The organism is Paraburkholderia terricola, assembly GCF_900142195.1.
GTDB classification, from domain to species: Bacteria; Pseudomonadota; Gammaproteobacteria; order Burkholderiales; family Burkholderiaceae; genus Paraburkholderia; species Paraburkholderia terricola.
This window is the reverse complement of the sequence record NZ_FRAB01000045.1, coordinates 1-52,927: the sequence shown is the minus strand read 5'-3', so window position 1 is coordinate 52,927 and position 52,927 is coordinate 1. Positions and strand designations below refer to the sequence as shown.

Annotated in this window: 47 protein-coding genes and 5 pseudogenes; 29 read left to right on the top strand and 23 right to left on the bottom strand. The window is 62.4% G+C overall.

All coding sequences use genetic code 11. The features are described from left to right. Both BUE39_RS27895 and BUE39_RS27890 read right to left on the bottom strand, forming a co-directional pair. Nucleotides 1–274, bottom strand: a 274-nt coding sequence (locus BUE39_RS27895; protein WP_143169527.1) for a transposase, incomplete at its 3' end; no start/stop codon positions are given. A gap of 45 nt (nt 275–319) precedes the next feature. Then, a pseudogene (locus BUE39_RS27890) lies at nt 320–499 on the bottom strand (IS110 family transposase); the annotation flags it as partial. Nucleotides 500–682: 183 nt separating this feature from the next. On the opposite strand from BUE39_RS27890, the gene BUE39_RS27885 reads away from it, so the two are divergent. Further along, nucleotides 683–1,180, top strand: a complete 498-nt coding sequence (locus BUE39_RS27885; protein WP_073431895.1) for a tyrosine-type recombinase/integrase — start codon at nt 683–685, stop codon at nt 1,178–1,180. Nucleotides 1,181–1,228: 48 nt separating this feature from the next. On the opposite strand, the gene BUE39_RS27880 is transcribed toward BUE39_RS27885, so the two are convergent. The 3 genes from BUE39_RS27880 to BUE39_RS27865 all read right to left on the bottom strand — a co-directional run bounded on the left by BUE39_RS27880 (nt 1,229) and on the right by BUE39_RS27865 (nt 3,093). Beyond that, nucleotides 1,229–2,046 (bottom strand): IS5 family transposase gene (locus tag BUE39_RS27880; protein ID WP_235004984.1). Its coding sequence is split into 2 segments (ribosomal slippage): nt 1,229–1,704 and nt 1,704–2,046, totalling 819 coding nucleotides; the frame shifts between segments, so codons are not numbered across the junction. Nucleotides 2,047–2,530: 484 nt separating this feature from the next. After that, nucleotides 2,531–2,851, bottom strand: coding sequence for a type II toxin-antitoxin system RelE/ParE family toxin (locus BUE39_RS27870; protein WP_006051390.1), 321 nt, complete (start codon nt 2,849–2,851; stop codon nt 2,531–2,533). A gap of 5 nt (nt 2,852–2,856) precedes the next feature. Next, the gene (locus BUE39_RS27865) at nt 2,857–3,093 is read right to left on the bottom strand and encodes a ribbon-helix-helix domain-containing protein (RefSeq protein WP_006051389.1); all 237 of its coding nucleotides are present in this window, start codon (nt 3,091–3,093) and stop codon (nt 2,857–2,859) included. Nucleotides 3,094–3,469: 376 nt separating this feature from the next. On the opposite strand from BUE39_RS27865, the gene BUE39_RS27860 reads away from it, so the two are divergent. Then, nucleotides 3,470–3,661, top strand: coding sequence for a hypothetical protein (locus BUE39_RS27860; protein WP_073431894.1), 192 nt, complete (start codon nt 3,470–3,472; stop codon nt 3,659–3,661). Nucleotides 3,662–3,849: 188 nt separating this feature from the next. Continuing rightward, the gene (locus BUE39_RS27855) at nt 3,850–4,473 is read left to right on the top strand and encodes an SET domain-containing protein (RefSeq protein WP_084561507.1); all 624 of its coding nucleotides are present in this window, start codon (nt 3,850–3,852) and stop codon (nt 4,471–4,473) included. Between the two features lie 407 nt (nt 4,474–4,880). Here the strand turns inward: BUE39_RS27855 and BUE39_RS34980 are convergent, their stop codons facing one another. Further along, a complete protein-coding gene (locus BUE39_RS34980; RefSeq protein WP_159442604.1) occupies nt 4,881–5,018 on the bottom strand; it encodes a hypothetical protein in 138 nt (45 codons plus the stop codon). Nucleotides 5,019–5,899: 881 nt separating this feature from the next. On the opposite strand from BUE39_RS34980, the pseudogene BUE39_RS27850 reads away from it, so the two are divergent. The 4 genes and pseudogenes from BUE39_RS27850 (at nt 5,900) to BUE39_RS27835 (ending at nt 9,781) form a co-directional block, all read left to right on the top strand. Further along, nucleotides 5,900–6,725: pseudogene (locus tag BUE39_RS27850) on the top strand (DUF932 domain-containing protein). 123 nt (nt 6,726–6,848) lie between these two features. Next, nucleotides 6,849–9,108, top strand: a pseudogene (locus BUE39_RS27845) (ParB/RepB/Spo0J family partition protein). A 95-nt stretch (nt 9,109–9,203) separates the two neighbouring features. After that, nucleotides 9,204–9,449 carry a hypothetical protein gene (locus BUE39_RS27840; RefSeq protein ID WP_073431892.1) on the top strand — a complete coding sequence of 82 codons (246 nt, stop codon included), beginning with the start codon at nt 9,204–9,206 and terminating at the stop codon, nt 9,447–9,449. Between the two features lie 149 nt (nt 9,450–9,598). Continuing rightward, nucleotides 9,599–9,781: a DUF6900 domain-containing protein gene (locus BUE39_RS27835; RefSeq protein ID WP_073431891.1), complete on the top strand. Its 183-nt coding sequence runs from the start codon at nt 9,599–9,601 to the stop codon at nt 9,779–9,781. A 268-nt stretch (nt 9,782–10,049) separates the two neighbouring features. Here BUE39_RS27835 and BUE39_RS27830 read toward each other — a convergent pair whose 3' ends face one another. From BUE39_RS27830 to BUE39_RS27760, 15 genes and pseudogenes are all read right to left on the bottom strand, one after another. Further along, complete coding sequence (locus BUE39_RS27830; protein WP_073431890.1) at nt 10,050–10,772, bottom strand: hypothetical protein; 723 nt, start codon at nt 10,770–10,772, stop codon at nt 10,050–10,052. Beyond that, on the bottom strand, nt 10,765–11,469 hold the full coding sequence (locus tag BUE39_RS27825; protein ID WP_073431889.1) for a nucleotide-binding protein: 705 nt from the start codon (nt 11,467–11,469) through the stop codon (nt 10,765–10,767). Before BUE39_RS27825 ends, BUE39_RS27830 begins: the two co-directional genes overlap by 8 nt. A 9-nt stretch (nt 11,470–11,478) precedes the next feature. Beyond that, nucleotides 11,479–11,931 (bottom strand): hypothetical protein, encoded by a 453-nt coding sequence (locus BUE39_RS27820; protein ID WP_073431888.1) that lies wholly within the window; start codon nt 11,929–11,931, stop codon nt 11,479–11,481. A 1,462-nt stretch (nt 11,932–13,393) separates the two neighbouring features. Next, nucleotides 13,394–13,582: pseudogene (locus BUE39_RS35700) on the bottom strand (POTRA domain-containing protein); the annotation flags it as partial. Between the two features lie 73 nt (nt 13,583–13,655). After that, nucleotides 13,656–14,216, bottom strand: a complete 561-nt coding sequence (locus tag BUE39_RS27810) for a hypothetical protein (protein ID WP_073431887.1) — start codon at nt 14,214–14,216, stop codon at nt 13,656–13,658. A gap of 133 nt (nt 14,217–14,349) precedes the next feature. Next, nucleotides 14,350–15,456, bottom strand: coding sequence for a hypothetical protein (locus BUE39_RS27805; protein ID WP_143032008.1), 1,107 nt, complete (start codon nt 15,454–15,456; stop codon nt 14,350–14,352). 433 nt (nt 15,457–15,889) lie between these two features. Beyond that, nucleotides 15,890–16,105, bottom strand: a complete 216-nt coding sequence (locus BUE39_RS34970; protein ID WP_073431885.1) for a hypothetical protein — start codon at nt 16,103–16,105, stop codon at nt 15,890–15,892. A gap of 33 nt (nt 16,106–16,138) precedes the next feature. Next, the gene (locus tag BUE39_RS27795; protein ID WP_084561505.1) at nt 16,139–17,278 is read right to left on the bottom strand and encodes a DUF746 domain-containing protein; all 1,140 of its coding nucleotides are present in this window, start codon (nt 17,276–17,278) and stop codon (nt 16,139–16,141) included. 87 nt (nt 17,279–17,365) lie between these two features. Next, on the bottom strand, nt 17,366–17,614 hold the full coding sequence (locus tag BUE39_RS27790) for a DUF3717 domain-containing protein (RefSeq protein ID WP_073431884.1): 249 nt from the start codon (nt 17,612–17,614) through the stop codon (nt 17,366–17,368). Nucleotides 17,615–17,928: 314 nt separating this feature from the next. Then, nucleotides 17,929–19,059, bottom strand: a complete 1,131-nt coding sequence (locus BUE39_RS27785) for a type VI secretion system protein TssA (RefSeq protein ID WP_073431883.1) — start codon at nt 19,057–19,059, stop codon at nt 17,929–17,931. Beyond that, nucleotides 19,056–20,144, bottom strand: a complete 1,089-nt coding sequence (gene tssG / locus BUE39_RS27780) for a type VI secretion system baseplate subunit TssG (protein WP_073431882.1) — start codon at nt 20,142–20,144, stop codon at nt 19,056–19,058. Before tssG ends, BUE39_RS27785 begins: the two co-directional genes overlap by 4 nt. After that, entirely contained in the window at nt 20,144–22,033 is a 1,890-nt protein-coding gene (gene tssF / locus BUE39_RS27775; protein ID WP_073431881.1) for a type VI secretion system baseplate subunit TssF, read from the bottom strand. The genes tssG and tssF overlap by 1 nt, the downstream gene beginning before the upstream one ends. Before the next feature lie 61 nt (nt 22,034–22,094). After that, complete coding sequence (gene tssE, locus BUE39_RS27770; RefSeq protein ID WP_073431880.1) at nt 22,095–22,688, bottom strand: type VI secretion system baseplate subunit TssE; 594 nt, start codon at nt 22,686–22,688, stop codon at nt 22,095–22,097. After that, nucleotides 22,675–23,555, bottom strand: a pseudogene (locus BUE39_RS27765) (type VI secretion system accessory protein TagJ). Before BUE39_RS27765 ends, tssE begins: the two are co-directional and overlap by 14 nt. A gap of 71 nt (nt 23,556–23,626) precedes the next feature. Beyond that, nucleotides 23,627–24,415 carry a TagK domain-containing protein gene (locus tag BUE39_RS27760; protein ID WP_090518846.1) on the bottom strand — a complete coding sequence of 263 codons (789 nt, stop codon included), beginning with the start codon at nt 24,413–24,415 and terminating at the stop codon, nt 23,627–23,629. A gap of 559 nt (nt 24,416–24,974) precedes the next feature. Between BUE39_RS27760 and tssH the strand changes: the two genes are divergently transcribed. The 19 genes from tssH (at nt 24,975) to BUE39_RS27670 (ending at nt 49,913) form a co-directional block, all read left to right on the top strand. Continuing rightward, entirely contained in the window at nt 24,975–27,707 is a 2,733-nt protein-coding gene (gene tssH, locus BUE39_RS27755) for a type VI secretion system ATPase TssH (protein WP_073431879.1), read from the top strand. A 48-nt stretch (nt 27,708–27,755) separates the two neighbouring features. Further along, nucleotides 27,756–28,313, top strand: coding sequence for a type VI secretion system contractile sheath small subunit (tssB, locus tag BUE39_RS27750; RefSeq protein WP_073431878.1), 558 nt, complete (start codon nt 27,756–27,758; stop codon nt 28,311–28,313). Between the two features lie 32 nt (nt 28,314–28,345). Continuing rightward, complete coding sequence (tssC, locus tag BUE39_RS27745) at nt 28,346–29,851, top strand: type VI secretion system contractile sheath large subunit (RefSeq protein ID WP_073431877.1); 1,506 nt, start codon at nt 28,346–28,348, stop codon at nt 29,849–29,851. Nucleotides 29,852–29,948: 97 nt separating this feature from the next. Beyond that, nucleotides 29,949–30,434, top strand: a complete 486-nt coding sequence (locus BUE39_RS27740; RefSeq protein WP_073431876.1) for an Hcp family type VI secretion system effector — start codon at nt 29,949–29,951, stop codon at nt 30,432–30,434. Nucleotides 30,435–30,543: 109 nt separating this feature from the next. Continuing rightward, nucleotides 30,544–31,047, top strand: a complete 504-nt coding sequence (tssJ, locus tag BUE39_RS27735; protein WP_073431898.1) for a type VI secretion system lipoprotein TssJ — start codon at nt 30,544–30,546, stop codon at nt 31,045–31,047. Nucleotides 31,048–31,111: 64 nt separating this feature from the next. Next, entirely contained in the window at nt 31,112–32,458 is a 1,347-nt protein-coding gene (gene tssK / locus BUE39_RS27730; RefSeq protein WP_073431875.1) for a type VI secretion system baseplate subunit TssK, read from the top strand. Between the two features lie 80 nt (nt 32,459–32,538). Beyond that, the gene (locus BUE39_RS27725) at nt 32,539–35,076 is read left to right on the top strand and encodes a type VI secretion system Vgr family protein (protein WP_235004983.1); all 2,538 of its coding nucleotides are present in this window, start codon (nt 32,539–32,541) and stop codon (nt 35,074–35,076) included. Nucleotides 35,077–35,094: 18 nt separating this feature from the next. After that, nucleotides 35,095–35,994, top strand: coding sequence for a DUF4123 domain-containing protein (locus tag BUE39_RS27720; protein WP_073431874.1), 900 nt, complete (start codon nt 35,095–35,097; stop codon nt 35,992–35,994). Beyond that, entirely contained in the window at nt 35,991–36,701 is a 711-nt protein-coding gene (locus BUE39_RS27715; RefSeq protein WP_090518848.1) for a DUF3304 domain-containing protein, read from the top strand. The genes BUE39_RS27720 and BUE39_RS27715 overlap by 4 nt, the downstream gene beginning before the upstream one ends. A gap of 23 nt (nt 36,702–36,724) precedes the next feature. Then, complete coding sequence (locus BUE39_RS27710; protein ID WP_073431872.1) at nt 36,725–37,645, top strand: T6SS phospholipase effector Tle1-like catalytic domain-containing protein; 921 nt, start codon at nt 36,725–36,727, stop codon at nt 37,643–37,645. Between the two features lie 194 nt (nt 37,646–37,839). Next, entirely contained in the window at nt 37,840–38,358 is a 519-nt protein-coding gene (locus BUE39_RS27705) for a DUF3304 domain-containing protein (RefSeq protein ID WP_159442602.1), read from the top strand. Next, nucleotides 38,355–40,460 (top strand): T6SS phospholipase effector Tle1-like catalytic domain-containing protein, encoded by a 2,106-nt coding sequence (locus tag BUE39_RS27700; RefSeq protein WP_073431870.1) that lies wholly within the window; start codon nt 38,355–38,357, stop codon nt 40,458–40,460. The genes BUE39_RS27705 and BUE39_RS27700 overlap by 4 nt, the downstream gene beginning before the upstream one ends. 83 nt (nt 40,461–40,543) lie before the next feature. Further along, a complete protein-coding gene (locus BUE39_RS27695) occupies nt 40,544–40,825 on the top strand; it encodes a PAAR domain-containing protein (RefSeq protein ID WP_073431869.1) in 282 nt (93 codons plus the stop codon). Nucleotides 40,826–40,829: 4 nt separating this feature from the next. Then, nucleotides 40,830–42,149: a type VI secretion system protein TssL, long form gene (gene tssL, locus BUE39_RS27690; protein WP_073431868.1), complete on the top strand. Its 1,320-nt coding sequence runs from the start codon at nt 40,830–40,832 to the stop codon at nt 42,147–42,149. A 42-nt stretch (nt 42,150–42,191) separates the two neighbouring features. Beyond that, nucleotides 42,192–46,334, top strand: a complete 4,143-nt coding sequence (gene tssM / locus BUE39_RS27685) for a type VI secretion system membrane subunit TssM (protein ID WP_073431867.1) — start codon at nt 42,192–42,194, stop codon at nt 46,332–46,334. Nucleotides 46,335–46,380: 46 nt separating this feature from the next. Continuing rightward, on the top strand, nt 46,381–46,710 hold the full coding sequence (locus BUE39_RS34500; protein WP_143032012.1) for a hypothetical protein: 330 nt from the start codon (nt 46,381–46,383) through the stop codon (nt 46,708–46,710). Between the two features lie 295 nt (nt 46,711–47,005). Then, entirely contained in the window at nt 47,006–47,326 is a 321-nt protein-coding gene (locus BUE39_RS27680; protein ID WP_073431866.1) for a DUF7660 family protein, read from the top strand. Between the two features lie 117 nt (nt 47,327–47,443). Continuing rightward, nucleotides 47,444–48,289 carry a hypothetical protein gene (locus BUE39_RS27675; protein WP_073431865.1) on the top strand — a complete coding sequence of 282 codons (846 nt, stop codon included), beginning with the start codon at nt 47,444–47,446 and terminating at the stop codon, nt 48,287–48,289. A 55-nt stretch (nt 48,290–48,344) separates the two neighbouring features. Further along, a complete protein-coding gene (locus BUE39_RS27670) occupies nt 48,345–49,913 on the top strand; it encodes a tetratricopeptide repeat protein (protein ID WP_159442601.1) in 1,569 nt (522 codons plus the stop codon). A 114-nt stretch (nt 49,914–50,027) separates the two neighbouring features. On the opposite strand, the gene BUE39_RS27665 is transcribed toward BUE39_RS27670, so the two are convergent. Continuing rightward, nucleotides 50,028–50,762 (bottom strand): response regulator transcription factor, encoded by a 735-nt coding sequence (locus BUE39_RS27665; protein ID WP_073431864.1) that lies wholly within the window; start codon nt 50,760–50,762, stop codon nt 50,028–50,030. Nucleotides 50,763–51,350: 588 nt separating this feature from the next. Beyond that, nucleotides 51,351–51,635: a hypothetical protein gene (locus BUE39_RS35260; RefSeq protein WP_167363312.1), complete on the bottom strand. Its 285-nt coding sequence runs from the start codon at nt 51,633–51,635 to the stop codon at nt 51,351–51,353. 157 nt (nt 51,636–51,792) lie between these two features. On the opposite strand from BUE39_RS35260, the gene BUE39_RS35695 reads away from it, so the two are divergent. The 3 genes from BUE39_RS35695 to BUE39_RS27650 all read left to right on the top strand — a co-directional run. Further along, the gene (locus BUE39_RS35695; protein ID WP_235004982.1) at nt 51,793–52,122 is read left to right on the top strand and encodes a hypothetical protein; all 330 of its coding nucleotides are present in this window, start codon (nt 51,793–51,795) and stop codon (nt 52,120–52,122) included. 119 nt (nt 52,123–52,241) lie between these two features. Then, nucleotides 52,242–52,610, top strand: a complete 369-nt coding sequence (locus BUE39_RS27655; protein WP_084561506.1) for a CYTH domain-containing protein — start codon at nt 52,242–52,244, stop codon at nt 52,608–52,610. 51 nt (nt 52,611–52,661) lie between these two features. Beyond that, nucleotides 52,662–52,927: transposase (locus BUE39_RS27650; RefSeq protein ID WP_143169523.1), on the top strand; the 266-nt coding region annotated here is incomplete at its 3' end.

Here is a 52,927-nt window from a genome sequence, read left to right as displayed (position 1 = left end):
GGATGATCGAACGCAGGTCATTCACCATGGCCTCGAAACAGCCGGCCTGAATCCAGCGCTGCGTCTGCTGGTAGACCAGTTCCCAAGGTGGAAAGTCATTGGGCAACAAACGCCACGGTGCACCCGCGCGTACGATCCAGCGCAGCGCGTTGAACATCTCGCGCAGTTCGTAGCGGCGCTGCGGTGCGTCCTTGTTCATCAAGGTCAGGTACGGAGCGGCGAAGTACCACTCTTCATCCGATACATCCGTTGGGTATGGCCTGCGTTTTTTCATTCTGCCAGGATACCAGGTCTGACAAAAAGTGCCTAACACCCTCTAATAGACAACGCGGACATGGTGCGCCTTCGACTGAACGCGCTTGCACAATCGATCGATATCCGCCTTCAGCGTTCCGATCTTGCCCAACAGTTCCACTTCGCCCATATCGATCGCGTACGCCACCGTGATCGACTCCTTGTGAACATCCAGACCGACAAACACCGTGCTATCGTGGTTCACGCTGGCCTCCGCGCTGGAAATCGCCGGGGTGTGCCCTGTGCACATCGTGCGGCTCTGGCAGTGAGGCTAACCCGCGTCTGGTTCCTCACGGCGGGCCAGCCGCTGACTCACGGAAAGTCATACTGCCTAAAACGCGTGTTGGATGCCTTTACCGTCGTAGGAACACCACTCACGCGACAGGCCATGCGCCTGCTCTTGCTAACTTCGGTACGGACTGCAGAGCTGCGAGGCGCGACGTGGAAGGAAATAGACTTCAATACCGCGACATGGATCATTCCGATTGAGCGCATGAAAATGAGGCGTCCGCATATCGTGCCACTGAGTGCGCAGGCAGTTCAGGTTCTGGAGCAAATTCAAAAAATAACTGGTACTAAGGCCGCAGACGACCATCTGTTCCCGAATGTAAAAGACAAGTCTCGCCCGATGGCGGCGACCACAATTAATGCTGCGCTCATTCGCGCTGGATTCAACAACGAACGGCTATTCAGGGCGCATGGCGCACGTGGTACGTTTAGTACATGGGCGCACGAACAGGGATTTGCTCCACTGGCGGTTGAACGTCAGTTGGCCCACGTCGAGAAGAACCGGGCGAGCCGAGCATATAACAAAGCAGAGTTACTTCCTGAACGACGGAAAATGATGCAGGATTGGGGCGACTATCTCCAGAGCGTAAGCGGTTGATCGGTTTCCAGCAGTCGCTTGCGTCTCTGCAGCTCTTTAGAGCATGTTTCAAAAAGAGTCGTCCGAGCGCTGAAGCGTTCGCCAGCAGATCAGGCAACAGGCGAGTTTGAGGAGCCCTTCATGGATGTCGGCACGACGCTCAAATCGCGTGCGAAGACGGCGGAATCCGTGCAGCCACGCATTGGTGCGCTCGACGACCCAACGTACTTTGCCAAGTCCGCTGCCGTGAGGTTCGCCGCGCCGGGCAATCGATGTAGGAATCCCGGCAGCGTGCAACGGCCGGCGATACCTGTCGTGATCGTAAGCCCGATCCGCATAGATTCGGCCTGGCTTGCGCAGTGGCCGACCACGCATACCGCGAACCGGTGGGATGGCGTCGACCAGTGGAAGCAGTTGCGTGATGTCGTTGCGGTTCGCGCCCGTCAGGATGATCGCGAGCGGCGTGCCGTTGGCGTCGGTGGCGACGTGATGTTTGGAACCGGGTCGCGCACGATCGGTGGGGTTCGGTCCAGTTTTTCGCCCGTCCCAACCGCTCGAACAGAAGTGGAATCGATGACGACGCGAGAGAAGTCGATCCGATCGGCAGCGCGCAACTTCGCGAGCAGGATCTCGTGCAGTCGGTCCCAAACGCCAGCCTGTTGCCAGTCGCGCAGGCGACGCCAGCAACTGATGCCCGATCCGCAGCCCATCTCGGAGGGTAGTTCGCTCCAGCGAATGCCGCTCCTGAGCACGAACAGTATTCCGGTCAGCGCAGCCCGATCGGCTACAGGCTTGCGCCCCGGATACCGGAAGCGCCTCGGCCTTGCTGGCGGCAAGAGTGGTTCGATCAACGGCCACAATTCGTCGTCGATGATTGGCTTGGCCATCTCCTCGTTCCGCTTGTCACAACGGTCGAGGTTAACAGCTTTGCGTTTGAGTTAACAGGGGGTTAAAGCTCTTTTTGAAACACTCTCTTAGACGCATAGCGTTCCTCTCTTTGGCTTGCGCCTTAATTTGCTGGAAACGCCTAAAGACTCTGTTTAACTAATTTCGCAACAGCCTCTTAGGCTAGTCCACTGCAGCGATAGCCGGCTAAAACCTGTCGTCCACCGCGTGCGCCAAGGACATTTCGGCCATCTCCGTGGGATAATTCGTACACTCGGCCACCCGGTCGCGAAAAGTCGAGCGGAGACGGAGGGATGCCGAATCGCCCGGAAAGCCTTTACAGGCAAGGCTTTTATAAAACGCCCTTCCACTACCCATACTTCTACCCATACTCAAAAGACCCGTTTTTCCGATTTTTGGAGCGGTCCCATTCGTGATTTCACCGGGCCGAAACACGGTTTTCCGTCCCCGCCCCCGGCGATCAAGTCACAGACCAAAATCATCCCGAAAACGATCGATTTGATGCATCCGCTCGTGCAGGATGGTGACGATGCCTACGTTACCGTCGGAGAGAAGGCGCCAATAGACGAAATGGTGTTCGTAACGGAAAAAATAGCCCTGAATGCCGAATTCCGCCGGAACGGGACGTGAAGGCGTTCGGTGATCAGCTATGCCGTCAAAGGCATCGAACAAACCAGCAATGTAGCGATCGGCCTGCTGCCCGCCCCACCGATCCCGCGTATACCGATAGATTTCGTCGATTCTGAAAGACGCCGCTTCCTGTATGCGGACCTGTACCCTTGGCATTCCTGTCAGGTCCGATTGCGCGCGATCACATCGGCCGCCGTCAATGGCTTATACGACGATTCAGGAGCGGCGTAGGCATGGGCCAGTTCAGCCTTGAGCCGCTCGAATTCCTTCGCCTCCCTCTGTTCCTTATCGCGACGAATTAGATCCCGAACGTACTCGCTGACATTCTCGTAGTCGCCATGTTCACCGACGTTCGCGGAAACAAAGTCGCTGAGCGGGCCGCTAAGGCGAACCGTCATCGTGGTAGGGGTCGTCCGAGACACAGTGCACTCCTAGTACATTATCGTATTCAATATACTCAAAAACGAATACGAAGGCAACCATACGACCGTCCGCGGACGGCCCCCGTATCGGCGGAATAGATACGGTAGTCTGGCCTTACCCATTGCGTCGCGCGCAGCTTTTGCCATCCAGCGTGTCGACTGACATTAGATACGGATACAAAACGACATTAGATCGGTATTGTGTTGGCGCGTAACCTCGGAATTTCGCCGGCCATTGGAGCTCCCCTCTCTCTCTGCATTCGCCGGAAGCCGGCTGCTCGATCACCAATCGTCACGCCAACTGCTGATAGAATCAGTAGCACAGAGAATATCCGTCGGAGCGCGGCTGATCATGGAGTACCGAGTCAGTTTTGAGCACAGTCTGGCAAGCGCCCCCAATGACTTTATCGCGCGTATCACCTCGCATCGGGTCGACGACGTCCCCGCGAACATTCCACGCGCCCTGCTCGCCGAATTCATCGCAGACCTGATCCTGAAACGATCACCCCAGATCGGCAGGATCCGTGACCTGAGAATACTGTAGCGCTTCCCGGCCACACGGCCAACTGCTCCGCCGCCCGGTTAACGCCGCGCGGCTGTTTCCCTGCCATCGTCTGCGTTGACGTAGGTAACACGCTGCACCGGCTGCAACGGAAATTTCGGTCGTGCAATCCATGTTTCTTCCGCGGGTCGATTACGTCGGCCCCCGCAACCGTATCGACGATGCCCCTGATGAACGCCCTTGATACCTTCCCGGTGAAACATGCCAATGTCCTGCGTCCCCGCAGCCGGATTACTGTGCGGCGGTCGCCCGTTCACGGCAGAGGGGTGTTCGCGACGTGCGCGCTTGTGGCCGGCGAACTCATCTGTGAGTACCTGGGCGAACGGATCTCATGGGACGAGGCTCTGCTCCGTCACCCGCGCGATCCGGCACAGCCGGATCACACCTTCTACTTCGACGTCGGCAACGGTACCGTCATCGACGGGGCGATCGGCGGTAACAGTGCCAGATGGATCAACCATGCATGCCGTCCCAACTGTGAAGCCGCGGACCGCGACGGCCGGATCTTCATTCGCACCGTGAACCCGGTGCCCGCCGGCGAAGAACTGTGCATCGATTACGCGCTCTTCGTCGAAGGACGGCACACCCGTCTGCTTCGGAAGCGGTACGCCTGCCACTGCGGCGCGCCGGACTGCCGGGGAACCATGCTGGCCAGACGGGGAAAGCGGTCATGGAAAGAGCATATTTCAGCGCCTGCCCGTGAGCTGGTCGAGGACAGTGTGCATGCGGATGTGGCAACACGGGCCGCAATCCACATTCGAACGACCATCACGGACACGCTGATCGACGCATAGCGGGAAGCTCCCGATGCTGCTTCGTCATGGAGCAGCGGAATTCACAGGGCGTCGTGCCCGACGTGAACCTCCCGGGCAACGCCGGGGGAGAACACTGACACTTCCGGCATGAGCATGGTCGACACCGCCGATCCCGTCCGGCTGCCTGCGAGCGCGTTGGTCAGGAGAATCCATGTCGCACGCGGGCTGTGCTTCGCACAGCCCTCCCCAGAGTTCCCCCGTGCGGGCGATGCGCCTGCCTCCCGATCTGCTGAACCTCGAACGCCAAAGACGTCATCACGATCCGCCCGAACGCCGCAAGAATCTGCGTCAGCATGCGAACCCGGTCGGTCGCTTTAGGTCGCATTCGTGTGCACGCTTTAGCCACGCGTGAGCAATCGGCATGGGATCTCCCGCCTGCTCACTGTTCAGGCCACTACTTCGCAAACCTCCCAGCGCGTCTTGATGATTGCGCCCACCCGTACGGCCTGCGCGCCCACCGATCGCGCGCGAAATGTCACGGTGACGCCCTGCGCATGCGCGAACGGTCCAATCTCGACCACCATGAGTTCGTGGTCCCGGAACCTGATACGCGATCCGGCGAACGCGCTGGTCCGTGAACGGCTGGGCGCCGGGCCATGCGGTTTCGGTGTAGCACCCTGGGAATGCATACTCAAACCCGCGAGCAGTTCAACATCGGCTGGCAAAGGCATCGGTCGTAAGGGTCTGTTTTCCAGTCCGGCATTCTAGCAACGACGCGGGCGATGCCGGCTCTGTCGGCAGGTACAGGCGCGGGCATAGGCTATCTGTTCGTACATACCTTGAAGATCTCGTCGCAAAGGGGCGTGTCCAGCCGAATGTCGCCACCGCCTGTCATGGCGTTGTCCTCAACGACCAGTGTCAGTGGTTTGGTGCAGCAGGCTGTGTTATCGCAGTCCTGAAACCCTCACTGGGCGCCCCCGCGCCGCGCTGCGGGCGGGCTTTCGTGCTTCGCACCGGGCCGCCGGCGGCGTCCCGGCCCTCCCGGGCTTCAATCCCTGGCGCAAAACCTCAACCCCCGACACCCAAGACCTTTAACCCCCAGTCAGGTGAAGGCCGCAGGCGGCCTCCACATTCGCGCTCGCCGCGCGGCGGCTCATCCCGGTGAAACCCGACGCTTCGCATCCACCAGTCTCCTGGGTTCCCGCCCGACACCCGCGACCGTAGCCGATGGCGGGCAAACATCAAGGGGCGAGGGACCGTGTTGCCCGCACCCCTCCCTCGCCTTTTTTCCTTGACGTTTGCCCGCCACCGGCTCCTTGAGTCGCACGGGCGCGAACTCAGGAGACTGGCGGCGGTAAAGCCAACCCCGGGTTCCACCAGGACGAGCCCAACCCTTACAACGGGGCGGAATCTTGGAGCCCGGTCAGCGCAACACCGATCAACTTTTTTTGTTGTGGAGAGTGCCATGCAACTCGCTTCCTCTTTCCGTTACGGCTCGCCGATGCTCCGCTCCGACTCCCCCCTGTCGGACGACCAGATCCGCCGCGTCGCCCCGTCCATCTTCGCGGACGGCAAGCACGAAAGCCGCTCCGAGCGCTACACCTACATCCCCACCATCAACGTGCTGCCCGGCCTGCGCAACGAAGGCTTCCAGCCGTTCATGGTCTGCCAGACGCGCGTACGCCACGACGACCGCCGCGAATTCACCAGGCACATGATCCGCATGCGGCACGCCGACGAAATCACCGGCGAAGAAGCCAACGAAATCATCCTGCTCAACTCGCACGACGGTACGAGCAGCTACCAGATGCTGGCTGGTGCCTACCGGTTTGTCTGCCAGAACGGCATGGTGGCCGGGGACACCGTGCGCGACATCCGCGTCCCCCACAAGGGCAACATCGTGCAGAACGTCATCAACGGCGCGTTCGACGTGCTTCGACCTGATCCGCGAACAGAAAGACGGCATGAAGGCCCTCACGCTCGAGCACGACGAACAGCACGCGTTCGCGCGCTCCGCGCTTGCGCTGCGCTACGAGCCGACCGACGCAGAAACGCCCGCTCCCATCACCGAAAGCAGCCTGCTCGCCCCGCGCCGCTTCGAAGATCGCCGGGACGACCTCTGGACAGTGTTTCAAAGAGTCCAGGAAAACCTCACCAAAGGCGGGCTACATGGGCGTTCGCGCAGCGGACGCTCCATGTCCACCCGCCCCATCACCGGCATCGACCAGAACGTGAAACTGAACCGTGCGCTGTGGATGCTCGCCGAAGCGATGCGCCAGATGAAGGCGTAAGTACCGCAGGGGCGGCGTTTCCGTGCCGCCCCCAATTCGATCAGGACTCCTCTTCTGGTCAAGTCCTGATGCGTCCAGCAGCATCCGACCCGGAACCTTCTTTCCAACCTTCTGGAGTCAGTCATGCAAGCCCAAGTTGAAGCCGCCGTGGCAGAAGCCACTGAAACCGCATCGCCGCTCGAAACCAGTTTCGGCAACGAGCAGCCCGTCATCACCGTGCCGTATTCGAGCCTGCGGCCCTCGCCACTCAACGCCCGCACCAAACCCCTTTCGGGTATTCCGGGCCTCGCCGCCAACATCCGCGCCAAGGGCCTTTTGCAGAATCTCGTCGTTCACGAAATGAAGGGCGGACGCGGCAAGCAGCGCCGCTACGGTGTCTGCGCGGGCCAGCGCCGCGAGGCCGCGCTCGACCTGCTGTTCGAGCAGAAGCACATCGCTGCGAACTATCCGGTACCGGTGCGCATCGTCAGCGAAGGCGAAGCCCTCGCCATTTCGCTGATTGAGAACAGCGAACGTGAAGGGCTCGACCCGTTCGACGTGCTGCGCGCGTACCGGATGCTGGCCGAGGAAGGGCGCAGCGTCGATTACATCGCTGCGCTGTTCTCCGCGTCGCCGCTCACCGTCAGGCGCCGCATGAAGCTCGCCAACGTGTCACCAAAGCTGCTCGCGCTGCTGCGCGAGGATGCGATCACGCTCGACCAGCTTGCGGCCCTCGCGCTCGCGGACGATCACGAAACGCAGGAACACATCTGGTTCGATGCGAACGACTGGCAACGCCAGCCCAACTATCTGCGGCAGGCCATCACGCGCGCCGAGATCGACGCGAGCCGCAGCCGGCTCGTGCGCTTCGTCGGCGTTGCCGTCTACGAAGCAGCGGGCGGCTACGTTCGCCGCGATCTGTTCAGCGACGACGAAAACGCCGGGTACATTGCCGATGCCGAACTGTTGCAGAAGCTCGTCGCGCAGAAGCTCGACGCCGCCGCAGAGGAAGTGCGCGCAGAAGGATGGGGCTGGATTGAAACACGCGTCGAGCGCGACTTTCTCGAACTGAACCGCTATGGCAGGCTGCGTCCGGTCCAGCGTCCGTACACCGACGACGAACAGCGGCAGATGGACGCGCTCACCGCGCAGCAGGACGAACTCGCCGAAAAGCTGGAGGCGCTGTCGGAGGATGACGAAAACGCCTACGCGGAAGCGGACCGGCTGAACGACGAGATCGAGCGCGTCAATGCCGCCCTCATCGGGCTCGAAAGCGTCGCACTGGTATGGGACGAACAGCAGATGACCGAAGCCGGTGCGTTCGTCATCGTCGGGCCGCAGGGCGAACTCGTCATCGAGCGCGGCCTCGTGCGCCGCGAGAACGCCGACGCGCTCGAAGCCGCAGATGCGCATGTCACCGGCACGCCCGAAGCCGAAGCGCACGATGCGGTGTGCGCAACAACCCCGAAGGTCAAACCGGTCCACAGCGCAAAGCTCTGCCAGCGCCTCACCGCGCACCGCACCGCCGCCATGCGCGCGGAACTAAGCCGCACAGCCCGCCGTGGCGCTCGCCGCACTGCTGCATCACCTGGTCCCGAAGGCGCTGCCCGAGCACTTCGGGCACACGTCCGCGCGTGACTTCCTCGCCCTGACCGGTACGAACAATCACGACGGACTGCTGCGCGCCGCAGACGACCTGGACACCAGCCCCGCATGGAGCGCCATCGAAACCCAACGCGCGCGATGGATCGCGGAACTGCCCGCGAAACCGGCCGACCTGCTGCCCTGGCTCGTCCAGCAGGATCCCGGCACGACGCTGCTCGATCTGCTCGCGTTCTGCACCGGCACCCTGCTTGACGGGATCGCGGGCGAAGAAAGGCCGCATGCAATCAACGCGCTCGCAGGTGCGCTGAACCTCGACATGACCGGGTACTGGACGCCCACCCGCGCCACGTATTTCGACCATGTCAGCAAGGCGCGCATTGCCGAAGTCGTCGCTGCCGCCGTATCGCCGAAGGCCGCAGCCGACCTCGAGAAGATGAAGAAGGCTGACGCTGCAGCCGCCGCCGAACTGCGGCTCGCGAAAGTCGCCTGGGTGCCCGAAATCTTCACCGACCGGGAAATCCCTGCCGCACCCTCATGGGAGAGCCGCGACGACGCTGAGGATGAGGATGAGGCCGGGACCGACGGTGCGGACACCGGAGCCGATGCGGAAGAAACGCCGGAAGGCGAGGACGCCGACACGGAAACAGATGCCGGTCACGGCACGGAACACGTCAATGACACCGCGCCCGATGCGTGCGCCGCGCCCGCCTCCGCTAGCGAGCAGTCACCGAGGCCTTTCCCGACCGCTGACAGCATAGGCACCGTGAGTACCGGGCAATCCGGCCCGCTCGTGGCGTAACCCCGCCCCCGCCCTGGCAACGGGGCAGCGCAGGCGGAGCGGCACCCCATCACGCCCTGCCGCCTGCGCATCCCACCTGAACCGGAGAGTCCGTCATGTTCAACCATATCCGCATGGTCGTGCTCGCGACCAACGCCGCGGGTTCGCCCGATCTTTTCCTCACTTCCGTCGAAGCAACCAGCACGCAGTACCAACACGGGCGCCATTACGACATGGCATTGCTGCGCGCCCGCGATGAAGGCTACAGCACTCCGATGATTGCCTTCGACCAGCACGACGCGGCGGCTCGCATGCTCCGCCGCGCCGCAGCGTTCATCGACGGCGACGCCGCCGGGGCCTGATCCGCGCAGGCAGACAGGCCGCCGCCTGCCTGAACCGGGAGCCTGCCCGCGCGGTGCAGCCGGTCCGGACAAAAAACCCTTGAAGTTCCTCCGAAACAACGCGTGAATGATGTCGTCACAACCCAACCGGGAGATCGCCGTAAACGCTTCTGACCTTCCCCGCAAGGCAGCGGCTTGCCGAAATCGCCACAAGGATACTTTGCGTGGAAACCCTCGAAACCCGCCACTCCAACCGGCTCGATTTCTACGATACTGCAGTCTGGTCCATCAGGGCAGCGCTTGAAGCGGCTTACCAGGCCGGTGTCGCTAGCGCGAAATCCGGTGCAGCCTGAACACGACCCCAGCCGCTCGCCATTCGGGTGGTCTCCAATACGACAGGTGCCGAAACGCAGACCGTCCGGGCTTTTTCCGACAGTCGTCACGGTCGCCGCACGCTCGCCGCCTTACCGACGAAGTTCACAACAGCCTGACCTTTGGACTGACCCTGTCCGACGCCGTCGCCAGCGTCATGCAGAAGCAGCCGGCCAGGAAAATCGGCAGCAGGATGTGCCGCCAGTGGGGCTTCGCGCACGGCAAACCCTGACTGACGCGCTTCGTGATTCATTGCGGCTTGACGGAAGGTGATCCCGGCGCGACGTAGCCTGTCCGGGCAGACAGCAGGCCGTCTGCCCGCACCCAGTGGTCCCCTGCCCACCACCCTGCCACGCCGCCGGCGAGAGCCGCCAGCAGCATCACCACCAGTCCGCCAGCCACCAGCCCGTAGCACGCCCTCGCGAACCGCCGCACAGCGACCCGCTCGAATGACACAAGCGCCGCATCGAGCCGTTGCCGCTGTTCACGTGCCGCGACCGCCGTCGCCGCGACGAGCCGGTTTCCGGCAGCACGCCCAATCCGGTTCGCCGCCCGCTGGGTGAGCGTAGCGAGCGCCTCATCGTTCAGCGCAGCAAGCGCTGCCCGGTAGCGCACCTCGTGCTCGGCGGTCATCTTCTCCGCCAGTGTGATCGTTTCCTTGCAGCGTGCAAGCGCGTCGCGATGCTGCACCATCAGCGCCTGCGTCGCCGCCTGCGCTTCGGCGTGCGCCGCATCGACGCCGCCCGTGCCCGCCTGCCGGATGCGCTCCGGCATCGCCTCGTACAGACGCACGTAGTATTCGAGCGCCGCCAGCACTGACCACAGTGCATCGTTGTCACGCAGGTTCAGCGCCGCCGACACGCGGCGCATGCGCAGCAGGCTTGCGTCGTCCGGCAACTCGCCGCTCACTTCGAGAAACAGCCGCGCGAGCGGATCAGGCGGGCGGGCGCCCCGCGTACGCCGCTCACGCATCGCCTGTCACCTGCGCGAACATCGCGTCATAGCAAGCCCGCCAGCGCAGCAGTTCCGCGCGCTGCCCGATGGGCAGCGTCTCAACCGCCTTGCGTACCGACAGCCGCTGGCTGCGCAGGTCATCCGCAACGCGGTCGGCCAGTTCCGGAAAATCCAGCGAGCGGCCCTTCGCCTCGGTAGTCTTGCGCAGCTTCGAATCGTGATACAGCACGAAGCGTTCAGCCGTACCGTACAGGCCATTGCGCACGACATGCACGGTCGCATCGGGGAACGTATCGCTGAACTGCCGCAGCAGTTCAAGACTGTCGCGCTGCCGGTTGATGACCCAGAACACGACGAGCCGCCGTCCGAGTTCATCAAGCGTACTGCCCAGTGTCGCGCCGTATCGCGTGACGCCGTCCTGATTGCGTGCCGCCGTGCTGACCACCACGACCGCATCGCGATGCGCGTCGCAGTAGTTCACCATGTCGATCCAGCCGCCCGCCGTGTCCAGATCGAATGATGCGCAATCGATTTCATCGTGCACCGCGCGCATCACGTCCGGGTTCGATGTATCGTTTTCCACCAGAACCGTGTTCACGCCCCGGCGTTGCAAGTGATCCACGAGCGCAAGCGCAACCACGCTCTTGCCGACACCGCCCTTGCCTCCGCCGACGAGATAGATGGGATTGACTGTCATGTCGACTGTCGTGTTCATGGCGGCTCCCTACAGATCGTCGGTGTCGGGCCGGATTGCAAATCCGAGCGTGCCCTGCACCGGCGTGGGTTGTCTGGTTACGGTCTTTCCCCCGGCCTTGCGGACCCGATTCCTGGGCGGCGGCGCATCGCGCTGACGCACCGCTGCGACGCCTGCCTGCCCTGCCGCGCGCGCGCCCGGTGAAGGGCCTGCGCCATTCCCGGCACCGCTGCCCCTCCCGGCTGTGCGCAGCGCGTATCGGATCGTTCCCGCCGTGATGTCGATGCCGTGCGGTTTCGCCTGCTCCGCGATCTGCTCCAGTGTGTAGCCCTTCGCCTGCGCCGCGCGTACGCGTGCGCGCATGTCTTTCATCGCATCGCGCACCGTGACGCCATGTTCAGCCTCGGGCTTCTCAGGTAGCGCATCGAGCGCGCGGGCGAACGCCTCCCATTGCGATTTTGTATAGACCCTCGCGACAGGCATGAATCACCCTCCTGCGCACACCATTACGCATCACCGTTCGCACCACCTCCACACCATCCTGCGCACAGCGGGCACACGCGTCAACCACCCTTTTCCGCATGGCAAGCGCACATGGGAACACCTGGGAAGCGACGGGAACCCGTGAGAACAACGCACTTTTTCGCGTCTGTCGTACGCGTGCGACACATCCTTCGTTACGCATCCCGGCTTACTCCTGACACGCATGCTGTTCGACCGGCATCGTCCCCGGTGACGCACGGACGTCGACCAGCAGTATGCAGCGTATGCACATCGAACAAGGGGAACTCAGGACGCGCACAAGCGTAGCGAATCGAACATCAATGCGTCAGTCACGCGCACAGCCTTCGACACCGTCAGCGAAGCTGATACGCACGCAGCCGTGCCGACCCTGAACACGTTACACGCGTGCTCATTCGAAAGACATGCACACAACGGCACGAACGCTTTACGCACGCGATTGACACCTGAACGCGAAAGCATCACGCACGGGTTACGCATCCTTTAACGCACAGGCATGCGCATGCCGTTTACTCCAGAAGGAAGACCTCTGCGCAACGCCTTTGCTCACCCATTCGCACATGATGGTGCAGGGCCTGAACGGACGTTTACGCGGCGACGGGAATCTTAACGCAGAACGTTTACGCGGGGCGACAAAATGCGCACTGAAAACACGGTATTGCAGGATAGGCTATCGCCGGTTTTGGGCGTCATGTGCAACGCACTTCTACTAGATGACCATGGTCGCGACCTCAGTAACCTTTCGCTTGCCAACAAGCGCCCTCCCATCGACGGAAATTCCGTTGCGTATTCCGGTAATGTGATCGATCAGATCAACGAGAATATGGCGAACTGTATTCGTGGCCACCGGAATAGCTCGCCGTCTCGAGCGGAGTTAAGGAGCTGAGAAGTCGTCACAGTTATGCCATTTTGGGATTCTGCATAATTCTTTTTATGACAAATTTCGGATAGCTAATTTATGTTGACCTGAAAAACTGTTCCCGCTTCTCGCAGAGCTCTGTTTCTGACCTGCACACCTCGTCCTGCGGATGGTGGCAACGGGACACCGGAAGGCTTCGGCGCGCGCATGGGATGGCACGTCGGTCAGGCATCGCCAGCCTAACTCCTCAGCCCGTCGTTGCAGCGTGCCGAGCGGTCTGTCGGCGGTCTGCTCTGGCCCAACGCAGGGTCCGCCAACGCGATCACTGCCCGCACGGCGGTTTGCCGCTGGTGCCGAAGCTGTTGCTTTTTTCATCGCCCCTTCGCCATCGATTACGTTTCCCGCTGTCAACTTCTGCACCTTCACGTCCCCGGACAGGTTCTGCCGATCCTTGCCTGTCGCAGACACGTCGGCAACGCGTTCCTGTAATTGTGGCTTCGAGTCTGTTGTCGGATTCGGATGCTGGTTGCATTATCCCGGGCGCGGTTTTATCCGGAGACCAATGCGCGTGCCGGAGTTGTCGACCGCGGCCACAATCTTCCTCGGCTTCGAGCGTTTTCCAGTCTCGATGACGTCGCTCTCGCCAGCTACGTCGCTCGGCGCGATCTGCATGTCGACATCCTGGCTCCCCACGCACTTCATCTGTTCGAGACCTTGTTCGAAATCGCGCAGATTCAGCAGGTCATCCTCTCGTGCGGGCAAGCGCCGACTTCCACGAGTTCGCGTCTGCGTTCGACGCAGTGTGCGCCCACTGACGGACGACCGATTATTCGGCATTCGCGGAACTCGCCGGATTGGTTTCAGCCGTCGTCGCGGACGCCTCTTTGGGCGGCGCTTCTTCCTTGATCTCATACGATGGGTCGCGCACCCATCGGCTCACATCCTTTGCAATTGCAACGGTCGTACGATCGAGAATCGAACAGCTTCCCTTGAACGCGCCCCAGACGCCGCCGACCGACCAGCGGTTAATCTTCGTGTGACGGGTGAGCTTGCCGTCTTCAATCAGATCCGCAGTTACCGTCGTAGCCTTGGGTCCGCTCCATGCGCCTCCGCCGACACCCAATACGTGGGTGATCTGCAATCTCAGAATCTTCTGATCGCCTGCATCTGTTTGCGATGCGATGGTGCCGTCGCCGGTTCTGTTGATCCTGCGAAGTGCGTCGCTGACATGGCGCGTTAGCATGTCTTCGATGTGGCATTCGTTCTTGATCTGGTCAACTACGCTGGCGTCCGGAGCGTAGGTGACTGGGGTTTCCAGTAACACCTGACCGGCGGCAAACGCGGAAGTGGTTGACAGGCAGAGGCCGATGAGGAGAAGGCGTTTCATAGCGTGATCGATTGAGGTTGAAAAAAGAACTGCACCATGTTCACCCACATGTCCGATCGGATCGGCTGACTGGATCTGGGTGTTTCTCGTTAAAGTCGTCGCGTATTGATCTTCCCGAATTCCGGTTTCGCGACTAGTTTGCTGACAGGCCATTCCAATCCATGGCATCCGTCAGGTTCGTGACTACGTGATTAGCCAATAAAGTTTCGGCATCGGGACGCCATAACGTCTGGGAATCAACGGACGACGCCAGAGCAGCAAAGTTCGGTGTGGCACCCAACTGGATCAATTCGGTGCGCATCTGGGCAGCGTACGCAAACAGGTTGGCGACGGTCAAAGGGGCCATGATCGGACTGTGAAAGCCCAGTGAACCAGAGCGGTGCAGGACACGGCGAGAACTCGACATGAAGATCAGCGTGCACGCGCTATCGCATTCGGTCGCGACAAACGTCGCAAGCTGGCGATCCTTTACAGCATTGCCGGCAATGCGCGCTTCATCCAGAAGACCGCCTGGACCAGAGATCTGCACAACGCGAAGCATTGGGTGCACCGAAATGGCAGCGGCAATCGCGTCGCCCGATCCGCGTACCAGGGTGCCGCGGACATATAGCCTGGTGCCCTGGACATCCGTCGTGACTGACAACTTTGGCATGTTTTCGAGCGTACGATACAGCGCAAGCTCCTGGGTCACGGTGCCGACGTTAGCTAAAAAGGTGAACGCCGCGGCAAATGCCCCGAGCACAACAACGACCTGTGCGCAACGAGCCCAGAAGCGCCGCCCCGTATCAGCGATATGCCTGCGCGCCGAACGCCATATTCCCAACCCGAGCCATATATACGTCAGCAGCACGAGTTCAATCAGCAGGATCAGCCAGACGTCCAGTCGATGCGCAACCACGGGTCGCATACGGACGAGTGCCATAAGCACAATCAGCAATACCATGCGCGGCAGACCATTTAACCAGTAACTGACACCAAGCGAGTACCACCCACGCCAGTGCCTTACGATCCACCGCAGTAGCCAGAAACGCGGCAACTCGTGCAGTGGCAACTGATTGACTGGTGAGACAACCGGTTCGGCCTTATATTCAATGCCCTGTCGGAACGCCTTCTGTCGATGCGCAAGCTCGCGCCCCTCGACTTCTGCCGGGCATTCACATTGCGAGCAATGGCGACCATCGTTTGATGTGCCGCAGACCATGCATGCCCATGTGTAGCTATTTTCGTTGTTCTGCTTCAATTGCGACCCCGTTGTGTCATTACGCCAATCGTGCTGCCCGCGCTCACGCTGAGCTTCTCCCATGCGTCGACGTACCGGTATTTCGGCACGTTCGCCACCGCCTCGTCGCAACGCAACAGCATCCGTCCAATCGCCGGCACGCACTCAGCCGGCAGCCGCCAGTCGCGCCCCGCGCCGGCAGCCTGGATACTTTCGTCCAGCGCCGCCTGGACCCCAGCAACAGCGCGAGATCGGCGTCCGCGAAGCCCGTCCACATATTCATGTGTTCGTAATCCCTGGTGAGTCTAGAACCGCGTGCCTGCGTGGCAACCGCCGAACGCAGCGCTGTTGGTCGCCGATGCACCGCAGCCGAACAGGCCGCATCCGCCAAGCACGGATAAAGCGCAAACCAGTAGTGCGGCCACCACGAATTTTCGGAATTGCATCGTCGGCATCAGTGGTGGATTGGAGCGGAAGTAAATATAAGCGTGAGTACGACGTGAAGGAATCCCCACGAGAACAGAATCGCGACAATCAGACCGGCCATGGCCGAGAGCACTGTCCATCGAGGCTCACGTCTTTGGGCCGTGTATGCGTCCTGTGCGACCGGCTGACTGCGGAACACGCCCTTCAGATCGCCGATGCCGGTCGTGCATTCACGCTCGTTCATGATTTTCCGTGCCCCTCTCATGTGTGTCCGGTGTCACCCGCCGCGCCGTCCTGGGCACGCCGCGTCGCGATTCACCGGCCCGTCGAAATCCAGTTCCGGGGCAATTCCATCGTCTGGATCCTCTACTTCGGCACCGATAATCTCAAGGCGCCCAGTGCGTTCAACGAGCGCCCGACGCATGGAGAAGAGCCGCCCGCAGCCGATGCAGTGCCATACGCGCTGGCCGTTGCGCCTGGCTGTGCCCGTACGGCCGCAGAAAAGGCACGGCGTGTCTCGCGTCGGCGTGGTACCAAGCTGCACGCGCGCGCTCAGGTTGCCATCCGGTTCCAGCTGGTCGGCCCAGCGGGCGAACTTGTCGCGCCACATCCGGATGTGTGTTTCGTCGGTCTCGAAGATGTCCGCGACCTGTGCGTATGGCAGCGGCAGCGACAGATACCGGATCAGTGGCCGGAACCGCCTGGCGCTTATCATGTACGTCTTCGAAAACGGTGTACCGGTGCGACGGTTGAACACCCGGTGACAGGTCCGGCATTCGAATGCCGACAAACGGCGGCTCGGATGGGGCGCCATCTCGTACGTGTTCCGGCTGTCGCAGTACGCACATCGTGGCGCCGGGCCTCCCTTTACGTACAGGTCGTCGTACTCCGACGTCAGCCGCCGCGTTAGCGTGAGGTCCTCGGCAGCACCGGTCTCCGCGACGGCCAGTGATGTGGGCCGTACCTCGGCGCGACGTCCCCCGAGTCGCACGCGGGCTTCCCATTTGCCAGCCGGATCGAGCTCGAGAAGCCAGCCGCGAAATGTCTTGACCAGTTCGCTGACGTGGACGGGTAACTTCCCCAGCAGATGGCCGGCCTCGGTACAGTTGAGTGGTTGCGGCAACAACGGAACGAATCTTTCGATGTGCCCGAGAAGTCGGCCATCCAGCGGCGTGCCCTGCAGGCGCGTGTATTTTTTTCCGCATGCGCTGCAGCGGTATACCGGCAGGCGATAGCCGCCGAGTCTGGGACGGTATCCGTCGATGACGATGGAGGTTCCGGCGCAACGTACGCACGGCGGCCGCGGTTCCGGGTCCGAAGAAACGAGCGCGGCAATCCGCAGATCCAGAAACGCGATCAGTTCGCGGTCTCTCACCCGGCTTCTGCCCTTGCTATCCTGATTGCTAACTGGCTTCATGCCGGCGACCTCAATCCGAGGCAAACCTGCGGCTCCATACCGCCCGCAGGGGCGAGCATCAGGCGGTGCAGTTCCACGGGCCTCATTCTATGCCTGGCGCTCCGGGTCAGCCGGAGGCCCGTCGAACAGACAGCCCAGCGCGGCAAACTCAGCACGGCTGATCTGATCAACGTCAATCGTTCCCAGACGCTTTTCGATGAGACGTCCGTAGAGCGTCGACAACAACCGCTCCTCGCGCGCGCCGTCAACACTGTCGTGGTACAGGCGGGCGCGACCGTAGTGTTTGCGCCAGTGGTGAATGGCCCGCTCAATCTGGGCCAGAGTAAAACTCCGCATCTGTCCATACATCCTTTCAAAAGCGTCTGCGCCTGGGCGACGACGAAACGGTTCGCGACGGGGCGTCATATTTCATCGGTCACCAGCTGTCATCGGGTCGCGCCTCGCACTCCAGGTTCAGCTTTCCGTGCGCCACGGGGTACACCGTTGAGATGCATCGTCCGCCGCGCGACTTCGCCAGATCCTGCATCCTGTCCATGACGGGGCCCACTCTTCACGCGCGCGCGCCTGCCTGATGCTGGCATCCAGCTGCTCGAGTTCACGCCGCAAGTCATCGACCGGTCGCGACGTAGCGTCCAGAGCGCGCCTCCTCCTCATTCCGCGCCCTCCCACTGGGCGAGCAGATCGGCCGGAATTGCCCGCACGACCTCTGCATAACGCTTGCCGACGAACTGTTCGGCCCGCCTGAGCAGCACCGGGATCGGGCTACTCGGTTCATGCTGCTCGAACCACTGACGCGCCTCGCGGATCAGTCCAAGCGCGGCGTGGCGATCAGCCACAGCCGCCCCCCGCGAGCGGCCATGCACGGGCGCCAGGTCTGCCGCGCCCGCGTCGCGCACGGTTGGGCACGCATCCAGCGCAGACTCCTGCCCGTTCGCCACACCATCGCTGGACTGCACAGGATCGGCTGCGATGTCCCTGCCCTCGTCGTTTGCCGGCGGATCCCGCCGCTGCGGGTTAACGAGATGCCGCAGCAGCCGGGCAAGCGCGGACAGATCCGGCGCGTAGACGTCGAGGTGTTCGCGGCACCATCCCTCAATCGTGGCCAGACTCGCAAGCGCCTTGTCGAAACCTGCCATCGCAGCCGGTTGCTGCGCGCGCAGATCCTCCAGCTGGCGGGTAACAGAGTCGGGTGCGAGTGCATCATTCGGGCGCGGATGGCCGAACGCGCGTTCGACGTCGCGCACCTGCAGGCGGGCGGCTGTCGATTTCGTAAGCGCGATCTCCCGCACGTCGGATAGCAGGCCGTCGGTGTCGGTCAGCGCCTGCAGCGCGTTCATGCGGATTTCCAGCGCCGCATCGCGATCGGCATCCGCATCCGGTTGCGGATGCAGTGCATCCGGAAACGCCGTGAGCCACGCGGCCAGCAGTCCGGTACCCTCCGCGAGTCCCGCCGCGCCGGCCAGCCGTGTGCGGCACCGCGTGAAAAGCACCGCCAGACGCATGTCCTTGCTGCGCATCATGAGCCGTCGGCAGTCGCGGTCGATGTCGCTCCAGTTGACAGGTTCGGGCGATCCGACAAAGTCGCCGTACTGGGCTTCGGCCTTCGGCGTAACCTTCGCCGACAGCACGACGAATTCGGGATCGTATTCAAGATCGGCGCCACACGACGCCGCGGCGTCCACCGGCGCCATCCAGTCGTGGGTCGCCGCGCCCCCTGTCGGGCCCTTGGTCGAATCCCTGAGTTCTGCGGACTTTTGCGATGCGTGTTTTCTGTTGCTCATATCTGTCCTTGCACTGCGTGTGCCTCTGGCGATCGTGCAGCCTTGCTGGCCAGCATCCTGGCGTAACGCTCAGGTTCGAATCGCATGCCGACCACCGGCTTGTCCGTGGGCGAAGGCCCCAGCCACCCGGACCAGCCGAGCCGCTGGGAGCCGCCCATGGCCGCCGGCGTTGCGCTTTTCGCCTTGATACGCAGCTCCAGTTCCCAGACGAACTCGTAGCCAACAAATGCCCTGACCCATTCGATTAGCTTCGGCAGATCGGCGCCCTGCGGCGTGAAGCGCAGGTACTGGTCGAGATCGAGCGGCCCCATGACGATGCGGAATCTGTTCTGCCGGTCGGGAACCCGCGTGCCGGGCAGTGCGTTCCCCATCGTGGCCGCCGTGCCGGGTTTGCCGAGGTAACTGCAATCCGTCTCATCCAGTTCGATCCAGTGAAATACATGTTCCTCGATTGCAACCGGCACGTCGAAGTACTGCTCGAGCGTCATGCGCAGTCCGTCCGGATCGCGCGCTTCACGCACCAGATGCGCCGATGCCGCGAGGCGCGCGTGCGCGGGCAGAGGACGATGATTGATCTCTCGGGTGTCGAGGCCCGTGAGGCTCGCGACGTAGAACGAGAAGCGCTCGTTGCCGGGCCGGTCGAGTCCCGCGGTCGCCTGTGCGGAGGCCCACGCGCGGTACAGCAGCGCGAGATACCTGTGATGGAAGATGTCGAGGAAATTGACGAGCGTCGTGTCGCGCCGGCTTTCCTCGCGGTCTCGCGCAATCTCCGTCACGTGAATGGGCAGTGGTCCGTTCGGGCCGAGTGCTCCGAGGCCGAAGAGGCGGATCTTCAGCCTTCCGTTCGTCTGACCGACGCCTGCGATTTCGCGTGGCGCAAAGGTCAGGCTTGGTTGTTGCCCGAGGCGAAACGGCTCCGCTTGCGGACGCCGCGCGGTGCCAACCACATCGATCCGTGGATCAGCGCCGATGCGGCGCAGCAGCGACAGGAACCCGTAGCGCCACGGCTCGTCCTGCAGGCGCTCGACGAACTCCGGCGAGAGCGTGGTCTCGCGCACGACGGTCCTGAGCGACGCCCGGTCCATCAGGCGATCCCTCGCGTGCCCATGCGCACTGGCCAGCGCGCGACGCGCCCGCGCTGCATGGAGTGCAGTTCGGTCTGCGTGAAGGTGTTGATCGACACGTGCCGGGCCAGATAGTGCTCAAGGATCAGCCCGAACAGGTACGGGCTTGTGCCCGAGAACCCGGCTTCGTCGACCGTCAGCGCGCACTCGATGCCGCGGCCGAACACGAGCGGACCGTTGCCCGGCAGCTTGCGCGTCACGGGTTGGGTCTTCACGCCCACGAGGCTCTCAACCTGCCGCTGATGTTCGGCGTCATCGCCCGTCAGGAAGAGCCGCAGCAGGTCCCGCAACCCCTGCCCGCCCGCGCGGTGATCGAGATCATCGAACGGCAGATAGTTGAAATTGAGCTGCCGGATCAGCCGCCAGGCCATCTCGCGCTCTGCATAGGGCGCTTTCGGCGCCGTGGGCGCCCGGATCAGGCCGATGCTCTCCAGCGGCGCGGACCGGGCCAGCTTCAGGTCGCGCACACCGTCGCGCGGCACCAGGCTCGGCAGGTCACGGTTCGTCACCAGCGCATCGACCGACAGGAACCGGATGTGCTCGCTATAGGGCGCCTCGTTCTGGTCCACCAGCGAAACGAACATCTCCGTGCCAATGTACGGCGTGCGCGTACCGTAGCGGCGCGCCGAGTCCGACATGAGCCGGCGCTCGCGACGTGTCGAGAAATACCGTCCGTGATTGCCCTCATCGTTGTTCAGCGTCTGGTAGAGCGGCCGGAATTCGAGTTCCTCCGAAGTCTCCGCGACCTGTCCGATCATCGTCCCGACGGAAAACACTTCGTAGTCGAGTGGCGTGAGACGGGCCGGTACAATCCGGAACTCGGTCTCCTGTGCCGACAGCTCGATGCGGTCGGTGTGCTTCGGAAAGAGGTTGATGACCGGCGTGCAGAAGAGCGCAAAGCGCGACGCGTCGACCAGATTCGCCAGCCGCTCGGTTGACTGGTCGAGCAGCACGACGATTTCGACCTCGCGCCCGTTGACCTGGCGCAGACCCTTCTCGAGGCCGGTCAGCGCGAAAAAATAGAAGCGGCTCGGGCACGCGAAGTATTCGTGCAGCAGGTTGTGCCCATGAAACTTCGACCAGGCGAGCGGCAACAGGCCCTGATCGGTACCGAGCCCTTCATGGGCAATCGCGTTGGCGCTCACCGAATGCAACGGCCGGCCCAGCGTATTGAATTCACCGGGCGCCGCGGTGATCGTTGCGACCCCCGCCGTGTGCAGCAGCTCGAAGAGGTGTGACGCCACCTGTTCGTCGCCCGCCAGATACACCGGCAGACGGTCCAGCCCCTCCAGGTCGGCAATGCGCGCGTCGCCCGTCGTGCGCAGCTTCAGGCGCAGCGCGCCACGCACTTTTGCATTCGCCGGCACGTAGCGATCGAGCGCGGGAATGTCGGGCGGAATGCCAGTCAGTCGCGCCTCGGTGATCTCCAGCGGCCAGAGCGTGACGTCCTGGCCGCTGCGGAACTGGCATGCGGTCTTCTCGCCATCGGGCACGCGTGCAGTCAACGCGGTGCCGCGCGCGATGCGATAGCCTCTCGCGAGACTGCCTTCGGTGCGGCCGGGATAGAGGCGCGCGACCGCCATCGACGGCGTGGGGGCGACGTAGTTTGGGTAGACCACTTCAAGCAGCCGCCCCGTAAAGCGCGGAAACTCCGCATCGAGCTTGATCTGCATGCGCGCGGCCATGAAGCAGAACGACTCGATCAGGCGCTCGACATACGGATCAGCCACTTCGCCGGCCTGCATGCCCAGGCGTCGCGCGATCTTCGGATGTGCCTGCGCGAACTCGCCAGCGAGTTCGCGCATGTAGATCAGTTCCTGGTTGTAATAGTCGAGCAGTCGTGGATCCATCGGTGGGCTCTCTTTGCTTTTCTTGTTGTCTCGCTGTGCAGCGGCGCCGCTCAGCTAACGCTCAGCCGGTGCGCATGCCGGTGATGTTGACCTGACTGGTTTCCAGATCGAGGGAGCTCTGCACCATGAACTCAAGCGGGTACGGATCCATCCGGATCATGCCGCGTACCTCGAACGACAGGATGTTGTAGCGGTTGTTCGCGTCGAGCGCGGTCAGGGGCGATACGGTCAGCGAGTCAGGAATCAGGCGCGGCTCGAAATCCCCGATCGCGCGACGGACGATCCGCTCAATTTCCACCCACCTGCGCGACACCATGAAAGCGCCGGCCAGCGGTGGCACTCCGAAGTTCACCGTTGACGCGGCAGCGTGCGGATAGCGTTCGCGGTCGATCTGGTCCTCGATACTGGTCGTGTTCAGCAGGAACGCGAGATCGCGCTGGACGATGTCGCGCATCTGCGTACGTGTCACCGCGTACTCGCCGGGCGCTTCGCTTGGTCGCTGCGGCGCTTCGTCGCACAGGCGGTCGAGCAACGTTGGCAGCAGATGTGTGTTCGCGCGTCGAGGCGCGGCAGAGCCGGCCGCGCCATCAGACCCGGGGCGACTGTCGGGACGGTTGCCCCGTCTACCATGGGGGTTCGCCTCAGGCCGATCCATTGCCACCGTCCTGTCGCACCGGTGCGCGTTGCGGTGCAGTCTGCCTTGCGCCGCTGCCTAACTCGCAGGCGTCCAGTTCGAACAGGCCGAACTCCCCCGCACTGGTCGTCCATGTTTTCTGGCCAAGCGCGATCACGCCGGTCCGGCCCACATCCTGCCAGCGCGTCCTTCGGCCCAGGCGCAACGCGTCGCATCCGTCATCCGGCTCGCCATCCCCTGCACCGGCTTCCCCGCAACCCCGGCTTCCGAACCCGCACCTTCTGAACCCGGGTAGCGCGCCGGCATGAAACCGCGCACCGCAGTGCCATCGACCAGCGTCAGCGCACAGGGTGCCCACACGAGATCAATAAGTTTTGTGGGGACCGCGATCTGCCATGCGGCAATATCAGAGAACGGCAGCCACCGGTAGTGCCCCGCAGTCACGATTTCGCACACCGGACCCAAACGCGAGTCGCTGTCGGCGACCCAGTCGAACAGGAAGCGCGACGTGCGCGCGTTGACGAGCGGTGCCTGATCAAGGGCGCGCTCGCGCGCCCGGTCGGCGTCGTCGACCTGACCGTTGGCCGAAAGGCGTAACGCCTCGATAAGTCCCTCCACCCACAACGGCGGTTCGAACACGAACCCGGGCCGTTCGCGACCGGCAACGACTTTCGCGCGCCAGCGCTCGGCACGAATCAGGTCGCGGTAGGCCTGAGCGGCCTGCGCCTCGTCAGGGCTGAGCTGCGCATACACCTGCAGCTGCTGGATGGCGCGCGCCCATTGCCCCATTGCGCACAGCACCTGAAACAATGCCCAGCGGTGAGTGGCCGTCGTGGGCTGCGCGCGCACGCGCGCTTCAATGCGCGCGAGCCTTGCCTCGAGCGGCATGTCGTCCAGTGAAGTGGCCGGTGTTTCCTGGGAGGCATCTGCCAGGGACGAAGCAGCGGAAGAAGAAGCTGTCATGATGGGTCGTGGCGTGGATTTGAATCAGGCGCCGGGATTGGGCTGATGGGGCTCATCGGGCTATCGATGCCGAGCGAATGGTGCTCGCGCCGCGCAAGCGCGGGCGGCAGCGCGGCTGGGCGACGCGAAGCCGCGGCGTGGTATTCGGCGGGGGCAAAGAGCCGCAGTATCTCCGGGACCGGCTCGCTATCGGTTAGCCAGCCCAGCCCGGACATGTCGCCCTCACTATCACCCCCGACCAGCGGGCCGAAGACGTCTTTCAGGACACGCGTGCCCGACAGGAGCGCTTCAATCGACCCCACGTCTGTCGACTCCCGCCCCGATGATTCCTGCCGCCGCGGATGATCCTCATGCGCATCCATCGACGGGTCGCCCGCGACCGGTGTCGCCCACTGCGCGGCCCAGTTACCGGCAAGCGATGCCTGCGGATCGTCAAGTGCCCGGCAATACTGTTCGTGCAGGGTCTGGATCAAGTCTTGCGCGCCAGTCATCTCCGCTTTGGCAGGGGCGCGACTGTCACGGGAGCGCCGGGCGGCACCGCCGTCGTCCGTGACAGACGAGCCGATCAGGCCAAATACAGCGTTATCGCCACGCAGATCTTCGCCGCCATCGTCCAGCCCGTAGCCCGTTGCGAGGTGCGCTTCACCATCGACCGGCGCCCCTGGGCCCCGATCGTGGTCGCCGGATTCCTCCGCACCGTCCGCGTCGCCCAGCCGCATGAGCCCGGTTGGTTCGGAGTACATTTCGATCGGCTGGCGGCGCCAGAGCAGCGTGAAGGTGCGCATGACCGTATCTGGTTAATCAGGAAAAGTTTATTTTAAACACGAGTGACAACAGTTCGTCCATCGACATTCTGGTTAATTGGCGCATTAAGTCGGTGGCAATAATTTTGAGATAAAAATCATTAATTGTCAGGAATAGTCAAACTTCACAAATATTCACAATTCGACCCAGTTGCTTATGATTTTTCACCGTGGATTTCGAGACTTGTCCCGTTGACACAAGGCGTTATACCGCCTATACGCAGGCGCGACCAGGGTCGAAGCAATCTGAAGCAGGAGCATGCGACGATTTTCTCGAACTGTCGAGGGACTTGATGGTGGTCCTGACATTCTCTGAGAATTTACCGACAGCTTATCTGTTGACGAACGCCCCCAATCATGAGATTAATTCGGTCCAGATCAAATTGATTCGTTTAAAACGTCGAATACGGCCAATGCCATGTACCGGGCGAACGCGGACGATCTGAGCAGGCATGAAAGGACTCCGAACCAGTGGCGCCAGGCAATGGGAGCCAGCAGTGCGGTACCGCAATCGTGAACAACAAGACACAGGGCATTTTTAATGACGATTTCGCGCCAGGCGCTGTTCGGCAAGCTCGGGGCCACGCTCTACCGCAGCATTGAGTCGGCCACCTCGTTTTGCAAGCTGCGTGGCAACCCGTACGTGGAACTGATCCACTGGCTACACCAGTTGCTGCAGATGAACGACAGCGACCTGCACCGGATCATCCGGCACACCGGCATCGAGCGTGACGCGCTCGAGCGTGATCTGGCGCGCGCACTTGCGGCGTTACCGGCGGGCGCGAGTTCGATCAGCGATTTTTCGCATCACGTCGAACTGGCGATCGAGCGCGCGTGGGTCCTCGCGACCCTGGGCTACGACGACCGGCGCGTGCGCGGTGCGTGGCTCACGGCCGCGCTCGTGAAGACACCAGAACTCAGACGCGTGCTGCTTTCGATCTCGCCGACGTTCGGCAGGATTCCGGTCGATGGCCTGGATGACGTGCTGCCCGCGTGGATCGACGGCTCGCCCGAAGCGGTCGATGCGCCGTATGACAACAGCGATTTCTCTCCCGCCGTGCCGGGCGAAGCGTCGTCTGCCCTCCCCTCGGCCGCGAAAGGTACATCGCTCGACCAGTTCTGCTCCGACTTGACCGCAAGGGCGCGCGACGGAGACATCGATCCGGTGGTCGGTCGTGAACTCGAAATCCGCACGATGATCGACGTGCTGCTGCGCCGCCGGCAGAACAATCCGCTGCTAACCGGCGAAGCGGGTGTCGGCAAAACCGCCGTCGTCGAGGGCCTGGCGCTCGCGATCGCTAACCGGGACGTGCCGCCAAGGCTTGCCGACGTGCGGCTCATGAGTCTGGATGTCGGCGCGCTTCTCGCCGGGGCCAGCATGAAGGGCGAGTTCGAGGCGCGGCTGAAAGGCGTGCTCGAAGCGGCGGCGAAGTCACCGGTCCCGGTCATCCTGTTCGCCGACGAAATCCATACGCTGATCGGCGCCGGCGGTCAGGCCGGTACCGGAGATGCTGCAAATCTCCTGAAACCCGCGCTCGCGCGCGGCACAATCCGTACGATCGGTGCGACGACGTGGGCAGAGTACAAGCGACACATTGAGAAGGATCCCGCGTTGACCCGTCGGTTCCAGGTGCTGCAGGTGCCAGAACCCGGGGAACCCGCCGCGATCGACATGGTGCGTGGTCTCGCGCAGACGTTCTCACGGCACCACGGTGTCGTCGTGCTGGACGAAGCGATCCGTGCGGCTGTGACGCTCTCACACCGCTATATTCCCTCGCGTCAGCTGCCGGACAAGGCGATCAGCCTGCTCGACACCGCCTGCGCGCGCGTCGCGCTTTCCCAGCACGCCGCACCGCGCGAATTGCAGGACATCCGCCAGCGCCTTCTGGCAACCCGCGTCGAACTTGATCTGCTTGGGCAGGAAGCGCGTATCGGCCTTGATGCGGACAAGGCCCTGGCTGCCGCACACGCCCGTATCGATGCGCTCGTGACCGAAGAGACCGCCGTTGAGGCGCGCTGGAAAGAACAGGTGGCCGCCGCGCAGGCGCTGCTCAGCGCACGCGAAGCGGCTACAGCAGCGGACGCCGGTTTGCCAGACGCCGACGTTGCGGCAACGATCGACCGGCTGCGCGAACTCGAGCGCTCGCTCGCGAGCCTGCAAAGCGACCGGCCGTTCGTCTTTCCGGAAGTCAACGGGGCGATCGTCGCGGACATCGTCTCCGACTGGACCGGTATTCCGGTCGGCCGCATGGTCACCGACGAAGTGGCGGCCGTGCGAACCCTTCCCGACACGCTTGCGGCACGCGTGATCGGCCAGACCGATGCGCTGCGTCAGATCGGCGAGCGTGTACAAACCGCGCGCGCGGGTCTGACCGATCCGAAGAAACCCCTTGGCGTGTTCTTTCTGGCCGGTCCCTCGGGCGTGGGCAAGACCGAAACCGCGCTTGCGCTCGCCGAGGCGCTCTACGGCGGCGAACAGAACCTGATCACGATCAACATGAGTGAGTATCAGGAAGCCCATACGGTCTCCGGTCTCAAGGGCGCCCCGCCGGGCTATGTCGGCTACGGCGAAGGGGGTGTGCTCACCGAGGCCGTGCGGCGTCGTCCGTACGCGGTCGTGCTGCTTGACGAGATCGAGAAGGCGCACCGAGATGTGCACGAGATGTTCTTCCAGGTGTTCGACAAGGGCTACATGGAAGACGGCGACGGCCGCTACATCGATTTCCGCAACACGACGATCCTGCTCACCAGCAATGTCGGCTCGGAGCTGACCGCAAGCCTGTGTGCTGACGCGTCGCTCGCGCCGGATGCGGAAGGTCTGCGCGAGGCGCTCACGCCCGAACTGTTGAAGGTCTTCCCGGCTGCATTTCTCGGACGCGTGACCGTCGTGCCGTACCGGCCGCTCGCGGACGCGGCGCTTTCCCGCATCGTGCGTCTGCACCTCGACCGGATCGTGGCGCGTATGGCCGGGAGCCACGAGATTACGCTCACGTACAACGCCGCCGTGGTCGATTACATCGTTGGCCGCTGTCTGGTGCATGAGACCGGCGCGCGCGTGCTGATCGGTTTCATCGAACAGCATGTGCTGCCGCGACTCTCGGCGCTGTGGCTCGATGCGTTCTCGTTGAAACAACCACTCACGCACATCGGCATCGATGTCGTTGATGGGACCGCTCCGCCGGCCGCAGCGTTTATCTTCCGGGCCGCGCATACGGATGACCCGGCGCAAGCCCCAGCAACCGCATGTCCCCTTCCCGTTGAGCAGGTTGACTGAACCCTGCCGCCCCTACCCATTGTTCACCACCGTTCACGGAGACCATCCATGTCCGCTTCCAGCAGTTCGCAGAAATTCATTGGGCGCAACCGTGCGCCGCGTGTGCAGATTGAGTACGACGTCGAGGTCTACGGCTCGGAAAAGAAGGTCGAGCTGCCATTCGTGATGGGCGTGCTCGCCGACCTGTCAGGCAAGTCCGTCGAGCCGCTGCCGGCGGTGGCAGATCGCAGCTTCCTCGATATTGATATCGATAACTTCGATGAACGGATGAAAGCCATCAAGCCGCGCGTCGCATTCGCGGTAGCGAACACTCTGACGGGCGACGGCCAGATGATGGTCGACATGACCTTCGAGAGCATCGAGGACTTCTCGCCGGCGGCGATCGCCCGCAAGGTCGAACCGTTGCGGAAACTGCTCGAGGCGCGCACGCAGCTGGCGAACCTGCAGACCTACATGGACGGCAAGTCGGGCGCCGAGACCCTCGTGAACCAGTTGCTGCAGGACCCGGCGTTGCTCAAGTCGCTGGCGGCGGCACCAAAGCCGCAGCTGCACGGGAACGCGGATGGCGCGGACGACGCAGCAGACAACGAAACTGCCGCGCACTGAGCCGGAACAGTCCACACCGAGGATAGTAGACCATGGCAAAACAGCAGACACACCAGCAGACACAGGCGGGCGCCCCGCAGGCGCAGACGCATTCCGACTTCACAAACCTGCTGACGCAGGAGTTCCGGCCGAAGACCGAGCGGGCCCGCGAAGCCGTCGAATTCGCGGTGCAGACCCTCGCCGACCAGGCCCTGCAGCAATCGGCCACGATCAGCGACGACGCGTACAAAAGCATCGCCGCGATCATCTCGCAGATCGACCACAAGCTCTCCGAGCAGATCAACCTGATCCTGCATCACGAGGACTACCAGAAGCTCGAATCCGCGTGGCGTGGGCTGCATCACCTCGTGTCGAACACCGAGACCGACGAGCACCTCAAGATCCGCTTCATGGACGTGTCGAAGGACGAGTTGCGTCGCACGATGCGCCGTTACAAGGGTCAGGCCTGGGATCAGAGCCCGCTCTTCAAGCAGATCTACGAAGAAGAATATGGCCAGCTCGGTGGCGAGCCGTACGGGTGCCTCGTCGCCGACTACTATTTCGACCATACGCCGCCGGACGTCGATCTGCTCGCCTCGATCGCAAAGGTTTCCGCTGCCGCGCACACGCCGTTTATTTCCGGCGCGGCACCCTCGGTGCTGCAGATGGAATCATGGCAGGAACTGGCCAATCCGCGCGACCTGACGAAGATTTTCACGCAGAACCTGGAGTACGCGTCCTGGAACTCGCTGCGCAATACCGACGATGCCCGATATGTGGGTCTCGCGATGCCGCGCTTCCTGTCGCGCTTGCCTTATGGCGCGAAGACGAACCCGGTCGACGAGTTCGATTTCGAGGAAGACACGCAGGGTTCGGACCACCGCCGCTATGCGTGGGCCAATGCGGCCTATGCGATGGGCGTGAACGTGAACCGTTCATTCAAACTGTATGGCTGGTGCTCGCTGATCCGCGGCGTCGAGTCGGGCGGCACGGTCGAGAACCTGCCGTGCCACACCTTCCCGACCGATGACGGCGGTGTCGACATGAAGTGTCCGACCGAAATCGCGATTTCGGACCGGCGCGAGGCGGAACTCTCGAAGAATGGTTTCATTCCGCTGATCCACCGCAAGAACACCGACCACGCGACCTTCATCGGCGCACAGTCGCTGCAAAAACCCGCCGAATATCACGACGCGGATGCCACCGCGAACGCGAACCTGTCGGCACGTCTGCCGTATCTGTTCGCGTGCTCGCGCTTTGCGCACTACCTGAAGTGCATCGTGCGCGACAAGATCGGCGCGTTCAAGGAGCGCGAGGACATGCAGCGGTGGCTCAACGAATGGATCATGCATTACGTCGATGCGGATCCGGTCAACTCGTCGCAGGACACCAAGGCTCGCCGGCCGCTCGCAGCTGCCGAAGTCGTGGTCGAGGAAGTGGAAGGTAACCCCGGCTACTACCAGGCGAAGTTCTTCCTGCGCCCGCACTTCCAGCTCGAAGGCCTGACCGTGTCGCTGCGCCTTGTCGCGAAGCTGCCGTCGATCAAGGAAGCCGCCTGAGCCAATGCAGGCTGGAGTCCTCGTTTGGCCGGAGGCTGCGGCGCATGGTACGGCGGGCCCCCGGTTGTTTCATTCATCAACATCAAGGAGTAGATAGATGGCTCAGGATATTTTTCTCAAGATTGACGGCATCAACGGCGAGTCGCTGGACGACAAGCACAAGGACGAAATCGAAGTCCTGAACTGGGACTGGGAAATCAGCCAGGAGTCGTCGATGCACGCCGGCAGCGGCGGCGGTGCAGGCAAGGCAACTGTCGCGGATCTGACATTCGAACACGGGATCGACCGCGCGAGCCCGAACCTGATGAAGTACGCGCTGACCGGCAAGCACATCGATCAGGCTGTGCTTGTCATGCGCAAGGCAGGCGGCAATCCGCTCGAATACCTGAAGCTCACGATGAGCGACGTGATCGTCACGCGCGTGAAGCCGTCGGGCAGCAAGAACGACGCAGAGAAGAGCCTTGAAAAGGTGTCGCTGTCGTTCGCGAAGGTCAAGCAGGAATACGTCGTGCAGAATGCGCAGGGTGGTAGCGGCGGCGCTGTGACGGCCAGCTTCGACATCAAGGGCAACAAGGAAGCGTAACGTTTGTTTCGCCCGTTGTAGTTCAGCCCGGTGCCGGCGCGTTCGCGCGGCCGCACCGGGCTTCCACAGTCTGACAACCTTCGTGCACTGCATGCCCCGAATGCGCCTGATCCGCTCCGTCACTGCTGTTGCTGCTATTGCGTCTTCGCTCGTGCTGGCCGCGTGCGCGAGCGGCGATCCGAAGCCCAAAGAACCGCTCCGGCTCGACGTGACGGCAAACGCCGCTGCCACGGTCAATCCAGACGAGCAGAAGCGTGCGGCGCCCATCATCGTGCGCATCTACGAACTGAAGACCGACGGCGCGTTTAACGCAGCCGACTTCTTTACGCTGCAGGACAAGGACAGGACGGTACTGGCCGACGACCTCGTCAAGCGCGACCAGTTCCAGTTGCGCCCCGGCGAACATGTGACGATCACGAGAACCGTCGATCCGGCGACCACGACGCTCGGCGTCCTGGCCGCATACCGGGATTTGCCGAATTCCGTGTGGCGCGCGGTCTACGCGTTGCCCGCCACGCCCGACAAGGCGTGGTACCGCTTCTCGACACCGAAGCTGAAACTGACGATCACGCTTGAGGCGAACGCGATCAAGGTCACCGAGGCTCCCAGATGAAACAACTCGCAAACATCGCGCGGGAACAATCCGTGCAGTCCCTGCAACCGGTCCAAAGGCGCGCATGAGCTGGTATAACAAGGTCACGTGGTGCGATGGCGTGCTGTTTCGGACCCCGCAGTTCCAGCAGCAGGAACGCTATCTCGAGCACTACGCGCACAAGCGCGCGGCGCCCCTCTCGCCATTCTTTTTTGGCTTCAGTCACTACGGCCTGGATATCGAGGCGCTCGCGCTCGGCAAGGTGATCGTGAAGTCGGTGGCCGGCGTCTTTGCTGACGGCACCCCCTTCGACGCCCCGGGCAGCACGCCTCCGCCGTCTCCGCTCACGATCCGGCCGGAACACCTGGACCAGGTGATCTACCTGGCGGTACCGGTGCGTGTGCCCAACGGCGAGGAGACGACCTTCGATGAGGCGTCGGACTCGCTCGCGCGCTTCTCCGTCTTCGACGTCGAACTGCGCGACACCAACTCGATTGGCATCGGCGCGCAGGACATCCAGCTATCGAGACTCAGGCTACGGCTCGTGCCGGAGAAGGAACTAACCGGCGCGTGGATCGGACTGGCAGTCACGCGCGTGAAGACGATCCGCGCCGACGGCAGCATCGAACTGGACGACACGCTGGTGCCGCCGGTCGCGGGCTACGGCGCGAGCGATCTGCTCACGAGCTGGCTCGCGAAAATCCATGACCTCACGCGCCTGCGCGCGAACGCGCTCGCGCAGCGTCTGACCGGCGGCGACGGTGTCGCCGGCATGGCCGCCGAAGTCTCCGACTATCTGCTGCTGCAGACGCTGAACCGCTACGAGCCGCTGCTGCAGCACCTGCGCCGGGTGCCGACCACCTCCCCTGCCGATGTCTATGCGCTGCTGCTCGGCATGGCCGGGGAACTGTCGACCTACGTGCGCACGGAAACGCGCCGGCCGCTTGATTCGCATCCCGCCTACCAGCACACGACACCGCATCTCTGCCTGAAGCCCGTGGTCGACGACACCCATCGCCTGCTCAATGCGGTGCTGGTGCGCAGCGCGCAGAGCATTACGCTCTCCGAGCAGGGGTACGGGATGCGCAACGCGGTGGTCGATCCGGTCGAGATGCAGGGCTTCACGGCCGTGGTGCTCGCCGTGTCCGCGCAGATGCCGCCCGACGTGCTGCAGCAGCAGTTCGTCGCGCAGGCGAAAGCAGGCCCCTCCGACAAGCTGCCGCATCTCGTGCGCGGCCATCTGCCAGGGCTTGCGCTGCAGGCGCTGCCGGTGCCGCCGCGGCAGATTCCGTTCAACGCCGGTTATGTCTATTACGAGCTCACGCGCAGCGGCCCCCTGTGGGACGAGATCGCGCGGCACGGCGGCTTCGCGCTGCATGTGGCCGGCGAGTTTCCGTCGCTGAAGCTCGAACTGTGGGGTGTGCGCGGATGACGGCCATCGGCTGTCCGATTGCCAATCGACGCACAGGCGTGTCATCAATGGTTTGCCTGAAGCGTTAACAGGAGTCTCAGATGGGTTTGATGAATCAGTTATCCGGTACCGGGCGTACGTTGTCCGTCGCCGGCGCGGCGTTGCCGATGTACGGCGGACAGCCCATCCTGACGCCGGTGAAGCTCGCCGGAGCCGAAACGCTCGGCGAACTGTTCAGGTACACGCTCGAACTGAAGACGCCCGATTCGCTGGCGTTCTCACCAAGCATCGCGGCGAACATCGAACTCGACAGGCTGATTGGCACGGAAGTCACCGTCTCGATCCAGATCGAGGGTAAAGGGCACTTCATTCCGGGTCTTGCAGGCGAGGCAGGTCAGGCCAATCTCGGCGCCGGCACGCGCGAGATTACGGGCATCGTGAGCGCCGCGCGCATCGTGCGCGAGGATGGCCGCTCGATCGTCTACGAGCTGACGCTGCGCCCGTGGCTGTGGCAGGCCACGAAAAACCGCAACACCCGGAATTTCCAGGACATGTCGGTGGTCGAGATCACCGACGCGGTGCTCTCGGCGTACACGTTTCCCGTCGACAAGCGGCTGACCACACCGCGCCCGAACAAGGCGTGGCCCAAGCGCGACATCCAGCGGCAGCACTTCGAGAGCGACTGGACCTTCCTGCAGCGGCTCTGGCAGGAATGGGGGATTTTCTGGTTCTTCGAGCACAGCGACGGCAAGCACCGGCTCGTGCTGTGCGACTCCATGGGCGCGCTGAAGTCTCTCGACGAGGCCTACCGGACGATCCGCTACGAAGCGCCCACCGGCCGGCGAATCGACGAGGAGCATATTCACGCGCTGACGGTCCAAACCTCGCTGACGACGGGCGCAGTGACTTCCGTCGACTACGACTACACGTGGCCACGCGCCGACCTGTCGGTCAAGCGTGAGGATCCGCGCGACACGGGCCTCGCGCATCAGGAGCATTACACGTGGGGCGACTATGCCCAGCCCCAGGCGGGCGCCTCTGGTCTTTCGGGCGACCACAACGAGCCGCAGACCGAAGCCGAGTACCTGACGATGGTCCAGATGCAGGCGCTGCGTTGCCAGGGACTGCGCGCGACCGGCGAGGGTAATCTGCGCGGACTCGTCACCGGCCGGACCTTTGTGCTCACGCATTATCCGCAGCTGGCTGCGAACCGCGAGTACGCGGTTATTTCCAGCAGGCTGACGATCGAGGAAGTCGCGGAGGCGTCCGGCACCGGCCAGCGCTACCAGTGCAAGGCGGAGTTCGAGGTCCAGCCGTCCAGTGAGGCGTTCCGCCTGCTGCGCACCATTGAGAAGCCGCGCATCGCCGGGACGGAATACGCGGTCGTGGTGTGTCCCGAGAACCAGGAGATCTGGACCGATGCCTACGGGCGCGTGAAGGTGCAGTTCGTCTGGGACCGGCTCGGCCATAACGACGAGCGCTCGAGCTGCTGGGTGCGCGTGGCCGGGGCGTGGCACGGTGACCAGTTCGGCGGCACCTTCCTTCCCCGCCGCGGCCACGAAGTCACGATCAGCTTCGTGAATGGCGACCCGGACCTGCCCGTCATTACCGGCAGTGCCGTGAATGCGTTCAACATGCCGCCGTTCGAGTTGCCGCAGAACCAGGCGCTGGCGGGCTATCGCAGCCGCGAGATCGGCGGCCGGCGCGCCAACACCCTCGCCTTCGATGACACCAACAGCAAGATCCAGGCGCACCTGTCGAGTGACGAAGGCGCCTCGCAGCTGAATCTGGGTCACATCACGCGCATCGCCGGTAACGCGGGTCGGCAGGACGAGCGAGGTCGGGGATTTGAACTGGCCACCAACCTGTGGGGCGCGGTGCGCGCCACGCTGGGGCTGCTCATCACGACCTACGGACGGCCCGACGCGCGGGGGAATGTAAAGGATCTGTCGGAAACGGTCCGGCAGCTTGAGGATGCACAGAGCCGTCACGAGGCCATGAGCCGCGTTGCGCAGGAAGGCGAAGCCCAGGATGCCGAGGGGCATCAGTTCGACATTGCAAAGACGATCGAAGCGCAGAACCAGCAAATCCGTGGCGTCGCAAATGAATCCAATCAGTTCCCGGAACTGACTGAACCCCATCTGGTTATTGCCGGTAAGGCTGGTGTGGAAGTCGTTACCCCGGCAACGGTGCATATCGCGTCGGGCGAGCATACCGCGATCACCAGCGACGGACATGTGGCTATTGCGAGCGGACGCAGCTTCTTCGCGAGCGTGCGCGACACCGTACGACTTTTCGTGCAACGAGCCGGTCTTAAGCTTGTTGCAGCCGGCGGTGACATCGATATCCACGCACTGACCAAAACGATCAACCTGCTTTCCCGGCTCGAAATCAATCTGACCAGCGACTCGATCCATATTCGGGCCAAGGAACAGGTCCTTATTGACGGCGGTGGCAGCTTTGTCAAGTTCGACGCCAGCGGCATCGAACACGGTACGTCTGGCAAGTTTGTCGCGCATGCGGCCGTGCACGGGATGCCCGGCCCGAAAGACCAGCCGGTCGACATGTCGCCGAAACATGTCTGTGTTGAGTGCCTGCTGAAGGCCGCAAAAAGCGGTGCCGCCGTCGTTCCTCTCTAACGTGTCGAAAGAAAGCGCATGACATCGCACAACGGCCCCTCTCGCCCACGGCTTCTCGGTCTGGTTGACGCCGCAGCCTGCCCCGCGCGAATACAGCCGCTACTCAAGCAGTCCGGAACCACATTTCGATCAGTCTTTGCCGGATTGCCCGAAGAAGCGCTCGGTCCGGCATCACTGTTCCTCGCGCGCATTGACGATCCCGATGCCAGCTGGGTTCAGGAACTCGATCAGATCGATCTGCATTCCCCATGCATGTCGCTGATCTGGAGCCGCGTCAGCCTGGATGACATGGTCACGCACTTGCGCGCCTTCCTGTTTGCCGACATTGGCGACAGCATGACGGCGATGATCCGCTTCTTTGATCCTCGCAATACGGGCGCGATCGTTTCGGTATGGGGTGATCAGATCAGGGACATCTTCATGGCGCCGATCGATCGATGGATGTATCGCGGCCGTCACAAGGAGTGGCAACGCATCGAGAACGATGCCCTATCCGGCAGCCGGATCTGTAAGTCCATCATGATTCAGCTGGAAGACGCAGACCTTGATGCGTTGACCGAACACACTGAACCGGACGAACTGCTGGCATCACTGATCCAGCTGGGCCTGATCGACGAGGAGCGTCCCTACCTTGCACGGTTCACCGATTTTCTGCCGCGCTACCAGAGGGCGTCGCAGTGGGGACTTACGGAGCCGTCTGATCGCCTGAATTTCTGCCGGCACACGTACCTTTACGGGCTCGACTTTGATCGGCATCTTCGCGTCCACCACGCGCTGTCGGAGCGGGTCGCGACGGGGGAATCATATGTGGCGGTAACCGGTCGCATTCCGCCCCACGTCTGGGAAGATCTGGCGCGTCGGCACGAAGCCCAGACGAACGGCAGTTCAACTACCGCTAACACCGGAGAAGCAAGGTGACAGAGCCGAAGAATATGAAGACAGGCAAACGCAACACAGGCGCTGGACCACGGCTATTTCAAGCCTTGGTGGCCCTTGCACTAGGACTGGTCGTTGCCGGCTGCCATCCGCAGCAAACAACCGCTTCCAGCAGTGCGAATGCTGTCGACGCAGCGAAAGGCGAGGGGGAGTCGTACCCGGCGGGCGTGAGTGGGTTGAACTACTCCACCTATGGGATCGCCAGCTTCTCGATTACCGATGCCGAGGGCAAGACTGGTGGCGGGCCGAACATCTCTCCTTCCAAAGGCGATGGCAAGCCGGCGGGCGGTGGCGCCGAAATGTGCTGCGTGATTGTGCCTTCGAAATGGCATGAAGGCATGACCGTCACCGTGCAATGGGAGCGAGATACCCATCCCTATGATGACAAGGACCGCAGCGGCGATCAATGGCTCAAGGCCGTCGCGAAAGTACCGCCGTATGGTCCGACGCAATACAACTTCTGGGTGCAATTTCTGGACGGTGACCGCATACGGGTGCGAGTCGATGACGGCAGTCCGCTTGAGAAGCCAAGCGAGCACGACCCATACATCGCTCAGGGCGTACTGGACGACGACGCGAACAAGGCCATGCAGGCGGCCCGCGAACGGGACAGACAGGCCGCGGAGGAATACCGCCAGCAACTGCGGGAGCAGGACGCGCGGGCAGGCAGACAGGGTGAGAACAAATGAGCGTGATTCGATGGCCGGCTCCGATGCCGGAAGCCGGTCGCCTGCCGGAAGCAAAGCGGGCGTGGGACGAGGGCAAGGCGAAGGTCTGCGACCCGAAGATGGAGTGTCCGCAGACGCTGCACATCAGCCTGTTTTTCGACGGCACCAACAATAACGACGCGCCGGACAATCCCCATCGCGACTCACTGGCCCAGAGCCAGACCAACGTCGCGCGTCTCTTTGATGCGGCGGTCGATCTTCCTGCTCAGGGAATGTTCGCGTTCTACATGCCCGGAGTCGGCACGCCGTTTCCGCAGATCGGTGAGGCTGATTACTCGACGATGGGCAAGGGTTTTGCCGCGGGTTATGGCATGCGGGTCGCATGGGGCTATACGAGAGTGCTGAACGCGATCTACGCTGCTATCACTGGCAAGGTTCTATTGCTCGACGATGCCGCCTACAACGCGAGCCGTGCGCTGACCGGCGACAAATCGGTGGTCAACAACCTGCCTAACCGCTACACCGCCCTGACGGCGGCGCACAAACAGGCCCGGGATGAATCGCGGCGCCATCGCACCATCCGCAAGATCTGGATCAACGTATTCGGCTTTTCGCGGGGAGCCGCGGAAGCGCGGTCGTTCGTTTCGCGGCTCATTAACGTATGGGCGCCCGGCGGCAGGATCGCGGACGAGTTCGATTACACCGTGAACTTTCTCGGGCTCTTCGATACCGTCGCGTCGGTGGGACCGCCAGACTCGACGCGCGTCGCCGTATCGCTGAACATGCTCGACGGGCACTGGGAATGGACGTCGAACGAGCAACTGAACATTCCAAATCAGGTGCGTCGCTGCGCGCACTTCTTTTCAATCCGCATTCCGTCCTACGTCTGGGAAGATCTGGCGCGTCGGCACGAAGCCCAGACGAACGCCAGTTCAACTACCGCTAACACCGGAGGAGCAAGGTGACAGAGCCAAAGAATATGAGGACAGGCAAACGCAACACAGGCGCTGGACCACGGCTATTTCGCGCCTTGGCGGTCCTTGCACTAGGACTGGTCGTTGCCGGCTGCCATCCGCAGCAAACGCCCGCTTCCAGCAATGCGAATGCTGTCGACGCAGCGAAAGGCGAGGGGGAATCGTACCCGGCGGGCGTAAGTGGGTTGAACTACTCCACCTATGGGATCGCCAGCTTCTCGATTACCGATGCCGAGGGCAGAACCGGCGGAGGATCGAGTGTTTACCCCTCTAAGGGAGGGGCCAAATCACCGGGTGAAAGCGGCGAAATGTGCTGCGTGATTGTGCCTTCGAAATGGCATGAAGGCATGAGCGTCACCGTGCAATGGGAGCGAGATACCCATCCTTTTGATGAGAAGGACCGCAGCGGCGATCAATGGCTCAAGGCCATCGCGAAAGTACCGCCGTACAAACGGGTCGCACATGGTTTCTGGGTCCGATTTCTTCCGGACGATCGCATCGTCGTCCAGGTCAATGACCAAGATCTGTACATACCCGACCCGTTGAAAGACGAGAGCCTATACGTCGCTCAAGGCGTACTGGACGATGAAGCGAACAAGGCCATGCAGGCGGCCCGCGAACGGGACGCGCAGGCAGCAGAGGAATACAGGAAGCAGTTGCGAGAGCAGGACGCACAGGCTCAAAAACAGAGAGAGAACAAATGAGCGTGATTCGATGGCCGGATCCGATGCCGGAAGCCGGTCGCCTGCCGGAAGCAAAGCGGGCGTGGGACGACGGCAAGGCAAAGGTCTGCGACCCGAAGATGGAGTGTCCGCAGACGCTGCACATCAGCCTGTTTTTCGACGGCACCAACAATAACGACGCGCCGGACAATCCCCATCGCGACTCCCTGACCCAGAGCCAGACCAACGTCGCGCGTCTCTTTGATGCGGCAATCAATCGCAATGCTCAAGGAATCTCCGCGTTCTACATGCCCGGAGTCGGCACGCCATTTCCGCAGATCGGTGAGGCCGATTACTCGACGATCGGCAAGGGCTTTGCCGCGGGCTATGGCATGCGGGTCGCATGGGGCTATACGAGAGTGCTGAACGCAATCTACGGCGCCATCACAGGCAAGGTTCTATTGCTCGACGATGCCGCCTGCAACGCGAGCCGCGCGCTGACCGGTGACAAATCGGTGGTCAACAACCTGCCTAACCGCTACACCGCCCTGAAGGCGGCGCACAAACAGGCCCGGGATGAATCGCGGCGCCATCGCACCATCCGCAAGATCTGGATCAACGTATTCGGCTTTTCGCGGGGAGCCGCGGAAGCGCGATCGTTTGTTTCGCGGCTCATTAACGTATGGGCGCCCGGCGGCAAGATCGCGAACGAGTTCGATTACACCGTGAACTTTCTCGGGCTCTTCGATACCGTCGCGTCGGTGGGACCGCCAGACTCGACGCGCGTCGCCGTATCGCTGAACATGCTCGACGGGCACTGGGAATGGACGTCGAACGGGCAACTGAACATTCCAAATCAGGTGCGTCGCTGCGCGCACTTCTTTTCAATCCACGAGCAGCGTATGAGCTTCCCGCTCGATACGATCCGGATGGGTAGCGCCTACCCAGGGCAGGAAGACCGGTTGCTCGAAGTGCCCTATCCAGGGGTTCATTCGGATGTAGGAGGCGGCTACCCGCCGCGCGACCAGGGGAAAGCGTTCGCAGGCGATGCGTTCAAGCTCAGCCAGATTCCGTTGCATGACATGTATATCGAGGCATTGCGAGCTGGTGTTCCTTTGCAGCTCCCTGACGGGCCCGACGCCATGACCGCAGCTACAAAGGCGAACTTCAAGCTGGCTCCCGAACTGGTCGGAACTTTCAACGACTGGCTCAAGACCGCTCCGGCAATCAGCAAAGTCGAAGATGCAATGCGGTTCGGCATGGGGCAGATGCTGGGCTGGCGAACCTTGCGTGCCCGTGTCGGGACTGCGGACTACGTAACCGAACAGCTCTTCTTCCAGCGTGCGCATGAAGGGACGAAGTCGCGTGAGCAGGTGCGCGAGGACGCCCAGCGTCTGAGTAAAAATGACCCGAAGATCAAGCATCTGAAGAGCCAGCGTCTCGAAATCGTCAGCAGGATGAACGCGGCAAGCATGAGTGCGACAGCCGATCCTTTCTCGTCGCTCGGCCCGACAGGCGACCTCCGCGAGGAAATGGATGGCTACCAGAAAGAGCTCCAGCAGAATGATACTGCGATAGCACGGGCACAGGATGCGAACGCTGCGAAAGCGGCGGGCCTCGATCCATCAGTCGCCAAGCCGGGCAACGGTCCAGACGATCTTGTCTCTGATGACAAGACAGATATCCAGGAGGCCGCCGAAGAATTCCGTGTGCTGCTGACGTGGCTGAACCCTGTTCAGGCACCTGTGTGGCGTACAAAGTTCAATCATCAAACAAACCTCCCGTACACGACCCGGGAACAAGCGAGCAAGCTTCATAGGCCAGAAACCTCAATGATCTACATGAAAGCGCCCGACGTGCTCAGCCGCCTGGCTGCCGTCTCGCCGTACTCGATCTATGACGACGCTGTTATTAAGCCCCGGACAGTGTTGAAGGGGTTCCTGCAGCAACACACGTCCCCCGTGGCTGTGGAAGCACTGCGCAAGACGTCCGCTGCAGTAAGGCTGTACGACGATTACATCCATGACAGCCGTGCATGGTTTCGCGTGCCCTATTTCAGGGAATACGTGCCCGGCGGCTACTTCTGGGCCCGCGTTCTATTTACGGGCGGTGATCAACGGGTCGAGAACCTGGGCCTGGGCTAACGCTGCGGCCGAATATCGTCTGTATTGCCTTCGCCCAAATCGCGCTATTCGCGTCGAGCAATCATTTCATCGGATTCCTGTACATGGCATTGCAAATTATCGTGGTCGGCGACCTGACCTCGCACGGAGGCCGGGTCATTTCAGGCTCCGAAACGCACACCATTGGCGGCAAGCGGATTGCCCGGCTGTTCGATCTGGTGGACTGCCCGCAGAAGTACCCTGACGGACGGCCGCACGGTATCAACAAGATCATCGAGGCGCACCCGACCTTCACAATCGGTGACGAGCGCGTGGCCGTGGCGGGCAATCGTACGGAATGCGGCTGCGAGCTGATCGGCAGTACAACGGCCAGCATCGGAGACTGAGCGCATGGCAAAGATTAGCGAGTTGCAGAGTACCGATATCGGCGTCAGTTCGCGGCAAGCGGCTGAACGCACCTCGTCGGCGAGCGATGTGAAAGCCGCGGTCGCCGACGCTGAGGGCGCAGCCTCGGCGCCGATCGAGATGCTTCCGCCTGAGCCCTTTGCCCGGCGGCTTGCCGCGATTCGCGCCGCGCGGAATCCGCTACTGGAAGCCTCCCATGTTTTGCTTCGCGCGCAGGCAGATATGCCCGATCAGTTGACCTCGAAGCAGGCCATTGCTTCGTTGAGGTCTTTACTCGAGCAGGAAGTGCACGTGTTCCAGAAACTGTGCGAACAAGCCAATATCCGGCGCGACCATATGATCGGCGCGCGCTACTGCCTGTGCACGGCGCTGGACGAAGCGGCCATGCAGACCGCGTGGGGCAAGGGTGGCGACAGCGGCGTGGAATGGGTGACGAACGGCCTGGCTACGATCTTCCATGAAGACCGGCAAGGTGGCGACAAGGTCTACCTGCTGGCTGGGCGGTTAATGACGGAACCGCAGGAACACCTCAACCTGCTCGAGGTGATCTACCGGATCCTGAGTCTTGGCTTCGAGGGCCGCTACCGGTATGAAACCGGCGGGTCCCGAAAGCACGAGGCCGTGCGGCAGCGTCTCTACAACGAGATCATGTCGCAGCGCGGTCCCGTGCCGGTCGCGCTGTCGCCCCACTGGCAATCGGACGTGAAGGGCAAACGCGCGTCGTTCTATGACTTTCCTGTCTGGATCACCGTCGTCGTGCTCTCGCTGATCCTGCTCGGCCTGTTCGGCTATTTCAAGTACGAACTGCTGAACCGCAGCGCTGCCGTCCAGAAACAGATTGCCGACATCGGGCACATGACGCCGCCCCCTGCCCCGCCAGCCCTGCACCTGAAAGAACTGCTCAAAAACGAGATCGCCGCCGGCACGGTCAGCGTCGACGAGGATGCGCACCACAGTGCGGTCACATTCCGCGGCGACGCGATGTTCCCGCCGGGTGGCGCATCCGTGAAGCAGACGATGGGGCCGCTGATCGCAAAGATCGCCGGCGAAGTCGCGAAGGTGCCAGGCAAGGTGACCGTCCTTGGGTACACCGACAACGTGCCGATCCGCAGCCGCCAGTTCGCCTCGAACGAGGCACTGTCCGAGGAGCGCGCCACCCAGGTCATGCAGATGCTGCAGGCAGCCAGTGTACCGGCGAGCCGCCTTGAGGCCGTTGGCAAGGGCGACGCCGATCCCATTGGTGACAACAAAACCGTACAGGGCCGCGCGCAGAACCGGCGTGTCGAAATCACGGTCGCGCAGTAACGGACGAACCAGACCGGTCGGAATTTAATTCGGGATTCAAGCATGAAGAAGTTGTCGTTTCTGGTGTCGCGCCAATTCCTCGCCCTCCTCGCACTGGTGGTGATCGCGCTCGTGATCTGGTTTGTCGGACCGCTGGTGGCGTTCGGCGGCCTGAAGCCGCTTGCGGGTGTGGGCATGCGGGTGCTCGTGATCGCCCTGCTGCTCACCGGCGTGCTGCTCTGGCTTGCCGGCCGGTCAACCAGCGTGGTGTTTGTCGCGGCGCTGTGTCTGCTGATCTGGTACGCGGCGCCGCTGCTCGCCTTTGGCCATGCCGAGCCCTTCGCACCGGAATCAGCCCGGATGATCGCGATCGCGGTTGTGCTGACCGTGTTCGTCGTCTACTGGCTGTTCCGGCTCCGGCAGATGATGCTGGAAGATGAGCAGTTCACCCGGAAGCTGCTTCAGTTTGGCAGCCGGAAGGAGGAGTCGCCCGCGGCCAGCCAGCTGAAGCAGGTCAACGCGGTGGTCGCCGGCGCACTGGCGCGACTGAAGGCGATGCGCACCGGCGCGCGAGGGCTGGGCAAGCTGTTTCAGGGCAAGCGCTACCTGTATGAACTGCCGTGGTACATCACGCTCGGCTCGAAAGCGTCGGGCAAAACCAGCGCGCTGCTGAACGCGGGGCTGTCGTTCCCCGTGGCCGGGCAGATGCAACGGGCAACCAGCGCGCTGGCCGGCGACGCCGGCTCCGTTGACTGGTGGCTGACCAACGACGCCGTGCTGATCGACACGGCGGGCCATTACACGCGCCACGGGACGTCGCAACACGAGTTGCCCGTGCCACCTGACGCCGCGACCGGCAAATCGCCGGCCGGTGAGTCGCGGACGAACGGAAACCGGGACCAGTCGAAACACGAGGCAGGCGACAGGGACGGTGCCGCAGACGTCGCGGCATCGACGGCAGCCGCGGCGACGGGCGCCGTCACGGCGACCGTCGTTCCCCTTCGTGACGATACGCAACAGCGGCGCAAGGTCGTTGATGAAGCCGAATGGCTCGGGTTTCTGGGAATCCTGCGCCAGCACCGTCCGCGCGCGCCGATCAACGGCGCGCTGCTCACCATCGATCTCGCTGAACTGACGGACGCTGACGAAAACGCGCGCATCGCTGAAGCCGCGGCGCTACGCGCACGTCTGGCCGAACTCCGCACCGAACTGGGCATCCGCTTCCCGGTCTACCTGCTGGTCACGAAGATGGACCGGCTGACAGGTTTCACCGAATACTTCGGTTCGTTGACCGCGGAAGGCCGCGCGCAGATCTGGGGCTTTACGCTGCCGTACGGCAAGGAAACGATCGCGAAGGAAGGGGTTCGCGCCCGCTGCAGCCAGGAACTGGGCCAGCTGGCCACGCGTCTGGCCGATGGCGTCGACACCCGCCTGCAGGACGAATACGATGCGGATAGGCGCCGCGGGCTTGCCGCGCTATCGGAAGAATTCGCCGCGCTCACCGGCCCGCTCGGCGACCTGATCGAGCGCGTGTTCCTCGATTCGCGCTATGACGACACGCAGCTTCACGCGACCCTGCGCGGCATCTACTTCACAAGCGCCACACAGACGCAGAACGGGGCTGGCGGCGAGGTCGCGGCCGAACGGCGTACGGTGATGCAGCGCCTCGCGGCCACCTTCGGCAGCACGCCGGCCGCGCGCACGACCCGGCAGGACGGCAACCAGGGCTTCTTCCTGCATGACCTGCTGACGAAGGTGGTGTTTCCGGAGGCGCACCTGGTGCGGCCCAACCTTCGTTGGGAGTACCGCTTCCGCCTGCTGCGCCTGATCGGCCACACGCTCGCGCTGCTGTTCTTCGTGTGGCTGGCGATCAGCTGGCGCATCAGCTTCGGCAACAACAGCGACTATCTCGATGCAATCGGACACAAGGCGCAGGCGCTCGCGGCAAAGGTGACCCAGCTCTACAGGGAGCCGAAGCCCGAGGCCGTCCCCGATACGCTGACCGACGCGCGCTACCTGCCGACGTACCGGGGGCTCGACCTGTCGGATCCGGACAGCGCCTGGCGCTTCGGCCTGTACACGGCACCCGACATCGTGACCGAAAGCCATCATACGTACGATGCGCTGGAGGACAACCTGCTCCTGCCGCAGATCGTGCACCGGATGGAGGACGTCATCTCGCAGGCGATCGCAAACAGGGACTCCAAGGCGGCTTACGATGCGTTGCGCGTGTACCTGATGCTTTACGACAAGGCGAAATTCGACGCCAGCGATGTCAAGGCCTGGGTGCTCGACGACTGGGCCAGGACCGACAGCGCCGCAGTATTCGGCGGACGGGCATCGATGATCGATCACGTGCAGCAGCTTTTTTCTGGCGAGCGCGTGGTCCAGTCGCCGCTGATCCGCAACGACGCACTGATCCAGCAGGCGCGTTCGTTTCTCGATGGCAGCAACGCGACCGACCGGCTCTATCAGCGCGCGAAGGCCGCCATGCTCAGGGAAGCGCCGGACGAGTTCACGCTGATCCGCGCGGTCGGTCCGCAGGCCGGGACGGTTTTCACGCGGGCGAGCGGCGCGCCGCTTTCGCGTGGCGTGCCAGGCCTCTTCACCTTCGACGGATACCGGAGCCTGTTCGACAGGCGCCTGCCTGAGTTCGTGAAGGCTGCGCGCGACGATGACGCATGGGTGATGGGCCGTTCGTACCTCGCTGGCTTGAGCGCTGCGGCTCAAAAAAAAACGGCTGACGTAGTGAATGCCGCGGTGAGTGCCGCGAACGGCGCCGACGATCCGCTGACCGAAGCCATCCGCCGGGAATACCTGATGGAATACGCGCAGCAGTGGGATGCGTTTCTCGGCGACATCCGCACGGTGACGGGCACGAGCCTGCAGTTCAACCTGCAGGTGCTGCGCAGCTTCGCGGCGCCGGATTCGCCGCTTGCGCGTCTCGCGCGCGCGGCGGTGCATGAAACGACGCTGACGCAGCCCATCGCCACGTCGGACGGTTCCTTCCTGCAGAAGGCAACCGACCAGTTGCGCCAGAAGGCGGACAAGACACTCGGTATCCGTGCCTCGGAGCGCGTCGAGCGTGAAGTTGTCGACAGCCACTTCGCAGCGCTGCGCGAGGTGGTGACCGGCAGCGCCGAAGGACAGGCTACCGCGCTGGCAGGCGTACAGCCTGCTGCCGCCCAGCAAGGCAAGACCGGCCTCGACGGGATGACGAACCTGCTGAACGACTATTACACGGCACTCACCGTCGCCGACAACGCGCTGACCAACAACAGCATGCCGCCGGCAAGCGACACGGCAGCGAAAATCAAGATGACCGCCGACACAATGCCCGCGCCGTTCCGCGCGGTGCTGCTGGCACTCGGCGCCGACGGCTCACGCGAGGTCAACCAGGGCATCGGCCAGTTGCTGTCGCGGCAGATGCAGGCGGTCGTCGGCGACACCTGCCGGCTGACCATCGAAGGCAACTATCCATTCACGCCCGGTAGCCAGCGCGACGTAAGCATCGACGACTTCACACGCGTGTTCGCCCAGGGTGGCGTGATGGACGATTTCTTCGCGAAGACGCTCTCCCCTTTCGTCGACACCTCGGCGAAGCCCTGGCGCTACCGCACGCTGCCCGGTGCAACGCAAGCCGTGCAGGGGCCCGATCTCGAGCCGTTCCAGCACGCGAAGGCGATCCGTGACGTGTTCTTTGGCGATCCTGGCCAGAAGCAGCTGACGTGGAAGGCGGACATTCGCATCCCTGAACTGGACCCGACCATTACCGGGCTGACGATCGACATCGACGGGCAGACGACGCTCTACCAGCACGGGCCGGTCGCGCCGTTCATGGTGAGCTGGCCGGGCCCGCGCGGCGGCGTTCACGCGGAGATCACGGCGAACCCGCGCATCCGGCCTGACACCTCCACGATTTCGACTGACAGCCCATGGGCGCTGATGCGCCTGCTGCAGAAAGGCCACGTGGTCGAGACGGCGACACCGGGCCGTACACGTGTCGCATTCGACTTCGACGGCCGCAAGGCCGTGCTCGATATCGCGAGCGCCGGCAGCGTCGCCAATCCGCTGACGAGCGACGTCCTGAAAACCTTCAGGTGCCCCAGCTCCATGCCCATGTTCAGCCTGACCGACAGCGGACCACCGCCGGGTTTGCCATCGGCCAATCCGCCCACATTGCCCGCTACCAGTGTTACCCGATAACGCGTTCGGGAAACCAGCCCGACGCCGCTTTTGCCAGAAAGGATTCATGTCACAACCCGCAACCGATCTGTTACAACGCGCTTTCCTGAGCGTGTGCAGCACCGTTGTCCTGTTGAGCGCCTGCCCGTTTGCGCATGCGGCGTACCGCGAGGAATGGCTTACTGGCAACCAGCTGAAGCAGGCCCAGACCGCCGCGCATCGCACCCCATCCCCGACACCAGCGCGTCGCGCTGCCTCGCAGCCCCGGCTGCGCAGCACCGCTGCTGTCGCCCACCTGCCGCCGCGTCGCCAGCCGTCGCCTCCCTCCCCGGATCCGATTGCGGCGTTCAGCGACAAGAACCGTTCAGGTATCAAGCCCGGGCGGAGTCAGGACTGATGGCGACCGTAGAACGCATTAAAGATGTCAACGTTCGTAGAATGTATTAAATCTGTCACCGTTGCGACAATAAAACTGTCAACTCGGGGCCTGGACGAACCTAGATGCCGGCTCAGCGTTGCGCGACAAGGGCCCCAACGATGCGAAATAAATGTGTCACCGGCGAAGCCGGGTATTGCTGGCCTGTTAGGGCAAGGTCTCAATCCGGCCATGAGTCCGGCCATGAGCTGACGTTCGACAGCGCTGCTCGGTTCGTTGACAATCGGAGCAACTGAATTCCTGACAACGGTGCTAAATGAGCAGCGATCAAGCAGACAAAAGCCCGTGCGACTTGCGCGAGACATTGGAACGCGTTTTCGACGAGCGGTCCTTTGTTGAGTTTCTAAATGCGCTTGCACGCGACTGGTCCGAGGTGCTTAGCCTCGATGCTGTGAATCAACCGGTCTCGCATTCGAGCGGTGCGTCACGCTGGGAAAATGGATCGATTGGCGCGTTCTTCGATGCGGCTGCGACTTGGGCCGAAGCATTCAAAAATGGACTCCGGTTTTATAACGTCCCGTCAAACCCATGGCGCCGTGCCGCCGACGTGCTTATCGCCGGCAAGGAATACGAGTAGGAAATCCGAGCGTTGTCGCCTATCGAGCCGCTCGCCACCGACGCGGCAGTTGCAATATTCTGGATGCGGCCGTAGCCCGGTACCGGGGAACGGCTGCTCCCATTCTTCAAACGGACCATGATTAAAAGAACCACTACGCTCTACGTGATGATCCTCGCGTCGATCCTTCAGGCGACCATGTCGCTCATCTCGCTCGCGTCGTTCGCGCGCTTCTTCTGGCAGGACTCGGCCGCGATCGCTGCAATATATACTGTACAGCAGCGCGGCGCCTGGGCCGTCGCGGCGCTATGGTTAATTGCTTCCCTCGTCGCAGGAATTGCGATGCTTCGCCGGCGCACGTGGGCACGCAAGCTGTACGCGGTAGGTGGGGTGGTAGCGCTCCTGGCGTGGTTCGCGCTGCTGCCGTGGCCGCTCGTGGTAGCCGCAGTGGTGCCGGTTGCGGCTACGATCAGGGCGCTCTACAGCCACGCGGCGAACCTGCATCTGCATGCCATCCCTGCTGACGCGCCGAAGGGACGGCGCACGCTCATCGCCCAGGTGCTCTTCGCGGCGGCGACCGCGCTCATCTACAGCACATACCTCGGCATGTTTCTCGGCCACGGCTGGATGTACGAGCAGTTTGGTGGCTATGCGCCGCTGTACCACCTCATAGCCTGGGTTGTCGTGCTCGTCGCAGCGATCCTCGTGGCACCGCGCGGCACGCGCGCCTGGCAATGCGGTGTGGCCTTGATGGTGTTCGTTGTGGCTCTCACTGCGGCTCTGATCGGCTTTATACCCTACACGGCGGTATCCGCACGTTACCTCGGCACCGCATTTCAACCGTTTGAGGTCCAGTGGGGACCCGCCGCCTTTGGCGTGGCCGTGCTCGCCTTCGTCGCGTGGCTGCTGCTCTCGCTTGCGAAGATGCGGGGGGGCCCGAAAGAACCGCCGCCACCCCATGGCGATCTGCCCGATTTCGCCTGAACCTCGCTGTTACGACGCGCTGTACCGGCCGCACCGATCACTCGCCCGAGCACTCATGACCTATCGAACCGTCCTTCGCCTCACGGGCATTTGCCTAGCCGTCAATCTGGCCGTCGCCGCCAGCCCCTCCCTTGCCGACGCCCGCCCATCGGTTGACGCCACGAGCGTGAGCGCCGCCGAACTCGCCATCAAGCAACAGCAATACCGGGCAGCTGCGATGCTGTTGCAGTCACTTGAGCGCGGCGGCGATGCGCGCGCGCAGGCTGATCTCGGGGTCCTCACGTTGGCGGGATTGGGCGTGCCGCGCGACGAGGCCGCGGCGCGCGTCATGCTCGAGCGCTCTGCGCAGCAAGGGAACCCATACGGCCAACTCGCCCTTGCCGCGCTAGACATGTCGAGAAAACCTGGTGCTGACTCCAACGCAAAGGCCGTGGCGATCAACCGCAAATACGCCGAGCAGGGGAATGAGTACGCCGAATACGGCCTTGGCGTGCTCTACCTCAACGGTCAGGGCGTGGAACAGGATCCCGTGCAGGCCGCTGCATGGTTTCAGCGCTCCGCCGACCAGAACAACCCTTGCGCCCAGAGTGCGCTCGCATACCTCTACGACACGGGGACTGGCGTGCCGCACGATGGCGCGCGCGCCGTCCAACTCTACGAGCGGGCCGCCGCCCAAGGGTTCGCCATTGCACGCAACAACCTCGCCGACCTATATGAACACGGACGCTACGTTCCGCTCGATTACCAGAAGGCACTCGAACTGTACAAGCAGGCCGCTAGCCAGGGACTTGGGCAGGCCAGCTCTAACCTCGGCCGAATGTATCTTCACGGGCTGGGCGTGCCGGTCGATGAAAAGATCGCGCGGGACTGGTTGCTCAAAGGCCTGCGTGCGGGAGACACGCACGCTTACGTCGAACTCGGCAATCTCGCCTTCCGCGGCACGGATGGCAAGCATGACTATGATGGCGCGCTTGCGTGGTATCGAAAGGCGGTCGCCTTGAATGACCCAAGCGGCATGGCGGGAATGGGCTACATGTACGAGTGGGGTCACGGGGTACCGAAGGATGACGCCGAAGCCTTCCGATGGTACAAGCAAGGCGCAGAAGGGGGCAACGGGCCATCAGCGGCTGCGCTCGGGCGGTTCTACCTGCTCGGTCGGGGCGTGTCCCAGAACAATGCTGAAGGCTTGCGCTGGCTTGAGCGCGCCGCCGCTCAGGGCGAACACGATGCGCAGCGCAATCTCGGGTGGGCATACCAGTTCGGCAAGTACGGCGTGAAAGTTGACTACAACGCTGCGCTTCGCTGGCTGATGCCGGCGGCGACGGCCGGGGACGCGGCAGCGCAATACGATCTGGCCCTCGCCTGGTACTACGGCCAGGGCGTCCAGTTCGATCGGCGTCGCGCGGCTGCTTGGAGCTGGCTTGCTGTGCGCAACGGATATCAACCCGCGCGAGAGCAATTTGAGGAGATGTCCAGGCACGTGACCTACGACGAACAGGTCCAGGCCCGGCAGGCGGCGGAACAGTGGCAAGTCGGCCGCGATATCGTGCTCCCTGGCAAACCACCCGGCTATGTTGGGCTCTCGGCCTTCAATCTGAACGCACCGTTCTCACCGGGCCATTGAGTGGCGGCCAGTTTCGGTCGTTCGACCTTGAGGTTCGAATCGTCGACAGCCGTTGCTTTCCGTGGACCACATCCCATAGTGCCGCATGCGGCGCAGCTGGCGTGCGGCGACCGTTCAGCCAGTTGCAGCGCCAGCGTTACCCTGGCGCTCCGTCATATGCGCTCTCTCCAGCTTTTCCAAACGATAACCGTAGCCGTAGATGGGCATGATGCAATAGCCGTTTTCAGGCCTCAGACGAAGCTTCACTCGCACCGCGGACATGTGAGTATCCAGCGTACGAGTCGGAATGTCCGCCGAGTGTTTCCAGATCGTCTCCAGAATATGCGCGCGGGAGAGTGGTCTCGCCAGGTTACGGAACAACAGTAGCGCCAGCTGGAATTCCTTTTGCGACAATGCAATTTGCTCGTCGCTCAAAAATACCCGCCCAGCCTGAGGTTCGAAAAGATAGTCGCCAAATTGCTGGGTGGTGGCAGCCGCATCCTGCCGATAGATTCGTTGCAAAAGCCGGTTGACGCGAGCGAGCAGAATGGGTGGGGGAACAGGCTTGACCAGGTAGTCGTCCGCTCCGGCATTGAGTGCATCAACAATATCTGATTCGCGCGCCCGACACGTCATGAATAAAACCGGCAGGTTGGCGTCGTAATTTTCACGAATCCACGCAAGGGCAACGTCGCCCCGCACGTCCCCGACATTCCAGTCGAGCGACACAAGATCGAACGTCTCGCGCTGCATTTTACGAATGAGCGCACGCCCCTCCTTGAATAGATAGCACGTGTGCCCGCCCTGCGTCAGAACTGCATTAATGAACTCCGACTGCTCTGGGTCGTCCTCAAGAATGGCGATGCGCATGACAAAAACCTACATTTGTTATCGGACGTCCTATCTCTTATAGGAAATGACGTCCGAACGTTCTACGCGTTCACTAATGAACGACCGAGCTCCTCCCTGAGGAGGACCGCCAATCTCCATATAGCCGGTGATTTCACTCCTATTGATCAGATGTTTTATTTGTCAATCAGCTTCAAATTGCAGTTATCGCCGTACCTGATTCCAGCCATTGAAGGCTCCTTCGCTGCAACATGTTTTTTAACATTCTAGCAGCACATTTTCCGACAGTTATGCGATGTCGTATAAATAACACGCCAAATATAATAGGGTCGATACATATTTATTTACGGTGCCTCACACTCCTGGCACACAGCCGGTCGTCTTCCAGGGAACCGACGACAGTGCGAATAGAAAGCAAAGCGCTTCCTTTCGCAACAGCTGATATCAATTCGATTTGAGAGCGTGTTCCACGCTGAGCCAGGGTTTGGTTTTTACAGAGGTCGTATGTGATTGAAACTCAATGCGCTCTCTCACTCGTCGTCGAGTGTTACGCCGCGATGTCATGGTTGAGTCCGAAGCCGAAAGCGCGACCGTAGTCGAAAGGTACCTCTATCGAACGAAGGGCAAACGCCGATCAAGTTTGAGTCTCGGAGGGGACGGACCGTCCTGCCCTGAAATGGTCGCTTCAAGATGGTGGTCGGGGTAAAAGTGGATCTCCAGATATCCAGGATCAGGCGGAATTGGTCCATCAACTTTTACCCGTGCTTTTACGTAGCGCTCTTCAGGTTCGATTTCTTTTCTCGTTGAATAGGACACAAGCGCGTCCATCCGGTACTCGACATCGATCCAGAATGGTGCCTTCGTGTTAGGTGTTTGCGAAGCGGCCTTATCCATCGGTTTACTACTCGGAAGCTTTCGTGGTTCTGATGCACTAGTCAGCCGTTTCGGCCGATTCAACGTCCGGGTGGGGGCCGCGATGTGCGAAGGGCTGGCACTTGCTGCTTCGGGCTGGGCCCACTCATCCATCGTTCTCGTATTGACGCTTACATGTGTGGGTTTCGCCAATGCATCGATGGGACTCGTTGGCGCTACTCACCGCTCATTGGCTATCCCGCAGAATTTCCGCGTGCGCATTCTCGCTGCGAGCATGATGACCACGCAGATTGCGGGCATTCTTGGGCCGATGGTCTCCGGCGCGGCGCTCATGCATTGGGCAGTGGGCAAGGTCTATACATGCTTCGGTCTCGCCACTTGTCTGCTCGCTTTTGGTTTTGTTTTGATACCGCGATCGCGCGAATTCTTTGCGCTCAACCACGAGCAGGTGAAAGATTGGTTTACCCCAGACACCGGTCAGGTGTGCGCAGCGTTCTGTTCGCAATGAAGACGAAGCGCGGCGGCTGGCATCGAGAGTCACGCATCGCACTCGCCAACGAGTCCGCCGACGTGCAATCCAGCGGTTTCGGTGTAGCCTGATAGTCCGGCACGCAAATGGGAGGCGGTATGGAGCGGGAGCTGAAACTGCGAGTCCGTATCGAAGATCTTGAGAAGTTGCGTCATGCGCCTCTGCTTGCGCAATCGAGAGGCGGATCCGGCTCCTCCAGACTGCTGACAAGCACGCATTTCGATACGCCCGACCTTGCCTTCCACTGGTGTAAGGCTTCGCTGCGCGTGCGTGCCGTCGGCAACGAGCGACACCAGACGTTGAAGCTGGAAGGGTCGGTGCAGGCGGGCCTGTTCGACAGGGACGAATTCGAGATGCCCGTCGATAGCGACACGCCAGATCTGAAGCTGCTGCAGGACCAGATAGCCGCTGATACCGACTGCGGCAGGCTTAGAAGCTGTTGCGAAATTAAGTTTTGGGTCTGTTAACTTTTCTGACTTGGTGTTAACTTCTTGTCTTGTTTTGCCTGACAGGAAGCAATGCCTAAAGAACTCATAGACGACGAATTGTGGTCACTCATCGAACCGCTTCTGCCCGCGCGAGCACCGCGCAATCGCCAGTACGCGGGCCGCAAACCGACGCCAGACCGAGCAGTGCTGACTGGCATCGTGTTCGTGCTGCGCTCGGGCATTGCGTGGAACCTGCTGCCGCAGGAAATGGGTTGCGGCTCAGGCACCGCCTGCTGGCGACGGCTCGTCGCATGGCAGAAGGCCGGTGTCTGGCAACGTATCCACGAAACGCTGCT

Excerpts from the sequence above, each read along its gene's own strand:
- BUE39_RS27885 (WP_073431895.1), top strand. The coding sequence starts at position 683 with ATGCGCCTGCTCTTGCTAACTTCGGTACGGACTGCAGAGCTGCGAGGC.
- BUE39_RS27870 (WP_006051390.1), bottom strand. The coding sequence starts at position 2,851 with ATGCCAAGGGTACAGGTCCGCATACAGGAAGCGGCGTCTTTCAGAATC.
- BUE39_RS27865 (WP_006051389.1), bottom strand. The coding sequence starts at position 3,093 with ATGACGGTTCGCCTTAGCGGCCCGCTCAGCGACTTTGTTTCCGCGAAC.
- BUE39_RS27860 (WP_073431894.1), top strand. The coding sequence starts at position 3,470 with ATGGAGTACCGAGTCAGTTTTGAGCACAGTCTGGCAAGCGCCCCCAAT.
- BUE39_RS27855 (WP_084561507.1), top strand. The coding sequence starts at position 3,850 with ATGAACGCCCTTGATACCTTCCCGGTGAAACATGCCAATGTCCTGCGT.
- BUE39_RS34980 (WP_159442604.1), bottom strand. The coding sequence starts at position 5,018 with ATGGTGGTCGAGATTGGACCGTTCGCGCATGCGCAGGGCGTCACCGTG.
- BUE39_RS27840 (WP_073431892.1), top strand. The coding sequence starts at position 9,204 with ATGTTCAACCATATCCGCATGGTCGTGCTCGCGACCAACGCCGCGGGT.
- BUE39_RS27830 (WP_073431890.1), bottom strand. The coding sequence starts at position 10,772 with ATGCGTGAGCGGCGTACGCGGGGCGCCCGCCCGCCTGATCCGCTCGCG.
- BUE39_RS27825 (WP_073431889.1), bottom strand. The coding sequence starts at position 11,469 with ATGAACACGACAGTCGACATGACAGTCAATCCCATCTATCTCGTCGGC.
- BUE39_RS27820 (WP_073431888.1), bottom strand. The coding sequence starts at position 11,931 with ATGCCTGTCGCGAGGGTCTATACAAAATCGCAATGGGAGGCGTTCGCC.
- BUE39_RS27810 (WP_073431887.1), bottom strand. The coding sequence starts at position 14,216 with ATGAAACGCCTTCTCCTCATCGGCCTCTGCCTGTCAACCACTTCCGCG.
- BUE39_RS34970 (WP_073431885.1), bottom strand. The coding sequence starts at position 16,105 with ATGAACGAGCGTGAATGCACGACCGGCATCGGCGATCTGAAGGGCGTG.
- BUE39_RS27795 (WP_084561505.1), bottom strand. The coding sequence starts at position 17,278 with ATGAAGCCAGTTAGCAATCAGGATAGCAAGGGCAGAAGCCGGGTGAGA.
- BUE39_RS27790 (WP_073431884.1), bottom strand. The coding sequence starts at position 17,614 with ATGCGGAGTTTTACTCTGGCCCAGATTGAGCGGGCCATTCACCACTGG.
- BUE39_RS27785 (WP_073431883.1), bottom strand. The coding sequence starts at position 19,059 with ATGAGCAACAGAAAACACGCATCGCAAAAGTCCGCAGAACTCAGGGAT.
- tssG (WP_073431882.1), bottom strand. The coding sequence starts at position 20,144 with ATGGACCGGGCGTCGCTCAGGACCGTCGTGCGCGAGACCACGCTCTCG.
- tssF (WP_073431881.1), bottom strand. The coding sequence starts at position 22,033 with ATGGATCCACGACTGCTCGACTATTACAACCAGGAACTGATCTACATG.
- tssE (WP_073431880.1), bottom strand. The coding sequence starts at position 22,688 with ATGGATCGGCCTGAGGCGAACCCCCATGGTAGACGGGGCAACCGTCCC.
- BUE39_RS27760 (WP_090518846.1), bottom strand. The coding sequence starts at position 24,415 with ATGCGCACCTTCACGCTGCTCTGGCGCCGCCAGCCGATCGAAATGTAC.
- tssH (WP_073431879.1), top strand. The coding sequence starts at position 24,975 with ATGACGATTTCGCGCCAGGCGCTGTTCGGCAAGCTCGGGGCCACGCTC.
- tssB (WP_073431878.1), top strand. The coding sequence starts at position 27,756 with ATGTCCGCTTCCAGCAGTTCGCAGAAATTCATTGGGCGCAACCGTGCG.
- tssC (WP_073431877.1), top strand. The coding sequence starts at position 28,346 with ATGGCAAAACAGCAGACACACCAGCAGACACAGGCGGGCGCCCCGCAG.
- BUE39_RS27740 (WP_073431876.1), top strand. The coding sequence starts at position 29,949 with ATGGCTCAGGATATTTTTCTCAAGATTGACGGCATCAACGGCGAGTCG.
- tssK (WP_073431875.1), top strand. The coding sequence starts at position 31,112 with ATGAGCTGGTATAACAAGGTCACGTGGTGCGATGGCGTGCTGTTTCGG.
- BUE39_RS27725 (WP_235004983.1), top strand. The coding sequence starts at position 32,539 with ATGGGTTTGATGAATCAGTTATCCGGTACCGGGCGTACGTTGTCCGTC.
- BUE39_RS27720 (WP_073431874.1), top strand. The coding sequence starts at position 35,095 with ATGACATCGCACAACGGCCCCTCTCGCCCACGGCTTCTCGGTCTGGTT.
- BUE39_RS27710 (WP_073431872.1), top strand. The coding sequence starts at position 36,725 with ATGCCGGAAGCCGGTCGCCTGCCGGAAGCAAAGCGGGCGTGGGACGAG.
- BUE39_RS27700 (WP_073431870.1), top strand. The coding sequence starts at position 38,355 with ATGAGCGTGATTCGATGGCCGGATCCGATGCCGGAAGCCGGTCGCCTG.
- BUE39_RS27695 (WP_073431869.1), top strand. The coding sequence starts at position 40,544 with ATGGCATTGCAAATTATCGTGGTCGGCGACCTGACCTCGCACGGAGGC.
- tssL (WP_073431868.1), top strand. The coding sequence starts at position 40,830 with ATGGCAAAGATTAGCGAGTTGCAGAGTACCGATATCGGCGTCAGTTCG.
- tssM (WP_073431867.1), top strand. The coding sequence starts at position 42,192 with ATGAAGAAGTTGTCGTTTCTGGTGTCGCGCCAATTCCTCGCCCTCCTC.
- BUE39_RS34500 (WP_143032012.1), top strand. The coding sequence starts at position 46,381 with ATGTCACAACCCGCAACCGATCTGTTACAACGCGCTTTCCTGAGCGTG.
- BUE39_RS27680 (WP_073431866.1), top strand. The coding sequence starts at position 47,006 with ATGAGCAGCGATCAAGCAGACAAAAGCCCGTGCGACTTGCGCGAGACA.
- BUE39_RS27675 (WP_073431865.1), top strand. The coding sequence starts at position 47,444 with ATGATTAAAAGAACCACTACGCTCTACGTGATGATCCTCGCGTCGATC.
- BUE39_RS27670 (WP_159442601.1), top strand. The coding sequence starts at position 48,345 with ATGACCTATCGAACCGTCCTTCGCCTCACGGGCATTTGCCTAGCCGTC.
- BUE39_RS27665 (WP_073431864.1), bottom strand. The coding sequence starts at position 50,762 with ATGCGCATCGCCATTCTTGAGGACGACCCAGAGCAGTCGGAGTTCATT.
- BUE39_RS35260 (WP_167363312.1), bottom strand. The coding sequence starts at position 51,635 with ATGGATAAGGCCGCTTCGCAAACACCTAACACGAAGGCACCATTCTGG.
- BUE39_RS27655 (WP_084561506.1), top strand. The coding sequence starts at position 52,242 with ATGGAGCGGGAGCTGAAACTGCGAGTCCGTATCGAAGATCTTGAGAAG.